This window comes from Nitrospirota bacterium, assembly GCA_016207905.1.
Lineage (GTDB): Bacteria > Nitrospirota > Thermodesulfovibrionia > Thermodesulfovibrionales > JdFR-86 > JACQZC01.
Genome location: JACQZC010000004.1, coordinates 1 through 45701 on the forward strand (window position 1 = coordinate 1; position 45701 = coordinate 45701).

Here is a 45701-nt window from a genome sequence, read left to right on the forward strand (position 1 = left end):
AGGCTGATGCTACGGATGACAAAACAGCTTATTTGAACAAAATGAAAAAGATTGAACGCTCTAACGATAAAAATGAAGATATTTCAAGCACTTAGGGAATTCAAATTGAACCTATAAAAAAAGGAGATGGCAACGATTTTTTATGGTGACAGGAGAGGGCATCATAAAGGAATGTTCCACGTGGAACAATTTATGGAACATTTATCCCGAAGGGTCGGGATTTATACCGAGGGTCTTAATCTTTCTATGGAGGTTACTTCTTTCTATGCCTAAGGCATCTGCTGTTTTTGAGACATTCCAGTTGTTTTGAGCAAGCTGATTCAACAGAAAATCCTTTTCAAAGGCATCCTTTGCCTTCTTAAGGTTTTTATGCGTTAAATAATCTGTCCTGAGCGTTTCAGGGAAAAGGATGTCTTTTCCCTCTATAACATCACCCGATGTCATTATCACGAGTCTCTCTATCGTGTTTTTAAGCTCCCTTACATTCCCATGCCAGTGTTGTTCCATGAGGCTTTTTAATGCAGGCTCAGAGATTTTCTTAGGAGGTTTTCCGTATTCCTTAGCTATTGTTTCGAGGAAGTATTTCACAAGGAGAGATATATCCTCTTTCCTTTCTCTTAATGGTGGTATGGATATGGGTATGACATTTAATCTAAAGTAGAGGTCTTCCCTGAATGTGCCTTTTTTGACCTCCTCTTTGAGGTCTTTGTTCGTTGCGGCTATGACTCTCAGGTCTACCTTTATGTTCTTACTACCTCCGACCCTTTGAAATTCCTGTGTCTCCAATGCCCTGAGGACCTTTGCCTGAGTCTCAGGGGACATATCTCCAATCTCATCTAAGAAAAGCGTGCCTCCATCTGATACCTCGAACTTTCCCTTCTTTTTCTCGAATGCACCAGTGAATGAACCTTTTTCATGTCCAAAAAGCTCTGATTCGATAAGCTCATGAGGGATTGCCGCACAGTTTACCTCGACAAAAGGCATTTTAGCTCTCGGAGAAAGTTCATGAATCAGCCTTGCCGTAAGCTCCTTTCCAGTGCCTGACTCTCCGAATATAAGGACAGTGCTTTTGGTTTTTGAGACTATTTCTATCTGGCTTAAAAGTGCTTTTATAGCAGTGCTTTCTCCTACAAGCCGATGTTTTTCCATGAGAGACTCTCTGAGGGCTTTGTTTTCAGCCTCAAGCCTCTTTTTCTCGAGTGCCCTTTTAGCGGTAAGTGTAACCTTTTCCAGAGAAAGGGGCTTTTCTAAGAAATCATAGGCACCCATCTTTACTGCCTTAACTGCAAGCTCTATATTTCCATGTCCTGAAATCATAATCACAGGAAGCTCTCTATTTATGGAGCGAATCTCTGCAAGTGCCTCGATGCCATCCATTCCCGGAAGCCATATATCTAAAAAAACAATGTCGAGAGGTTGCTCCCTGATAGCAGGAATGGCAGATTCTGCTGACTCCGAAAGAAGCACCCTATAGCCTTCGTCCTTTAAGATATCAGAGAGGCTTTCTCTTATACCTGCCTCATCGTCTACTACTAATATGACAGGCTCAGACATTTAGTACCTCCTTTATGGGAAGCTCAACTATAAAAACACTTCCATGTGGCTTATTGTCAGAGACCCTGATACTTCCTCCGTGCTCTGCTATAATCCTGTCTGCAATGGCAAGTCCAAGTCCTGTGCCGTGTTTTTTCGTAGAAAAATAAGGAAGGAAAAGCCTTTCTTTATCCTCATCCTTTATGCCAGGGCCATCGTCTGCTACATCCAGATGTAGCCTGTTTTCGGCATAGTCGGTCTTTACCATCACTCTGATATTTCCGCCTTCTTCCATTGCAGAGACTGCATTGTCAAAGAGATTCATAAAGACCCTCTTGAACTGCTCGACATCAACCTCTGCGATTGCATCATTGCCCTCTATAGTTATGGAAAGGTTTTTATAAGCCCTGTAGAGACTTGCGACCTCTTCTATTACGGGCTTTATCCGAGAGGGATGCTTTTTTATCTCAGGCATCTTTCCAAATCTCGAGAACTCATCTACGAGCCTTTTTAATCCCTCCACCTCTTTTATTATAGTATTTGTCGAGCGCTCAAATATCTGGCTAAAGTCCTTATCTTTTTCCAGCCATTTCTTAAGCATCCTTTCTGTAGAGAGCCTTATTGGTGTAAGGGGGTTTTTTATCTCATGTGCGATTCTTCTTGCCACCTCCTGCCATGCAAGCACCCTTTGTGCCTTAATAAGGTTTGTAAGGTCGTCAAAGACAACTAAGACTCCGAGGTGTCCTTCTCCTGAGTCCCTGAGCCCTGTGAGTGAGACCCTTAGTATGATATTTCTTGAGCCAATCGATAGAGTCACCTCTTTTTCAACTGCCTTTAGCGTAAAAAGGTTTATGTCCTTTATGAATGCCTTGAGCTCCTCCGAGTCAATCCCCTCAAGAATACTGCTATAGTCTTTTCCAATGACATCGTCCTTTGAGAGCCCTAATATATTCAGGGCAGAGAGGTTTATTGTTGCCACCCTTCCTTTTGCATCTAAGAATATGACTCCGCTTTGGATATTACCTAAGATATTTTCGAGATAAAGCCTTCTTCTGTCTGACTCCGTGAGGGCTCCTTGGAGGGACTCCTTGCCCTCGCTTATCTCTTCCACCATGCGGTTAAAAGAGGTAATCAAAAGCCCGATTTCGTCTTTGCTTTTAGTTTCTTTGACCCTCACCGAAAGGTCGCCTCCGGCCACCTTCTCTGTTGCCTCTGCAAGGTATGTAACAGGCTCTGTAATCCTGCCTGCTATTCTGAGGGAAGCCCAGATTGACAAAAATATAATCATAAGGCTTGAAAAGCCCAATATTAAAAGAAAATTCAGCTTAATAGGCATGCTCCATGACTCAATCTGTATATAGTCCTCATATGTCTCCTTAATCCTTTGCACATTCTCCGATATATCAGATGGGATAAAGGACTCTACGACAATGACTCCTTCTTGTTTTGAAGGCACTACTGCCCTTACCATGTCTTTGCCCTTAAAAGAGATGACCTCTACAGAGGAAGAGCCTGAAAATGCAGTTCTTACAGGGTCTGTGGCATCACTTGGCATTTCCCTAAGCCGTATGACCTTATATGACGGTGGAAGGCTTATTCCTTGTCTTGCCATCTCAGCATACTCAAGTGCTCTTTTCCTTTCAAACTCATAAAGGGCTTTTGCAATCTCGAAGCTTTCTTCAACAGGCTTTCTCATGGAGGGGCTAAAGAGTCTCTCTATGTAATTAGTGCCAAGACCACTTGCAGTTAAAAACAAAAGCACCGAAGGAATGGCGGTAAGGACAACGAAAAACAAGACTACCTTTGTCTTAAACCTGTAGCCTGGCACCTTGCGTTTTCTTTCCATATAAAGGTCTCTCAGGCTTCTCAGAACAAAAAACATGAGGACCAGAAGCCCTGCTATGTTAATGTTTAAAAGCAGGAAGAAAATGAGCTTTTTAGAAAGAGATGCCTCTATACTGACAAAAAACAGCTCTACAAGAGATGCAATTGCCACAAAACCAATGATACCGAGAACTATCAAAATGGGTTTCTTCACCTTCATTTTTTGTTGCCTTTGCCAATTGAAAACACCTGTGAGTCTCTAAATATGCTGAATTCCACCTGCTTTACGAAAAACAAAAGATACCCGATTACAGGCGGAAGTCTTCTCAGCCGTGACTCCACCGAGACTCTAACAAAGTAATCATCCGGCTCAAGCTCGGCTACATTTGTAAGTTTCAGCTCGCTGATGCTTGAAGCCCATGCAGAAAGAGGCTCACAGCTTTGGAATCTCTTTTCTATGAGGGTTGTTCCGTCAAAGGTGGTTAAAATGTATTCCTTTTTTATTGGGTCGCATTTAAGTGTCCTTGTAATGACCTTTCCTAAGACAAACTCATCGGGCCATGCCCTCCAGACCCTAAAAAGGTCTACATGGAATATAAATTCCTTGTCAATTCCGTTTTTAATGGCACTTAGCTCTTTTTCGCCAAGGTTAAGTGTAGCAGAGACAATGATAGTTTTTTCGCTGACCAACACCTTTGGCTCTGAAATATCGATAGCCTCAGAAAGGGATGGAACTATCAAGGCACATATTGCAAAATATAAGATAAATCTTGCAGGCAACAATTTTTAGCTTGACATCTCCTTAGAAATTTATTTTCATTATAGCATAGGAGGGGCAGGCAGAGCCTACCCTCAAAGGAGGAGAAAATGGAGATTAAGGCAGTAAGGCTGGATGTACCGGAGGGGACTAATCTTATTTTAGGGCAGACACATTTTATAAAGTCCATAGAGGACCTCTACGAAGCAGTTGCGACAACTGTGCCGCAGGTAGGCTTTGGGGTTGCCTTTACAGAGGCATCGGGTCCCTGCCTTATAAGGACAGAGGGAAATGACAAAGCCCTCATAGAGGCATGTGTAAGAAACCTCAGGGACATATCAGGAGGACATGTATTTTGTATCATCCTTAAGGATGCATTTCCCATAAATGTCCTTAATGCCATAAAGAACTGTCCTGAGGTATGCAGGGTCTTTTGTGCAACTGCAAACCCTATTGAGGTCATTGTAGGACAGACATCTCAAGGCAGGGGAGTCTTAGGCGTTGTGGATGGCTTCTCCCCAAAAGGAGTTGAGACACCAGAGGATAAGGCACATAGGAAGGAGTTTCTAAGAAAGATTGGGTATAAGCTTTAGATAGCAGGAGGACGGTGCAGGCAGTATTTATTTCTGGATGCCTGCTTCTGCTTTATATCTTTCTGACATGTACTGAAATATCTGCACCCTCCTATTAAGCTGGTCTGCAACATAAATCTTATCATTGTCATCTACATATATCCCTTGCGGGACATCGAACATGCCTGGTCCTGGCCCAGTAATGCCAACGAATAAATAATTCTTTCCTTGGTTGTCGAATATCTGGAAGTTTCCAAATGCCGCATCAGTCACAAATATATAGCCATCTGGGCTAACCGCAATGCCCTTTGGCCTTGCAAACATTCCCGGTGCATTTCCATGCTCGCCTATTACTTTTGGCGGTTGGTCTCCCATTGGGTCAAGAATCTGAATCCTGAAGTTCATGGTATCAACCACATAAAGCAGTCCTTGGGCATCTGTTACCATCTGTGAAGGGTAATAGACCTGACCTGCAGCAACACCTGATTCTGCAACTCTCTTTATGAACTGACCATTTAGGGAATAGGCGGATATCTCATGTTTTTTAGAATCAGCGATATAAAGTATCTGTCTGTCTGAATCGAATGCCACACCAACAGGGTTTCTAAATTCACCTTTCTGGCCAATCGCATATTCGAAGGACCTTCTGATACGGTCAAATACAAAGACCTGACCGGACGCTCCATCGGCAACTGCGATAAGGTTATTTGTGTTATCCACTGCTACGCCAAGTGGAGAACGCCAGCTATATGGGTTACCGAGGGTGGTGAAGGTTTTCTTATCGGGATTCATTATAACCACCTGATTCCTGCGTGTGTCTGTCACATAGATGTTGCCGTCTTTGTCAACTGTAATGGCATGTGGCTTTTCAAATCTGAATGTCGGGTCAGAGCCAAATATCTTCTCTACAGTGCTTAACTCCCTTACATCCACATCTGTTATGAGGAATTTAATAAGTTTTATTTTCGGCTCATCAGGCGGTTTTGGCCATACATATCCGGAAAGGTCTATAGGTGGTGGGGCAGATGCGCAGGAGGCAAGGAAAACCACTGCTGATAGCAAAAGCAATAGCTTTAGTTTCATAAATAAATATAACATAAAGAAAAAGCTATGTTCAAGTGGCTGATTGCCTTCTTAGGCAGTCTGCTTTTCGTATATCAGGACAGGCTTTGCCTTCTTGTCTATGACATCGTCATTAACGAGGCATTCTTTTATGCCTTTCTGTGAGGGGATGTCGTACATCACATCGAGCATTATCTCCTCGAGGATTGCCCTTAGCCCGCGTGCACCTGCTTTTCTCTGAACAGCCTTTCGGGCTATTGCCGAAAGTGCGGACTCTGTAAAGACTAATCTTACGCTATCAAAGGAAAGAAGCTTCTGGTACTGCTTAATAAGGGAGTTTTTTGGCTCTATAAGAATCTTCACTAATGCAGTCTCATCGAGCTCATCCAATGTTGCGACAATCGGCATCCTTCCAACAAACTCAGGTATCAGACCATATTTAATGAGGTCCTCTGGCTCGACGAGGTTCAGGATATTGCCGATGTTTTTTCTTTCCTCGGGCAGGGCATGAGAGCCAAAGCCAACGACCTTTTTACCTATTCTTTTGGCAATTATATCCTCTAAGCCAACGAATGCACCTCCACAGATAAAAAGTATGTTTGATGTGTTGACCTGTATGTATTCCTGCTGTGGGTGTTTTCTTCCGCCCTGAGGAGGAATGTTTGCAGTTGTGCCTTCGATTATCTTAAGGAGTGCCTGCTGAACTCCCTCGCCCGAGACATCCCTTGTGATTGAGGGGTTGTCGGACTTCCTGCTTATCTTATCCACCTCATCTATGTATACAATGCCCCTTTGTGCCCGCTCTACATCGTATCCTGCGGATTGAAGGAGCTTTAGTATTATGTTTTCTACATCCTCGCCAACATAGCCTGCTTCTGTCAGGGTGGTTGCATCTGCTATGGTGAAAGGCACATCGAGGAGTCTTGCCAGTGTTTGGGCAAGAAGGGTCTTGCCTGTTCCTGTTGGGCCTATGAGAAGGATATTGCTTTTCTGAAGCTCGACATCCGATTCAGCAGGGCTGTAGATTCTTTTGTAGTGGTTGTATACGGCAACCGAAAGTATTTTTTTAGCCCTCCCCTGACTTATGACATAATCCTCGAGGGAGCGATTTATCTCCTTTGGAGTCGGAAGCTTTGGAAATGCTGGATGCTTTGAAGTCTCAGAAGAAATCTCATTGGCTATAATCTCGTTACAGAGCCCAATGCACTCGTCGCATATATAGACGGTTGGCCCTGCAATGAGCTTTTTAACCTCATCCTGACCCCTTCCGCAGAAAGAGCATTTAAAAGAAGAGCCTTCCTCTTTCTTTGTCGTCATGCCACTCCTGTTTTGGCTTTTATGCTGTGTATAACCACATCCACAATCCCGTAAGCCTTTGCCTCCTCGCCTGACATAAAGAAATCCCTGTCTGTGTCTGCCTGTATCTTTTCAAAAGGCTGTCCTGTGTGAAGTGCCAAGATTCTGTTTAGGGTGTCTTTTATTTTTAGAATTTCCCTTGCATGAATTTCTATATCAGTCGCAGGTCCATGAAACCCACCCATTGGCTGATGAATCATGATTCTCGAATGAGGCAGGGCATATCTTTTTCCCTTTGTGCCTGCTGAAAGTAAAAGTGCTCCCATGCTTGCAGCCTGTCCTATGCAGTAAGTGGCTATGTCTGGCTTTACATACTGCATGGTGTCATATATCGCAAGCCCTGCTGATACAATCCCGCCTGGGCAATTCACATAAAGGTGGATGTCTTTTGAGGGCTCTTCTGTCTGAAGAAAAAGAAGCTGTGCTATTACGGTGTTTGCGACATGGTCGTCTATTGGAAAGCCCACAAAGATTATTCTGTCCTTAAGAAGCCTCGAATATATGTCATATGCCCGCTCTGTCCTTCCTGTCTGCTCTATTACAATCGGTATAATGCTCATTCGGTCTCCTTACCTATTATAGCCTTTTCAAGTAGTAAATTTAAAACCTTTTCCTCGAACATAGAGTGTCTGAGTCCTTCCAGAGAGCCATCTCTCGTTACAAAATACTTTATTACATTCTCAGGGCTCAGCCTGAGCCTCATAGAAAGTGCCTTCAGCTCTTTTTTAATCTCATCCTCAGAAACGGTTATAGCCTCTTTATCCCCAATCATATCTATAATGAGCAATGCCTTTATGTTCCTTTGTGCCACAGAAGTCAACTCATCATCCGATACCTCATCCACAAGATTCCCCTTTAGTCTTGCCCTTTCCTTAAGATGCATAAGCTCTGTATGAAGAAGGGATTCAGGCACCTCGAATTCGTTTTCCTCTATTACCTTTTTTAAGACCTCTGCCTTGAGTATCTTTGCGACTGCATCTTTCTTTGACCTCATCAGCTCCTCAAAGATGTGCGACTTAAGGGCATCGAGGCTGTCAAAACCAATATCCTTTGCAAGCTCATCGTCAATAGAAGGCAGTGTCGGCTTTTTCACTTCCTTTATGAACACATTTAGAGCGAGACTCTTGCCTTTGAGTTCATCTATATGAAACACCTCGGGGAAACTCGCATTTAAGCTAAACTCATCGCCCTTTCTTTTATCTCTAAGCCCCTCGGAGAATTCAGAAGGGAAAAACTCTGTTCCTACCTTAAACATATGGTCATCTAAGGAGAAGGTTTCTGTCTTTATGTCAAAGACTGTAATATCTCCTGGCATTATCCCAGCGTCTGAGGGCTCATACACAGCCTTTTCCTCCTGAAGCCTTTTGAGTGTTGCCTCGATGTCCTCATTGCTAACATCTACAGAGATGTCTTTGACATTTATGCCTTCGTATCTAAGCGTCTCTAATCTTGGTCTGACCTCAACTGTCAGGGTTATGGAGAGGGGAGTTTTTCTTTTGAACTCTCCTCCTTCCTCTATAACCGGGTTTGTGACAGGTGTTATATTTGCCTCTTTGAGAGCTGTGCTATAGGAGTCGGAGATTATCTTTTCGAGGGCATCTGCCTCTGCCTTTTTACCAAATCTCTTCTCGAGAAGCGAGATGGGTGCCTTGCCCTGTCTGAAGCCGGGTATCTTTACTTCCTGCCTGAGCCTCTGAAGTGTGCTTCCGATTTCCTTCTCTATGGTCTCAGCAGGAATCTCGATCTTAAGTCTTTTTTTTGTTTTGCTTATATCCTCGACTGTCTTGAGCATCCTTTTAATTTAAGCAATAGAAAAAGGATTTGTCAATTTTCCCAAGCAGTCTGTCTTTTCGTTTACTCTGATTTCACATCAACGGTGGCTTCTTTTGCCCTTCGAGATGTAAGTGCTTCGGTGAGGTAGCCAACCACTGTTCCAAACACCGAACCAACAACAACACTTACTGCTCCAACGCAGAATATCCCGAGCACTACGCCTACCACTAAAAGCACCCTTACTGCTATATTGGGCTCAACAGGGCCTCCAAAAAGATGTGTCAGGGCTGTCAGCACTCCATAGCTTCCGAAATAAAATCCCGGAACAATCCCAAATACGAGAAATACGATTATTCCGACCACTGCTCCAATGTTTCTTCCTATCCTTGCACCAGTTGTCATCTCCAAGTCCTCCTTCATTGGTATTGATTTCTACCCTTAGAAAAAGCATTTTTCATGCCAGATATAAATAGCCGATATTTAAGGATATTGGGTTTTATGTTTTTTGCATTTCTGCAAAAGGCATTGTGGAAATGCGAAACAAAAAGGCAGTAGCAGGACTAAAAAGTCCTCCTACTGCCTTTAAGAGCCCGACTGAGTTTATTAGCTCAAGTGTTTGTTGACCAGCTTGGTCATCTCAAACATAGAGACCTGTCTTTTCCCGCCAAATACCTTAAGGAGATTTGCATCGGCATTTATATTCCGCTTGTTTACTTTATCCTGTAGTTTGTTTTTCTTGATGTATGCCCAGAGTTTTTTTGTTACCTCTGTTCTTGGAAGCGATTTAGTGCCGACTATCGGGGAGAGGGCTTCACTTGGGTTCATTGGCTTCATGAAAGCTGCGCTTGGGGTCCTCTTTACCTTTTTCTTGGCAGGCTTTTTTGCCGTCTTCCTTTTTGCTACTGATTTCTTGACCGCTTTTTTCTTAGCGGCTTTCTTTGCCATCTTCATAGCCATTTCGTCCTCCTTGGGTTTAATTTTTAATTCGGGAAATCTATTTCATTCCTATTAATCTACATTTTTTAAAATAACATGTCAATGAAAAACTTCAAGTATCTTGACTTTTAAAAAGGGGATAAAAACTTAGCACTTTTGATATAATATTTTTTATGCATCCCCATTCTGATTATGTCCCCCTTCATCTGCACACAGAATATAGCTTACTCGATGGTGCAATAAGGCTCGATGAGCTTATGGAGAAGGCATCCCTTATGAGGATGCCTGCTTTAGCCATAACAGACCACGGAAACCTTTTTGGAGCAGTGGAGTTTTACAGAAAGGCAACAAAGGCAGGCATAAAGCCAATTATTGGCTGTGAGGTCTATGTTGCTCCAAAGAGCCGTTTTGACAAATCAAGATCAGACCTTGATGAGGCATCCTTCCACCTAATCCTTCTTGCAAAGGACAACTCAGGCTATAGAAACCTTGTTTCTTTGGTCTCAAGGGCATATACAGAGGGCTTCTACTATAAGCCGAGAATAGATAACGACCTTTTAGAGCAATATAGCGGTGGCCTCATAGCCCTGAGCTCTTGCATGAAAGGCGAGGTCCCTTATTATCTCCATCGGGGCATGATTGACAGGGCAAGACAAACAGCCCTTCTCTATAAGCATATCCTTGGCCCTGACAACTTCTTTTTAGAGGTTCAGGACAATGGTATTTCGGAGCAATATGAGATTAACAAGAAGCTCATCTCGCTTTCAGAGGAGCTTCATATAGACATCGTTGCAACGAACGACTGCCATTACCTCGATAAAGAGGACTCTAAGGCACATGACATCCTTCTTTGCATTCAAACAGGCAAAACCGTTAATGACCCAAAGAGGCTTAGATTTAGCTCGGATGGATTTTATTTCAAGTCCCCTGAGGAGATGAAGACTGCATTCAGGGAGCTACCATCTTCTGTCCTTAATACGAGGGCTATTTCCGAAAGATGCAATGTGGAGTTTTCTCTTGGAGCAAACCTTTTGCCTAAATATGAGATGGCAGATGGCATGACCCCATATGCCTATCTCGAGAGGCTTGCCAAAGAAGGACTTAACGAAAGGTTCGATGGCAATCCTTCTTCGGTTTATCAGAAGAGGCTTAACGAGGAGCTTTCGGTCATAAAGAAGATGGGCTATGCATCGTATTTTTTAATTGTCTGGGACTTTATAAAGTATGCAAAAAGCCATTCTATACCCGTAGGACCTGGCAGGGGCTCTGCCGCAGGCAGTCTTGTCTCTTATTGTCTTGGGGTAACAGAGATAGACCCGATAAGGTATCACCTTATATTCGAAAGGTTCTTAAACCCCGAAAGGCTGAGCATGCCTGACATAGATGTAGATTTCTGCAAGGCAAAAAGGCCTGAGGTCATATCCTATGTCTCCCAGAAATACGGCAAAGACCATGTTGCACAGATTATAACATTTGGCACAATGGCAGCAAGGGCAGGGATAAGGGATGTTGCGAGGGCAATGGATTTCCCTTATCATGAGGCAGACAGATTGGCAAAGCTTGTCCCGGAAGGCACAAAGATAACCATTCAATCTGCACTCATGCTTGAGCCCCGGCTGGCGGAACTCTATAGCTCAAACCCAAAGATAAGGGAACTGTTAGATATAGCAATCCGTCTTGAAGGCATCGCAAGGCATGCATCTACACATGCCGCAGGTGTCGTCATATCCCCAATGCCACTTACAGACATCACACCCCTTTATAGAAACCCCACCGATGGAACGATTACAACACAATTCGATATGCAGGCAGTGGGGAGATTAGGACTTGTTAAATTTGACCTTTTAGGCTTAAAAACCCTGACTATAATAGAGAAGGCACTCGGATATATCAAGGAAAGAGGCATCACACTTAACCTAAAAGACCTGCCCTTAGATGACAAATTGACTTATGAACTGTTGTGCTCAGGCGAGACAACAGGGATATTCCAGCTTGAAAGCAGGGGGATGAGAGAGCTTCTGCTTAAGATGCAGCCCGAAAGGTTCGAGGAGCTTATAGCATTAGTTGCCCTTTATAGGCCAGGGCCAATAGGAAGTGGAATGATTGAGGATTTCATAAAGAGGAAAAAAGGCATGGTTACTGTCAAATATGAGTTTCCTGAGCTTAAGGAAATCCTCGGTGAGACATACGGCGTAATCCTCTATCAGGAGCAGGTAATGAGCATTGCAAACAGGATTGCCAATTTCACCATGGGTCAGGCAGATTCCCTGAGAAAGGCTATGGGAAAGAAACTGCCTGAGGTAATGGAAAAGAACAAGGAGGCATTCATAAAGGGTGCAGGCTTAAATGGCATAAAAGAAAAGCGTGCAGAGAGGCTATTTAACCTTATGGCAAACTTTGCAGAATATGGGTTCAACAAGTCCCATTCAGCCGCTTATGCATTACTTTCATATCAGACTGCATATCTTAAGGCACATTATCCTCAGGAATTCATGGCCGCCACACTGAGTGCCGATATAGACAACACGGATAAGGTCGTGAAATCCATCAAGGAATGTACGGCAATGGCAATCAGCATCCTTCCGCCTGACATAAACCAATGCGGAATGGAGTTTACGGTTATTGGAAACTCAATAAGGTTTGGGATTGGAGCTGTCAAGGGTGTTGGGGCTTCTGCAATCGAGGCAATACTTGAGGCAAGGTCAAAGACCCCATTTGCCTCATTTGAGGATTTCTTAAAAAGGGTGGATTCAAAAGGGGTTAATAAAAAGGTATTAGAATCGCTCATAATGGCAGGTGCATTTGACTCTCTGAGGAACACCACGGAAAAATCAGAGACAGGTCTTAATGAGTTAGGACTCTGGAGGTCAAAGCTGATGAGTATGCTTTCGCCAAACAAAGAGGAGCCCTCATTAAGCCTGTTTGGACAGTCAGTGGAGGCAAAAGAACAAAAGGGCTGGGACGAGGCAGAGCTTTTGAGAAACGAGAAATCCGCACTAGGCTTTTTCATCTCTGGTAATCCAATGACTAAATTCAAGAAGCTCCTCTTTGACCTGAACATACTCAGCACCTCGAAGCTCGACGAGCTCACTGACAGGCAGGAGGTCGAGGTTGCAGGCATTGTAACTTCTCTTAAGAAGGTAAGGACAAGGGATAAAGGCGAGATGATGGCATACCTTAGTCTCGAGGACGATGAAGGAAGCGTTGAGGTTATAATATTCCCTGAGACCCTAAAGAATAACCCGGAACTCATTAAGAAGGACACTGCCCTGCTTGTCAAGGGCTCTCTGGATAAGACCGAAAAAGGCATAAAGCTCGTTGCAAAAGACATACACAGTCTTAACGAAAAAGTCGTTTTAGTTAGAAACAAGAGGAAGGTGGAGATAAACATAAAAGCCTCTGAGGATTTAAACTCTATAAATGTAAACCTGAAAAGGCTAAAGGAACTACTAAAGGATAACTCAGGCAGTCAGCCCCTTTATATAAGGGTCCAGCTTGATGACAAGGAGGCACTGATTTTGACATCCTGCACGATAAACCCTGACACTACACTGATTAAGCAGGTGGAAGACTTCCTTGGTAAAGGCTCTGTAAGGGTCATATAATTTACGGCAATCTGCTATAATTATAGGTTATATGAAGTATTATCTTGAATTTGAAAAACCAATAGAGGAGCTTGAGCTTAAAATAGAGGAGCTTAAGCGACTCTCCGATGGAAAAGACATAGACCTGACATCAGAGGTAAGAAAGCTCGAAAAGAAGGTAAAAGACCTTCGCTCGGAGATATATATAAATCTTACAAGCTGGCAGAAGACCCTTGTGGCAAGACACCCAGACAGGCCTTATACCCTTGATTATATCTCCATGATAGCAGAGAATTTCGTAGAGCTTCATGGAGACAGAAGGTTTTCCGATGACCCGGCACTCATAGGCGGTCTTGCAAAGATAAAAGGCAAATCCGTGATGATAATCGGCCATCAGAAAGGAAGAGGCGTAAGGGAACGGATAAAGAGGAACTTTGGTCAGCCTCATCCAGAGGGCTATAGAAAAGCCCTGAGACTCATGCGTCTTGCAGAAAGGTTCAAAAAGCCCATTGTTACATTCATAGACACCCCTGGTGCTTATCCCGGCATAGGAGCCGAAGAAAGAGGTCAGGCAGAGGCAATTGCAGTGAACCTCATGGAGATGTCAAGGCTGAGGACACCTATAGTGTCCATCGTCATAGGCGAGGGAGGCAGTGGCGGAGCATTAGCCATTGGAGTGGCAGATAGGCTCTATATGCTTGAGTATTCCACTTACTCTGTTATCTCTCCTGAGGGCTGTGCAGCTATACTCTGGAATAAAAACGGAGACCTCACTACTTCTGAGTTTTCAAAATCAGCAGATGCCCTTAAAATCACTGCCAATGATTTGTTAGAATTAAAAGTAATAAACGATATAATACCTGAGCCCCTCGGAGGTGCTCACAGAGACCCAGAGACAACTGGCGGGAAAATAGCAGATACCATCCTTAAGGCATTAGAGGAGCTCGAGACAAAACCACCAGGAAAACTCATAGAGGAAAGATATAAAAAGTTGAGAAAAATAGGAAGTATCCTCGAAGAAGCTTCAAACCCCACCGACTAACCTGTCACTTCAACCTCTGCCTTCTTGCCTCATAAAGGCAGATGCCTGCCGAAACACCTACATTTAAGCTTTCTGCTTTCCCATAGATTGGAATCTTTAGAGCTAAAGAAGAGGATTCCCTTAAACGCTTCCTTACACCCTTTGCCTCGTTTCCAAACACAAAGGCAAGCGGAATAGTTAAATCGGCATCATATATAGACTGCCCTGCCTTTAGATAGGTTATAATCAGCTTAATTCCCCTGTCCATAATCCACCTTAGGAGCGTCTCTACATCTGCATAGACAATCCGTATGTTGAATATACTTCCAGCAGATGCCCTTAGGGTTTTGCCCATAAATATATCGCATGACCCGGGAAGAACTATTACGGTATCTGCACCCACTGCATCGGATGTCCTTATCAGAGCGCCTAAGTTTCCAGGCTCCTGAATTCCATCGCTTATAACGACAAAAGCCTGCTTTTTGAATGTGATGTCATTAATCCCCTTTGGCTTATAAGAGGCAATTGCTAAGATGCCCTGTGGTGTTTCTGTGTCAGAGAGCTTTTTGAATATGCCTTCATTAACCTCGAATATCTCTGTTCCGAGCTTTTCCGCGTCAAGGAGTTTTTTGTATTTTTTTTCTCTGGCAAATTCCTCTGTAATAAAAACCCTTTTAAGGGCTACTCTGGCATTTACTGCCATCTCTATAAGATGGGGCCCCTCGATAATGAATGCCTCATGCTTGTATTTTGAGCGAAGGTTTTTTATGCTCAGGGCATCCTTTATCAGGGGGTTACTGAGGCTTTCGATTTTTCCCAAACACCCTCTTGAATATATAACCCACATTTTTTAGATAGTGGCTTATGTCGAAGAGCTTTTTAATCTCCTCAGATTTAAGATATTTCCTGATTTCTTTATCTGATGTAAGGAGTTTTTTAAAGTCTGTTTTCCTCTTCCAACTCTGCATGGCAATACGCTGAACAGCCCTGTATGCATCTTCCCTGCTCATACCTTTCTCTATAAGGCTGATAAGGACCCTTTGTGAGTTGTAAAGCCCATAGCTTAGCTCCATGTTATCTATCATCCTTTTTGGGTATACATGAAGCCCACCAAGGATTTCGTTTAATCTTTGGAGCATGTAATCTATGAGGATAGAGCTATCCGGGATTATTATGCGCTCAACCGAGGAATGGGAGATGTCTCTTTCATGCCAGAGCGAAATATCCTCAAGTCCGGCAGATGCATTAGCCCTCACGACCCGTGAAAGGCCAGTAAGGTTTTCGGCTCCTATGGGGTTTCTCTTATGTGGCATTGCAGATGAGCCTTTCTGTCCCTTTGCGAAGGGCTCTTCTGCCTCTAAGACCTCTGTCCTTTGAAGGTGTCTCAGTTCAACTGCAATCTTCTCGACTTGAGCGGCTATAAGGGCAAGGGTAATAAGGTATTGAGCATGTCTGTCTCTCTGGATGACCTGCGTGGAGATTGCCTCTGGCTTAAGCCCAAGCAATCTAAGTGCCTTTTCTTCTATATGAGGGTTGATATTCGAGAATGTGCCAACTACACCCGAGAGTTTTCCAACGCTTATTACATCCCTTGCCTCTTTTGCCCTCTTTAGGTTTCTTTTCATATCCTCATACCAGAGGGCAAATTTAAGACCAAATGTTATTGGCTCTGCATGAACCCCATGACTTCTTCCGATTAAGACAGTGTCTTTGTATAGGAAAGCCTGTTTTTTTAGTGTCTCCATCAATGTCTTTATGTCCTTTATGATTATCTCCGATGCAGACCTCATCTGAAGGGCAAGGGCAGTGTCTAAGACATCCGAGGATGTAAGTCCTTTATGTATGAAACGTGCCTCATGCCCAACATGCTCTGCTACAGAGCTAAGAAATGCTATAACATCGTGCTTAACGGTTTTCTCTATCTCGGCGATTCTTTTGACATCGAAGTTAGCCTTCCCTTTAATGACCCTGTAAGCATCATAAGGGATGTCTCCTTCCTCAGCCATCACTTTACAGACCGAAAGCTCGACCTCGAGCCATTTTCTGTATTTACTTTCGAGGCTCCAGAGCAAAGCCATCTCAGGCAATGTGTATCGCTCTATCATTACTTCTCCTTATGGTTGAGATTGCTTAGTATAGCAGAATTTATTTAAATAAATGCAGACCGAGTTACTAACAATTTAAGCCCGATTTTTCCGAAATTACCTGCAAAAACAAAGGAAATCCGAGGAGGTCTTTCTATAATCTCCTTCTCTCACCGGCCTAATTAATATTTTTCAATGCTTTTTATCCGCCACTCAATAACCTTATTAAAGTTCTCTTTTCTAAACGTCCTGTTATCGCTAAGGGTTTTTTTCTCGGATGCTCCGATATATGAATCGAACACATGCGAAAGAATCTCAAAACCCTCTGCATCGAGCCCTTGAACTGTTATATATAGTTTGCCGGGAGAACCATGATTATAAACATTCACCTTCAGCCCAACAGACATCATGCCGTATTCTTCGCTTATGACCTTAATGGCCAGTCCGCTGACCTCAATATCGCCGGCACCGGCATAAACAACAGACAAACAAAAAAACAACAAAACCCCAGTTATTAATCGCATCACCTTTACTCCTCCTTAATCCTCTTTTTTTGCAAACACACTATTATATAACTGTTACAGTTCTTTTTTTGTCAAGTCCCTACACTCTCCCTTCATGGAGGGGAATTATTTTTTTATATAGGGGGGACAAAGTCCCCCTAACCCCTATTCTGTAAAGGAGATTCTTTTTAGCGGTATGGGGGCTTTGCCCCCATACCTTAAGACAGGGCGGGTGGGTGGGGAAATAAAATAACTTTTTATATCGTTCAAAGGTGTAACTGTCATGAATAAGTTCAGATAAAGACAAAAAATGTGGTGGACAAATAATGAAAATAAAAACCTTTAAGTGCCGATAGAGACCTTTTTTACGGATTTCAAAGAGCTCACTTCATCGAGCAGTTTCCTCAGAAGGGTCTTCTGTGTGACCATAATCGTGAAGTGATATGTAAGTTCTTTCTTTTCGATGTCTCTGTCATAATCTACACCTGCTATATCGGAGCCGTATTTATGAAGAGTAGAGGAGATGATGTCCTCGTCTATATCCTCATTGGCAACGATTGTAAGGGATTTAAATGTGATGCGGGGCATCTTCTTTTCCACTGTCCTAAGGGCAAGAAGGGAAAAATAGGTAATTGCAGTGGAAGCAATGCCTGCAAGATAAAGTCCCGAGCCAATTGCAATGCCAATTGCAGAGACCATCCAGATGCATGCCGCAGTCGTAAGTCCCTGAATCGTAATGCCTGTCTTAAGTATCACGCCTGCACCTATAAAGCCAACGCCTGTTATTGCACCCTGAGCAATCCTTGCAGGGTCAATCCTTATATACGAGGGGTCTATCTGGCTCAGATAATGGTAATACTGAGACACTACCATAAAAAGCACAGATGCAACACACACAAGCAGATGGGTTCTGAACCCAGCAGGCCTTCCATGTGTCTGCCTCTCAAATCCGACTATACCGCCCAGGACAGCTCCAAGCAGAAGTCGGATTAGTATCTCAGACTGAGTTATCATAAGCCCTGTAAATTATAACAGATTTAACCTATAAAAAATCTTTGTAATTTTGTAAAACACAATCTCTTTTTACTCTCTCAGATTCCTTAGTATCTGTGCAAAACCGGATTTACTTAGCTTTCCTCTTGCAAGTGAAATCATAGCATCATACAACCTATGTTCAGGGTCGGATATGCTTATACCGTTCATCTCAAGGAAGACTAAGGCAGAGGCAAGTGCTGTTCTTTTATTTCCATCAATAAATGGGTGGTTTTGGCATATGTGGAAGGCATAGGCAGAAGCCATTTCATAAATATCATTATGAAGAAACCTTCCATGAGAAGACGCATATGGCATTGCCACTGCCGAACTGAGAAGATTCATATCTCTTACTCCCTCTCTACCACCATATCTTCTTATATGGCTGGCATGTATTTCTACCACTTCGGCAAGGGATAAAAAGACAATCTTTTTGGGGTGCTTCACTGTCAGGAGAGCTTTTTCAGGGTCTCACCATGCAATCTGTTGACCCTCGCAAGTGCAGTCTTAAACCGCTTCTCTCTTTTAGCATCTTCAACAGGTGAGACAATCAGGTTTTTTCCATCAGTTGAAATCTCAAGCGGTGTGTCCATATCAACCCTTAAAAGCTCCAGTATCGGCTTGTCTATTATAAGGGCTGCGCTATTGCCATGAGAAACCAGCTTCTTTAGCATCTTTTTTACCTCCTTGTATACACATTGTATCACCAATATCTGATGCCTGTCAAGTCTGTGTATGGGTTCAACACATCCAGGTCATACCCGAAAATAAAGCCAGTTCCAGTCCCTTGGTCAGTTTCAATCCTGATTGTTGTAAAAAGTAGTTTTTCTGCTATTGTGGAAACTTCCATGAGCCTAACCCTGCTCTACCCTCAAAAACCTCCTTTTTCCAACCTTAAAGAGGTAGCTTCCCTTTTTGAGTTTGCTCTGTGGGTCAGCGAGCCTTTCATCATTAATCTCTACACCTCCCTGTTTTATCAATCTTACTGCCTCTGATGTGCTTCCTGCAAGCCCTACCTGCTTCATGAGCTTTGGCACCCACATTTCCTCCTCATCCCACTTTAGCTCAAAAACAGGAATCTCTTCGGGAAGACCTTTTTTCTTAAAGACTCTCTCAAACTCCTCTTTTGCCATAAGGGCTTCCTCTTTGCCTCTGTATCTTTCGGTAAGCTCCAGTGCAAGTGCCTGTTTTGCATCCTTTGGGTTTATGCTTTCGCTTTTAATTCCATCCTTGAGCTTATTTAGCTCCTCGGAGGATATATGGCTTAAAAGCTCATAATACCTGAGCATAAGCTCATCGCTTAAGGACATGATTTTCCCGAATATCTCTTTAGGAGGCTCTGTAATACCTATGTAATTTTCTAAGCTCTTTGACATCTTTTTTACACCATCTGTGCCTTCAAGGAGGGGCATAAGGACAAGGCTTTGCGAGGATTGCCCATATTCCTTCTGAAGCTCCCTTCCAATAAGAAGGTTGAATCTCTGGTCAGTGCCACCAAGCTCTATATCAGCCTTAAGCATAACCGAGTCATAGCCCTGTATCAGGGGATAGATAAACTCATGAATGCTTATAGGGGTTTGTTCCTTAAATCTTTCTTTAAAATCCTCTCTTTCGAGCATCCTCGCAACCGTGTATCTGCCTGTGAGCTTAACGAATTCCTCTGGAGTCATCTTAGACATCCACTCTGAGTTAAAGACTATTTTTGTTTTTGAAGGAGAAAGAATCTTAAAGAGCTGCTCCTTATATGTCTTTGCATTTTCTCTGACCTCGTCTTTTGTAAGGGGCTTTCTTGTAGAGCTTTTTCCTGATGGGTCTCCTATCATACCTGTAAAGTCTCCTATGAGGAATATGACCTCATGTCCAAGGTCCTGAAACTGCCTCATCTTCTCGAGAAGCACAGTATGCCCAAGGTGGATGTCAGGTGCAGTTGGGTCAAAACCAGCCTTGACCTTAAGAGGCGTTTTCTTTTTATAGGAGCTTTCGAGCTTATGGAGAAGTTCCTTTTCGAGGATTATCTCTACAGAGCCCCTCTTTATAAGCTCAAACTGTTTTTCTGGCTTAAGCATAAGCACTATGATAAAACCTATAGATTGCAGAGGTCAAGCAGATGCCATTCACCCTCCCCTTTATCCCCTCCCTTCATGGAGGGGAATTATTTTTTTATAGGGGGACAAAGTCCCCCTATCCCCTAGTCATTCCCGCAAGCGAAGCGCGTCGGGAATCCTTCTTAAAAGAAAGATGGATTCCGAACAAGTCGGAATGACAATAATAGGGGGGATGGGGGCAAAGCCCCCATGCCTTAAAATTGGGTGGGTGGGTGGGAAATAAAATAACTTCTTATACAACATTTCAGTCTCATATGTATCTGAACTTATTCAGCAGAAGAACCCTCTAAAGGTTCAAGATTTTACTGTCTTGACTATATCGTAGACCCTGTTGATGGCAGTATCCAGAGCATTAATGTCCTTTGTTCCGCCCTGTGCAAGCTCCGGCTTGCCTCCTCCTCTTCCACCAGTCATTTTAGCCACTTCCCTTAGAATCTTATCCGCACTGAGCTTTTTCGTAAGGTCTCCTGTAACCATAGAGAGGAATGACGCCTGATTGTCCGTTACAGAGGCAAGCACTATTACGCATGAGCCCAATCTGTCTCGAATACTGTCTGCGAGTGCTCTCAGGTCTTTCTGGGAAAGCCCATCTACTTTTTCAGAGACCACTTTGATTCCGCTAATCTCCCTTGCTTTTTTGACAACCTCTGTGGAGATGTCTTTTACAGCCACCCCTTTTGCCTTTTCTTTTTCTTTCTGGAGCTCACGAAGCTCTTCGATGAGAGCCCTTACCTTCTCCAAAGGAGCATCAGGGGATTTAACGAGAAGGGCAATCTTGAGAAGCTCATCTTCTTTTTCCCTCATGTAAGCAATCGTTTGTTTTCCTGTAATAGCCTCTATCCTTCTAATGCCAGATGAAACAGAGCCTTCTCCAAGAATCCTGAAGGCGCCTATATCTCCTGTTGCCCTTACATGGGTTCCTCCACAAAGCTCCATGCTTACCCCGGGAACCGTTATGGTCCTAACCCTTTCTCCGTATCTTTCTCCAAAAAGCGCAATTGCACCTGAGGAAAGGGCATCCTTTATATCCATCTCAAGGACATTTACAGGATGATTTTGAAGTATCCAGCTATTAACCATGTCTTCTACTACATTAAGCTCGTCTCTGCCGAGAGACGAGAAATGGGTAAAATCGAATCTTAGCCTGTCAGATCCAACGAATGAGCCTGCCTGTTTGACATGCTCGCCTAATGTGGCACGAAGTGCTGACTGAAGAAGATGGGTTGCAGTATGGTTTCGCATTATGGCATGTCTTTTATCTATGTCAACCGAACATCTTACCTTCATCCACACCTGAAGGGTTCCCTTCCTGAGCTTTATGTGGTGGCTTATAAATGAATCGAGAGGGCTTTTTGTATCAAGCACATCAGCCTTGAATGTATCGGAATAAATAACTCCTGTATCTCCTATCTGACCACCTGATTCTCCATAAAATGTGGTTTTATTGAGGAAGACCTCTCCTTCCTCGCCAACACTAAGCTCCTTGACGACATTACCTGCCTTAAGTATTGCCTTAATAACTGCATCGGATTCGGTAGTCTCATAGCCTAAAAACTCTGTTTTACCTGTCTCTGAAATCAGTTCCCTGTAGATGGAGGATAAAGCAGTCTCCTCTCCAACCCATGATGCCCTTGCCCTTTCCCTCTGGATAGACATTGCCATGTGAAACCCATCTTCGTCTATGGAAAAGCCCAAGTCCATTGCTATGTCCCTTGCAAGGTCAAGTGGAAATCCATATGTATCGTAAAGCCTGAATACCTCTTGCCCGGGGATAATGGTTTTCTTTGAAGCCCTAAGGGACCCTATGAGGCTATCCATCAAAAGCATTCCCTGCTCTAATGTTTTACCGAATCTCTCTTCTTCGAATCTGATGACCTTTACTACTGTTTCCCTTTCCTCTTCCAGCTCCGGATAAACACCTTTTAGGGATGTAACCACAGGGTCTGTGAGCCTGTAAAGCAGAGGTCCTTCTTTTCCGAGAAGTCTTGCGTGCCTTCCTGCCCGTCTTAAGATTCTTCTAAGCACATAGCCTCTTCCTTCGTTTGAAGGCATAATGCCCTCTACGATAAGAAACGAGATAGCCCTGATATGGTCAGCTATAACCCTGATGGAGGCATCTGTGTCTGGGCTTTCACCGTATGTTACACCTGTATTTGCCTCAATCGAGGAGATGATTTCCTTAAAAATGTCCGAATCGAAGTTATTGTTTTTCCCCTGAAGAACTGCGGAGATTCTTTCAATGCCCATTCCTGTGTCTATGCTCGGTTTTGGAAGGGGCGTGAGGGTTCCGAATTCATCCCTGTTAAACTGCATGAATACTAAGTTCCATAGCTCTAAGAACCTGTCGCAGTCGCACCCCACCTTACAGGTCTCCTTGCCACAGCCTGCATCAGGTCCCTGGTCTATTATTATCTCAGAGCAAGGCCCACATGGACCTGTGTCAGCCATCTGCCAGAAATTGTCCTTTGCAGAAAGCCTTACGATTCTTGAGAGGGAAAGCCCTGTTTTTTCCTGCCAGAGCCTTTCTGCCTCATCGTCTTCCTCGTATATGGAGACATAAAGTTTATCCTTTGAGATCTGAAATACGCCTGTCAGGAGTTCCCATGCATACTCTATTGCCTTTTCTTTGAAATAATCTCCGAATGAGAAGTTTCCAAGCATCTCGAAAAATGTATGATGCCTTTTTGTATGGCCTACATTTTCTATATCACTGTGTTTTCCGCCTGCCCTCAGACACTTCTGGCAGGACACTGCCCTTTTGTAAGGGCTTTCCTCATCTCCCAAAAACACAGGCTTAAACCGAACCATTCCTGCATTAGTAAAAAGAAGCGTTGGGTCTCCTCGTGGAACGAGGGATGCACTTGCCACTACCTCATGCCCCTTGCTTTTAAAATACTCTATAAAGGTCTTTCTGATTTCTGAGCTTTTCATAGGGGTAAGTTCCTAATTCTTACCATGCCTTGCACGCACACAGATTGTCTCCTGAGTATTATGTGCATTATAGGCCCAATGGTTCTTTCAATTCATCAATACTAACTGCTTTATAGTTTATCTGAAATAAAGCCTTACACCCAATGCACTGACATTTCAAGCTTATCCACTCGTCATCGTATAATTCCTTATAAGAAATATAATCATAAAATTTACAAACAGGACATCTTACTCCCATGGCTTCTATAAAGGTAGACTGAGATGACATATCAATCTAAATTCCATTCTTTTAATCTATATTCCTTTTCAAAGCTCCCAAATGAGTGTAAACTAATTTGATATAAATCTTCTTTCAGTTTATATACGATAACAGTATCAGCATCTCTTTTTCTTAGATGTTCCAAAGTGGCTACCTCGCCTTTTTTTAATCGCAACATATCCCTTAAGAGCCATTTCCCCAGTGCCACATTTGGATCAGTCATAAGAGCTTTGTTATTTTCTTGACATACTTTTGCTGAAAATTCCCTACCGTCTTCTGTCCTAAGTATAAATTTATGGTCCCGCTCAGGGAAAAATCCCGGCTTGCTTTTATGAACTATTCTGGGAATAGGGATATACACCTCATCATAGTCTCGTGGTCTACCGCGTGCATGCCATTGATTCAGACCACTTCTTTTGGGGACTTCTCCTTCTCTTAAGCTATATAGGGGTAGAATTACATATTCCTTAGTTTCAAGAAGAGGAAATTCTGCATCTCTTCTTTCCCCTATTAATTCCTTTAATGCATCGGTCAACGATTTATCATCAATTTCAACTGGTATTTCTATTATATCTAACGGCTTAACGGTTAAGAACCCTTTATACAAAGTATGCTTACTTAAATTGAAAAGGTAATCATAATGAGCATCGCTGAAATTCAATATGTGTCCTGAAGTTTTTCTTGATTTTTTTATCCGTACCGATTTTTCATCAATTTGTCTCATAGGACATTCATGTATAAAAATCTTACCAACATCCCGGATGATATAGTGATACAAAATATTATCAAGGTTAAAGTCTTTTACCGTAGTTTCAAGGCGTTTATTTCTGTAAAACGTAATTTGTTTAATTAACTCAGACGCATCTTTGTAATTTAGAGGATATTTTTCCCTATCGTCAAACTCCGCTATTTTTTCAAATCGTAATTCTCCATTACTAACAAATGTCTTTATCCCTATTCCATTATCAATCTTAACGGCATCCACAGAACAGTCTTTTCTGCTAACATTTCTAGCTATAAAGCTTTTACAGAATATGTTTTCAGCTGTTCTGTAATGAATATAAGGTTTTTTACTTTCGCTAAAAAGCCTGCTGGCCTGTGATACACCGTGCAAAAGCTTCTTATACTTCTGCTTGTTTTTCTCTTCTTGTGTTGGATAAAAATACCTGAATTCCATATTCAATTCACCTTTTCCAGAACAACCAAATGTTCTGTTTTCATTCTTTCATCTTCTATCCCAGAGGCTGGGTTTATCCTTGATTGGAACATAACTCTTGATACTATTCTGTCAATATATGTAACCCTGTGTTTCCACCCAAATTTTTTTAAATGCTCAACAATAATATCATCAATAGGTATAGAGAAATTTCTTACTTTCGCTGGCCCTACAAAAATACACATATACCTTATTACATCTTCTCCTAAGTCAGTAAATATTTTCAATATGGCATGAAAATATCTCTCATATAACTCTATTAAATGAGGTTCCTTTATTTTGTCCCTGTATATGTGGTAAGTAGGTGAATATATTTTTATTCTTTTAACTTGTCTATAAGGGATTTCCTTCTTGCTTAGCTCCTTTATTTGATTTTCTTTATGGCCAAGCCAGAATAGTCCAAGCTTGGTAGATCTGATATATTCCTGTGCCTGTAGATAAGGTGGTGAAGTAATCAGAATATCAACTTTATGTTTTAATTTTAAATCGAATATATCCTTTCCAGATTCCAGCGTATATTCTACTTGCTTATGATTAAAATGGCTATGTTCCTCAACCCGTTTTATAAGTAGGTTTATTTGTTTTTCCAAGCTACGGTAAAATTTTTCTCTCCAATCATTCTTCAAGAGGTTTTTAATTTTTTCTTTTGAATTCCTTGACTTATATAATTTGTGCACCTTCTCATCGCTGAAAGAGAAATACCTTGTTACTTTGAGTAATGGTATTAAAAGCACATATTTAGATTCATCCGTTAATGAATGGACAAATCCCCATGCTCTTGAAAGAATAGGGATAAACTCGTCAGGAAACCAATAACTTAAATTAGACCATTTTGGAATAAACTCCCCCTGAGAATTTTTAATTTCATTAATTAACCTTAAAACATCTATCTTAGGGTTTTTCATGGTCGCAGTGTCATGGATTATATTTATTATTGGATTTAAATCCCATAGCTCATAATTATATCCATACATCTTTGACACCACACCAACAGTCCCGTAACCTGCAAAAGGGTCAAATATTTTCATGCCTGGTTTGGCGTATTTTTTTAATACATAGGCTATCACCTGAGGTATAAACTTTGCAGGGTACTGGTAAATGGCAAAAGTTCCGTATGTCGTTGATGGAATTTCAGGAATTGTGTTTCTAAAAAGTATAAGAACCTTTTTAGATGAATTTCGGACATTATTTTCCTCATTTTCTGCCTCCATTATCTCCTCATAAGATGGAAACTCATGTGTGCCAAACATAGTTGCCTGCTTTGTTATTTGTTCCTTTACTTTGTTTTTAATCATAAAGCCTCTCTTTAGCAATCTCCAAATTTTTGTGTTAAAAGCTTAAACAAATCTCTCCTTTTTATCAACTGATATGTGCTATCTGATTTTTATCTTCCAATCACAGATCCCTCTTTGTCTGATCTCTGAGCTTTTCATAGGGCTAAGGTTATTTTTTTCGGGTTACATGTTTTTCGAGGTTCGGGTCATTAGACACTATGTCTGTAAGCTCGGCTTCTGTAAAGGTAAGCGTTGTCTTATATGGCAGAGGCTCAAAGCCTTTATAGACCCACTCTTCACGCACATGCCCGTCTTTTTCGGGTGCAAGAACCTTGACCTTAGATGGCGCTCCCCACGAATACCTGACCTGTTGGTGATTCATGCCTAACGATATTGCTCTCTGTTTTATCTGCTCCTGAACTTCTGTCGGAAATGCCTTTAGCTCATAAGGCGAATACCTTACAGCCTGTGCACAGCCCGAAACCAAAAAGACAACCGCAATAAGCCCGTAGTAAAATACATTTCTCATATCCTTATCTCCTCCTCGCTTAATTTAAGAGCCTTTCTTATTGTCTGTGAAGAATAGCCCTTTCTTGCCAATGCACCCGAGAGCTTCTTTACTGTAACAGAATAAGGGTATTCCCTCAATGTCTTCATTTTTTTATTAATCAGGGATAAGGCAGATGGTAGTTCATCGTAGTCCGATATTGCAGTCTCGACATCCTGCCTTTGAATCCCCCTTTGTCTAAGAAATTGTTTTGCGCCTTCTTTGCCTAAAAGCTTTCTGTCAGAGGCATGCCTTCTAAGGTTTGAGGCAAGGGACAGGTCATCGAGGTATCCATACCCTTTAAGATGCTCTATAGTCTTTCTGATGTCATCGTCAGGGAAACCCTTCAGGCTAAGCCTATGCTCAAGCTCCTTTTGACTTCTTGCCCTATAGCTTAAAAGTCTATAGGCATACATCAGGGCATCGAGGGACATCTGACTATTTAGAGAACCTTTCTATTTTTATCGAAGAATCGGGTTTTTGTTGTTTCCCTGTTTCTGTAAATGCCACCTCAGAAGTGGAATGAACGCCTTTTACCTTTAGCTTGAAATCATCTGGATTCGTTGCCCATCTAAGTGCCTCCTCGTATGCAATAAGTCCTGCCTGATAAAGGTCAAAAAGAGACTGGTCGAATGTCTGCATACCGTAATGGACCTTGCCCTGCATTATGGCATCTGGAATGAGCTTTGTCTTATCCGCGTCTTCTATGCAGTCTTTTATAGTTGCAGTGGCAATAAGGATTTCTACTGCAGGGACCCTGCCTTGTCCATCTGCCCTTGGCACAAGCCTGAGCGAAATGATTCCCTGAAGTATGGCGGCAAGCTGAAGCCTGACCTGCTTGTGCTGGTAAGGAGGGAAAAACGATATGATTCTGTTAACCGTTTCAGAGGCATTGAGGGTGTGCAGTGTGCTTAAGACAAGGTGTCCTGTCTCAGCGGCTGACATTGCAGTCTGAATGGTCTCGAAGTCACGCATCTCGCCAACCAGTATCACATCTGGGTCCTGCCTGAGTGCGGCCCTCAGTGCCTTTGCAAACGACTCGGTGTCAACACCCACTTCTCTCTGGTTAATCAGTCCCCGTTTGTCTCTATGAAGGTACTCTATTGGGTCCTCTATGGTTACGATATTTACGGTCTTTGACATGTTTATAAGGTCAATCATAGCGGCAAGGGTCGTGGATTTTCCACTTCCCGTTGTTCCTGTCACGAGTATAAGACCCCTTTGCTGTAATGCAATCTTGTTTAGGATTGTTGGAAGATGTAGCTCCTCTATTGTTGGAATCTTCATTGGAATCGTTCTCATGGTGATGCCAACGGTTCCCCTCTGAACAAATGCATTACACCTAAACCTTCCAAGTCCCGGAACACTATATGCGAAATCTATGTCGTTTTTCTTTTTGAAGTTTTCCCTTTGTCCTGGGTTCATTAGCGAAAGGCTGAGCTTAACTGTATCCTCGTTGGAGAGCCTGTTTCCAGAAGGAAGAGGGACAAGCTCTCCATTAACTCTCATGATTGGTGGCGAGCCAACCTTCATGTGCAGGTCAGAGGCACCATGCGAAAGCGCAGTCTTAAGAAGTTCGGTTATATCCATATTATTTTTTCCCCGTGTAGATTTCCTTTATCTTGTCTTCAATCTCTTTTGAAATCTCAGGCTTGGTTTTAAGGAGCTCCTTTGCATTATCTCTTCCTTGCCCGATTCTCTGCCCTCCGTAGCTATACCATGCACCTGATTTCTCTATCAGCTTATTGTCAACTCCGAGGTCTACGAGCTCTCCTACTCTGGATATGCCCTCGTTAAAATATATGTCAAACTCAGCCTGCCTAAAAGGCGGGGCAAGTTTGTTTTTAACCACCTTTACCCTTACCCTTCCGCCTATGGTCTCCTGATTTTCCTTTAGGGTGTCTATCTTTCTTATGTCAAACCTCATGGAGGAATAGAACTTTAAGGCATTGCCTCCTGTTGTTGTCTCAGGAGAGCCAAACATCACGCCGATTTTCATCCTTATCTGGTTGATGAATATAACTGTTGTGAGGGACTTTGAGATTGCGGCAGTTAGTTTTCGGAGTGCCTGACTCATAAGCCTTGCCTGAAGCCCTGGCAGGGAATCCCCCATATCGCCTTCTATCTCAGCCCTCGGCACTAATGCGGCAACCGAGTCTATGACCACGATGTCAACTGCTCCGCTTCTTACCAATGCCTCGGTAACCTCTAATGCCTGTTCCCCTGTGTCAGGCTGGGAGATGAGGAGGTCATCCACTTTCACTCCTAACTTGCGCGCATAATTTGTATCCAGTGCATGCTCTGCATCGATGAATGCGGCGGTCCCGCCTCCTGCCTGTGCCTGAGCCACTCCTGTCAGTGCGAGGGTTGTCTTTCCAGAGGACTCAGGACCAAATATCTCTACGACCCTTCCCCTTGGGAATCCGCCTATTCCGGTTGCGATGTCGAGAGCCAAAGAGCCGGTGGGTATAACCTGAATCCCTCCTGCGATTTCCTGTCCGCCGAGCTTCATTATTGCGCCCTTCCCAAATGTCTTCTCTATCTGTGCAATTGCTGTCTCAAGGGCCTTTGCCTTATCTTTGTTCATCGGTCCTCCTTTGGAATTTATTTTAACTTAAATCTCAAGGCTCTGTCATTAAGGGAATATCATCGAGCCTCGTATACTTAGACCCTTTAGGGTGTAGCTCGCTCTTCATTATGGAGATGTTTTCCACCTGTATTTTACCAAAGACCGTTCCTTTAAGGTTTTCGATTTCCCGAACCAGTGCCTCCTTGCCCCTTGCTGATTTAACCCTTCCGATCGTCAGATGCGGCTTAAACTGCCTTTCCTCTGGCTCAAACCCTATGGCAGTAAGTGCCATCTCAACTGCGCTCTGAAGCCTAACTAAATGCTCGGAATTCCTTATTCCAAGCCATACGATTCTCGGATACCTTACATTGGGAAATGCGCCTGCACTGGCAAATTCGATAGAGAAACTTCTAAGGGGGCTCACTGCAGAGGTAAGTCTGTCTTTGATTTCAGGAAGTCTTGCCTCAGGCGTCTTACCTAAGAACTTAAGTGTAATGTGGAGGTTTTCTATGCGAACCCATTTTACATCATCGCCTGAGTCTCTGAGAGCCTTTGTCTTTTCGTCAATGCTCCTTTTAATCTCCAGAGGTAACTCTACGGATATGAAACACCTTATGTCCATATGGAGACTGCCTCATAAAGAAACTCAAGGGCAGTTATCCCTGCTGATTTTTTGATTTTATCTCTCGAGCCCTCAAATCTAAAGCCTCTCGATGTGGTCTCCTTCGAGAACGAAACTGCTATAAATACGAGCCCCACTTTTTTGTCCTCTATCGGCTCCGGTCCAAGATTTCCTGTAATCGAAAGGCAGAAGTCGGTTCCTGTTTTGCTTCTTAAAGACTCTGCCATTTCCCTTGCTGTTTCTTCGCTTATTGTGCCATGTTTTTTTACAGTGGATTTTTTGACACCGAGAAGCTTTATCTTCGAATTTATGGAATAAGAAACTATAGAGGAGTCAAAGAATAGGGATGCCCCGGGGAGTGTTGTAAGCCAGTGGCTTATAAGCCCTCCTGTGCAGGACTCTGCAATGCTTAAGCGAAGCCCTTTTGATTTGAAGGCTTCGTGAAGCTTGCCAACGATTTCTAAATGCGTTTCCATATCTGAAGTATAAGATTCGTATAAATGCCTGCAATAAGGTCATCTGCCATAATGCCTACCCCTCCTGGCAGTCTCTGAACCTCCATTATAGGATGTGGCTTTAGTATATCGAAAACCCTGAATAAAATAAAGGATGCAATGAAATACCCTTTGGTTTGTGGAAGAAACGCTATTGAAACGAGATACCCTGCAAACTCATCGATGACTATTGGGCTTGCGTCCTTCTTTGCAAAGAGCTTTTCAGCCTCATGAGACACAAATGTCCCTCCTGCTAAGGCAACAAGAAAGATTGAGACATGAACATAAGGGGATGGCGTTAAAAGCCAGAGCATGATTAGTGAAACAAAAGACCCGAATGTCCCCGGAGCTATAGGCATGAAACCCACAGGTCCAAGCGTTGCCATGTATTTAATGGCTGACTGGATTAAGGTCATTTGCCCTTCTCTATAAAGCGGGTAAGGATAGCTTTTGTCTCGGCAGAGAGATTTATAAACCTTGCGCCATAATAAGTCGTTCCATCGGTAGGGTCTATTGCAGACCTCATCACCTCTGCCTCGAGGCTTACCCTTCTTGAAAGCCCGGTAACATAGAAGGAGATTATTACATTATCTGTCCTGCTAAGGGGCTTATCGCATTTAAATGCAATGCCTGTCATGGAGAAGTTTTCGGACCTTCCAATGAAGGTCTCGTTTTTATCTTTGGATGTAATTGTTATGAGGGCATTAAAAACCCTTCTTTCTGAGATGTAAAGCAGTCTTGCCGTAATCTCAAGGAATGCCTCTTTGTAAACAGGCCATACTATAAAGTAAACATCCTTTGTTTTTCTCTCGACTGTCATTTGCTTTCCATCTGTAACGATTATTTTTGGTGTGTTTTGTAGCGTGGCATTCATGGACCGATAGGTCTTTTCGCCTGTTATGATTAGGTCGGGCTTTCTGGGAAGTGTTGCCGATAAGGCAGACTCATCGGATGTAAAGACCTCTGCATTTGCACTCTTTAGATACCCTATGACCTCCTCCCATAGAGGCCTTTTATCTTTAATGAGACAGATGGTCTTCAAACCTCAACGAGCCTCATACTCCATGAGACCTTTGCAGTTGGCTCTATAGTTGCCTTTACAGAGCAGTATTTGTCCATAGATAGCTCGATTGCCCTTTTAACGGCATCCTCGCTTATACCCTTGCCTTTAACCGTGAACTCTATGTTTACAGAGGTATATTTCTTTGGGTAGTTTTCAGCCTTTTCACCTTTGATATTAAGCTCAAGTCCTGTTACATTTTCTTTTTTCTTCTTAAGGATAGAGATGACATCCATGCCTGTGCATCCACCTAATGAGACAAGCAGGAGCTCCATTGGCCTCATGCCTGTGTCATTGCCTCCAACATCAGGGGTTCCGTCCATGACTACTGCATGTCCTGAATCGGATTCGCCTACGAACTGAAGGCCATCTACATATTTTACTTTTATACTCATTTCCTTGCTCCTTTTTTCCTGCCTGCCTTCAGGCTTTCATAGAGGCTCAATGCCTTTTTCGGTGTTACACCCTCATGCACAACTGCCCTAACAGCCTGTATCATCGAAGTAGGATGCTCTGCCTGAAATATGTTTCTTCCCATATCCACGCCAGAAGCACCTCTTGAGATTGCGTTATAAGTAAGGGTAAGGGCATCGAATTCAGGGATCTTCTTTCCTCCTGCCATAACAACTGGAACAGGACAGGTATTTACAACACGCTCGAAGTTCTCTGAGTAGTAGGTTTTTACAAAGTGTGCTCCCAGTTCTGCGGCAATCCTGCACGCTAAAGAAAGATACCTTGCATCCCTTGCCATGTCTTTTCCAACTGCAGTAACTGCAAGCACAGGGATTCCATATCTTTGTCCTTCGTCAACGAGCTTTGCAAGGTTTGTAAGTGTCCGATGCTCATACTGGCCACCCACATATATCGATATAGCTACTGCGGATACATTAAGCCTTACTGCATCCTCCATTGCCACTATAAGCCCCTCGTTTGAAAGCTCTGTAAGTATGCTCTGGCCACCCGAGACCCTGAGAACTATTGGGGTATCCGATGTAGCAGGTATAGATGTGCGAAGGACACCTCTCGTTGGCATAAGTGCATCCGCATATGGCAAAAGAGGTGTAAGAACCTTTCTTGGCTCCTCGAGCCCTGTTGTGGGTCCTAAGAAATATCCGTGGTCAACTGCAAGCATAACTGTTTTCCCTGTTTCAGGTTTGATAATCCTCGAAAGCCTGTTTTTTAATCCCCAGTCCATAAAACCTCCTTATTACCGTAATTTTAGTCTTGCGACTTCTGCTTCTATCTCTCGTACAACTTCTTTATTTTTGATTTTCTCTTTTTCACAAAATATGATAAAAACTTTACCACCAAATCGTTCAGTAAATTCCTCAAAACTTGCTTTCATCCTTTCGCTTACTGAATAATTCCCGAAGTTCGACTGCGCAGTGATTGGTTTTATTTGAATCCCAAAGGCTTTGTCTCCAACCCAGCCAAGATAGTCAATGTCTCCAGCATGATCAAGTTCCGGGTCACTTTCTTCAAATCTAATAGCAGGAAACTTTTTAGCGAGATAATCATTAACAACAGACTTTTCTCTTATGAATCCATCATATGTCCTATGGATAGTTACTTCATAAACAAAGTCTATGCAATCTTGTAAAGTGACCTGACTAAACGCTTCTGTCCATTCAGGAATAACTACTTGAGTAATTTTTTCATAAAGCCTTTGACCAAGTTCCGTCAGAATTTCTTTCGTAACCTTTATTGGTGTTTTATTCTTTGTGAAGGCTTTTTTAAAATAGAACGATTCCCATTCTTTAAGTGTTTTCGGCTGACATTCACGAATTAAAGCCATAACAGCGCCAACTTTTTTAGGTCTAGTCAGTTGATAAGTATGGCTCGCATAGTTTAATACCTTTTCTTTTTTGCCGAAGGCTTTGGCAACCTTCTTAATTTCAGATTTGGGCATTGGCTTCTCTCGAAATGGCTATAAATTTATGTTTATACTTAAAATCAGTTTCATTGGCCACCTGCACCAAGCCGTTTTTAATTAAATAAGCATTAATAAAAGTCTTATTTTTCAAATACAGGTAACACAATAAATTCCCTTCCTCATCATATTTAGTGCTGTCATATTTCATAAAGACCTTTTGCCCCCTTAGTTTTTCCGAAAGGAATCTTACGGCTTCTCCATTTATTTCTTTTTTTCCTTTTATGCCGATAAGCCTGACCCTCAGGCCGTTATTGAGTACCAGAAGCTCAGAATTAATTACATGTTTTACCGAATAGTAGGTTTCGCGGCTATAGTCTGAATGGTCTATTTTTGAGCCGAACATTAATTTCTTAGGGTCAATCTTTTTATCGAACTTAACAGGGTCTTTAAAAACATATGGAAGTTTGTTTATTTCTTCTTTGAAGTTCAGGTTAAGTTTTTCCTGTTTTATGATTTTAATATCGGAGGCTTTCAGCTTTGATTTTATTGCCGGCAGGAAGTCTTCATTAATCTCATAGCCCATAGAGTTTCTATCAAGATTCTCAGCCGCAAGGCAAGTTGTCCCGCTTCCAAGGAATGGATCAAGAACTGTATCACCGGCAAAGCTGAACATCTTAATCAGCCTTTTAGGGAGTTCTTCGGGGAATACTGCAAGATGCTTTTCCTGCCGTTTGCCCGGGAAATTCCAATGACCGGAAAAATACTCATTCCATTCCTCAATAGTCAGTTTTGATTTCTTTTTTACCTCTTTACTCACCTTAGGGGGGTCGCCAAGTTTTTTAAATACAAGTATGAATTCATAATCGAGCTTTAATATCCCATTCCGGGGATAAGGAAACGAACCCATTATGGTAGCCCCGCCCGTTGTGTTACAGGTTGTCACCTTTTGCCAGATAATTGCGCCCATATAATCAAAGCCTATAGTTTCGCAAAACTTAATTATTTCTTCTCGAATTGGTATAACCTTATACCTGCCGTAATATACCGAGCGGGCAAACTGGTCTCCGATATTGATGCACAGGCGGCAACCCTTATGTAAAACCCTACGGCATTCGTTCCAGACAAGGTTGAGATTGTTGATATATTCTTCATATGTATCGTTAAAGCCTATCTGGCTTCTATTCCCGTAGTCCTTTAACTGCCAGTATGGTGGAGAGGTAATAATAAGATGAACGGATTCATCTATTATTTCGTCCATCTCCCTGCTGTCACCTAAGATTATTTTTATATTCATCCCTTACGATTGCTTCCTATCTCCATGGCTCTATTATAACCTTAATAGACTCATCACCCTTTTCTACAAGCTGAAAGCCTTTTTGGGCTTCGCTTAAGGGAAGTCTGTGAGTTATCATCTCACGGACATTTACTTTCCCTTGATGTATTAGCTCAAGTGCAGTCATATGTTCGTTGTAGTTAGCGGCATAGGAGGATGTAAGTGTTATCTCCTTCCTCCAGAAAAGGTCATTTATTGGGATTGGATGCTTATACCCTTCCCCTGAGGGTGCAAAGAAAAGCACGGTTCCACCCCTGTCAACAGAGCTAAGTGCCTGCTCTATTGCATTAGGGGCTCCAGTTGTGAGTATGACTACATCTGCACCCCTTCCATTTAGCTTTCTAAATTCCAGTGGGATATCCTTCGATGCATGTATTGCCTCATCAGCACCGAGTCTTTTTGCGGCATTAAGTCTGAATTCCTTTACATCCGTTGAAACGACAAGAGATGCCCCCAGTGCCTTTGCAAGTTGGATGTGAAGAAGCCCTGAGATTCCAGAGCCTATTATAAGCACCCTTGAGCCCACAGAAACCTTTGCAAATCTCTGACCCCTGAGGACACATCCTAAGGGCTCTATGAATGTTGCCTCTTCATATGACATATCAGAAGGGAGTAGGTACACACCCCTGTCCACATTGATTTGGGGAAGCCTTACATATTCCGAGAACCCTCCTGGATAAAATTTCGTAGTTCTCAGGGTCTCGCATACGCTGTGATGGTCAGAAAGGCAGTAATGGCATGTATTACATGGAACATGATGAGATGCAGAGACCCTTTGTCCTTTTCTATAGGAAGTTACACCGTCTCCTACCTCTACAATCTCTCCTGCTATCTCATGGCCCAAAACAAGAGGGGTTTTTCCCGCCCTATACCACTCAAGCACATCAGAGCCACATATACCGCTTGCATGGATTCGTATCACTATCTCGCCTCTGCCTGCCTCTGGCACAGGCATCTCCTTTAGCCGAATGTCGTTGTTTGAGTAATACATTGCTACATGCAAGGGGTTTCCTCCATATAAAAGTTTTGCTTTAATGAATTTAACTTAAAGGCAGAAGGATGTCAAATGCTTGACAATGAAAAAGGCAAAGAGGTAAGTTAGTGGTTGAGGGCAGTTAGCTCAGTCGGTAGAGCAGAGGCCTGAAAAGCCTCGTGTCCGCAGTTCGATTCTGCGACTGCCCATCTGATTTTTTATTCACAGCTCCCCTATTTTCTGAACCTTAAGGAGATTTGTCTTTCCTATGCCAATAACAGGAGAGCTTGCCGTAATCACGATACTGTCCCCGGCTCTGACCATGCGGTCTTTAAGGAGTGCTGATTCTACCTCTCTGAAGACCGAATCAGTGCTTTTGACATTGCCTATCTTCTTTGGTATTACGCCCCAATAAAGACAGACCCTTCTTAAAACAGCCTCAAATGGGGTAAATGCGGCTATTGCTACAGATGGCCTGAATTTACTCAGAAGTTTTGCAGTAAAGCCTGATTGCGTAAATGCCACTATGTATTTAGCCTTTATGTCCTCGCCTGCCCTTGCTCCTGCATCTGCTATGGCATCTGAAAACGACCTGAGAGGTATATACTGCGAGGCTATGCGCTTTTTGCTTTCGGTTTTTCTTATTATGCGGTCCATCATAGCGAGTGCCAGAAGAGGGTATTTTCCTAATGAGGTCTCTCCTGAAAGCATTAGGGCATCCGTTCCATCGAGCACTGCGTTTGCTACATCAGTTGCCTCTGCCCTCGTTGGCCTTGTATGCTCTGTCATGGACTCAAGCATCTGTGTGGCTGTGATGACGAGCCGTCCTTTCCTATTTGCCTCTGCTATGAGGGTTTTTTGAACCATCGGGACATCCTCAGGAGGGATTTCGACTCCAAGGTCTCCACGGGCAACCATTATTCCGTCTGCCTCATCGAGGATTTCGGAGATGTTTTTTAAAGCCTCGGGCTTTTCTATCTTTGCAATAAGCGGAATGGAATGCCTTTTGTTTTTAAGCCATCTTCTTACCTTTCTTACATCTTCTGCCTCTCTTACAAAAGAGATTGCCACATAATCAACTGCCATCTCGATGCCAAACAGAAGGTCATTTTTATCCTTTTCCGTAAATGACGATAAGGTTATTTTCGTATCGGGAAAGTTTACGCCCTTTCTTTCTTTTAAGAGGCCTCCTTCAATGACCCTTGTCATTAAGCTATGTTTTTCCTTTCCAGTAACCTTTAGCTCCATAAGCCCATCGTCGAGCAAAATCCTGTCGCCAATAGCGACATCCTTTATAAGGGGCGGATAGGCAATGTATATCTGTTTTTCGTCTCCTATGCCTTTGCCGGGGGAGATAGAAAGGCGATGGTCTTTCCTAAGGGTGATATATCCGCCTTTTAAGTAGCCAGCCCTTATCTTTATGCCTTGAAGGTCCTGAATGATGGCAATCGGCTTTCCGTATTTCCTCGAGCCTTCCCTTATAAGGGATATTGCCTTTTTATGGAATCCATAATCTCCATGCGAGAAATTAAGCCGTGCAACATCCATTCCTGCCTTTATGAGGGAAAATACTACATCTTTTTTAATCGAGGCAGGCCCGATTGTGCAGATGATTTTAGCTCGCCTTTGCATTAAGCCTCGCATCATCAGGTATCATTTAACCTCCTTTAGTTAACCCGATATTCGTGCAACCCCTCTTTAAAGCATTGCCCTATCGAGTGTTCTGTACTGTATAGCCTCTGAGACATGATGAGCCGAGATTTCCTCGGAACTATCCATGTCTGCGATTGTCCTTGAGACCTTAAGCACCCTTGAGTATGCCCTTGCCGAAAGTGCCAGCCTTTGCATTGCAGTCTCAAGGAGTGTCTGCGCATCAGGCTTTAGCTTACAGAACTTCTTTATATGTCTTGTCTTCATCTGGCCGTTTGAGTATATCTTTTCTCCATTGAATCTGTTTATCTGTCTTTGTCTTGTCTCAAAGACCCTCTGTCTTATAGTCTCTGAGCTTTCTCCTGAGTGCTCCTCGGAGGAGGAAAGCTCTTTATACGGCACAGCAGGCACAGAGATATGTATATCGATTCTATCCAGAAGGGGGCCAGAGACCTTTCTTCTGTAGCGGTGGATTTGGCTAACCGTGCATGTGCACTGATGTCTTGCGTCTCCAAGGTATCCGCATGGGCATGGGTTCATCGCAGTCACGAGCATGAAGTTGGCAGGATATGTTATGGATGCAATTGCCCTCGAGACAGTTACCTCCCTCATCTCGAGTGGCTGTCTTAAGACAGCAAGGACATTCCTTTTGAACTCAGGAAGCTCATCTAAGAAAAGCACACCATTATGGGCAAGGCTTACCTCTCCGGGCTTTACGGTCAGTCCACCGCCTATTAGTGCGGCATCGGAGATTGTGTGATGCGGTGCCCTGAATGGTCTTATTGCGAGGATAGGCTCATTTGTCTTAAGTATGCCAATGACGCTATGCACCCTCGTTGTCTCTATTGCCTCCTCAAAGGTCATTGGTGGAAGTATCGTTGGAAGTCTCCTTGAAAGCATTGTCTTACCAGAGCCAGGCGGGCCTATCATAAGCACATTATGATTGCCTCCTGCCGCAACCTCAAGTGCCCGCTTTGCATGCTCCTGACCTTTTACCTCAGAGAAGTCCTCCTCGTAAAGGCAGTGCAGTTTCATTGCCTCCGATATATCTATTTCTGTCTTATTCGGGGCGGATTCTTTATTAAGGAAGTCAACGACCTCCGAGAGGTTTTCTACGCCATAAACAGAGACACTGCTTACAATAGCGGCTTCGTCTGCATTGTCAGCAGGAAGTATTAGCTTGAGGTTCTTTGCCTTCGCAAGAAGGGCTATGGAAAGAGCGCCTCTTATGGGCTTAACCCTTCCATCTAAGGAAAGCTCGCCTGTAAAGATAAATCCCTCTGTTGAGCCCACTGCAATCACTCCTTCTCCTGCCATCATGCCTACTGCTATTGGAAGGTCAAATGACGAGCCTTCTTTCTTAAGGTCAGCAGGTGCGAGGTTTACCGTAATGGGTTTAAGTGGAAAGTTAAGCCCTATGTTTTTAAGTGCTGACCTGACCCTGTCTTTGCTTTCCTTCACCGCAGTGTCAGGAAGCCCCACAATCGAGAAGTATGGAAGCCCCCTTCCTGAGATGTCAACCTCAACCTCAACCATGTGTGCATCTATACCTACGACGCTTGCGCCTAAGACCCTCGAAAGCATGCTTGATTATATTGAGTTAGGAAAAAGAAATGCAAGGTGTTTTGTGGTAAACTGTAAGGTAATGAATGAAAGCATTCTTGCAGTTGACGATGAGCCGCTGATATTAAAGACAATAGAAAAGGCACTCACAAAAACAGGCTACAATGTCAAGGGCGTCTCCAGTGTCGAAGACTTCATGGATGCCATTAGGAAAGAGACCTTTGACCTTCTTGTGATAGACCTTCATCTTGGAGGCATGTCGCCTGATGCCTTTCTTAAGAAGGTAAGGGAATTGGCTTTACATTCAAAGATTCTCGTCATAAGCGGCTCAGTTGCAGGTCTTTCGGGAAGGTATTTCCTTCAAAAGCCTTTCAGAATAGAAGAGCTCAGGCAGAGGGTAAGGGAAATCTTGGATGAGCCCGGTTTTGACTAAAAAGGCAATGGAAGTTAGACTTAAAAAAATACTTTTTTTCCTTCTTAAACTCTCCATAAGCGCCTGTCTGCTTTACTTTGCCCTATCGAGGGCAGGCGTAGAAAAGGTGTTTTCCCTCCTAAGAGGCATTAACCCAATTATGTTCCTCTCAGGAGTGCTTATATATATCGTAGTGCTAATGATAGCCGCATTAAGATGGAGGATTCTACTGATCGAGCCACTTCCCATAGGAAAGGTCTTCTCGCTTTATTTCATAGGTGCCTTCTTCAACACCCTTCTTCCTGGAATCGTAGGCGGGGATGTTATGAAGATATATTACCTTTACAAGGAAACAGGCAAGGGAACTCAGACATTTGCCTCCATATTCATGGACAGGTATATAGGGTTTGCATGCTTAATAGCAATGGGGCTGATTGCACTTCCATTTGGATTGACTGCCTTCAGAGGCTCGTGGGTGGTATGGCTTTTGCCGCTGATGGCAATTTGTTTTGTGCTTGTAAGCATTATAGTCTTTGGTTTGAGGCTCGGCAGGAGGTTTAAGCTCCTTAGCGACTTCTATGGCTATTTCCATTCTTATATCAGGAATAAGACCTTGATTGCAAAGGCAATCTTGATTTCGGTAGTGTTTCAGATATTAATTATCATTGGCATATACATCCTTTCAGAAGGTCTTGGACAAGACATAAGGGTAAGCACATTTTTCATAGCCATCCCGATAATTGCCTCTCTTGCCTCTCTGCCCATCTCTATAGCAGGAATCGGCGTTAGAGAGGCATCTGCCGTGCTTTTACTTGGAGCAGTTGGTGTAAAGCCTGATGTGGCTACTGCCATATCTTTTGCATGGTTTTTAATTATGGCAGTGGCAGGATTAGTAGGACTTCTTGAATATATGAGGTATAAAGTTAGTGCGTCTTAAACCATTAAATATAGCTATCTATGCAGGAATAACAGCCCTCTGGCTTCTGAGCATGGGTGTTCTCATCAACAGGCACTACGGGCATCGTTCAGCAGACATTGCCGATGGTGCGGATTTACCCGAAGAGCTTTTGAAGGAGCAATGGATGGGCATTTATCAGGCAGGTAAAAAAATAGGCTATTCAATGACAAAGACAGAGCCTTTATCCCGAAGTATCGGGAATGGCTATAAAACGCATGAGCTTGTATTTATGAGGACAAAGGTTATAGGCATCCAAAAAGACATAAAGATGACATCCGATGCAATCCTCGATAAGGCATTCAGGCTAAGTTCCTTTGTCTTTAACCTCGAATCGGATATAAACATGACAATCAATGGCTCTATGAAAGAAAATGGCATGGATATAACCGTTGAGATAGCTGGAATAAAATCTGGGCAGAGGATTTCCCTCAGCGAGCCTCCTTATACAAGTTTTTCGCTTCTGCCCGATATGTTAAAAAGTGGTGTCAAAAAAGGACAAAGGATTAAAAAACCCGTAATGGAGCCCTCGGCACTTACAGTGGCGGACATGGAGATAGAAGTGTTAGGCGAGGAAGAGATTACTGTAATGGGAGAGAAAATAAATTCCTTCAAGCTCAGGGGCTTATATCAGGGATTGGATGTCCTGATGTGGATTACGGATAAAGGCGAGGTCCTTAAGGAAGAATCTATGGGATTCCTTTCCATAAAGGAGGACAAAGAGAACGCCCAGAGAATGGATGGCGAAACAGTAGACCTCATTAAAGAAGTCTCTATACCATTTGATATGAAACTGCCACAGGATGTCAGCTATCTCAAGGTAAGACTGAGCGGAATTAAACCCGATGACTTCGAGCTAAACGGAGGCACACAGAGACTCATTGCAGATGTGCTTGAGATAACAGCTCCTGTCCTTAATAAAATCTATTCCGAGCCCAATGGCATGGATGAGTATCTCAAAGACACGCTTTTTGTGCAGTCAAAAGACCCAGAGATAGTGTCTGTTTCGAGGGAGATTGTTGGTGCCGAAACAAACATCCTTGAAAAGGCAAGGCTTATATACCAATGGGTTTATGTAAATATCGACAAGACCCCTGCCATGACGATTCCTTCTGCAAAAGAGGTTCTTAAGGCAAAAAGAGGGGACTGTAACGAGCACACTACCCTTTACACTGCCCTATCGAGGGCATCCGGGATTCCCACAAGGATAGCAGTAGGAATCACCTATGTAAGGGGTTATTTCTACTATCATGCATGGCCCGAGATATATCTAAATGAATGGATTCCAATTGACCCTACACTCGGTGAGTTTCCTGCAAATGCAAGCCACATAAGGCTTCTTACAGGTGGCATGGACAAACAGGTTAAGCTCATGTCAGTTATCGGAAAACTCAAGCTTCATGGGATTGAATATAGGGTCAAGGCAGGGGATTAAAGGTAATGTCCTCTGCAATGCCTGTTTTTTCTTTAAGCATCCGCTCTACATCTTGTCGGTCAATCCTATCTGAAACGCCTGCCTTCTCTATGAGGTCATTTGCAAGTGCCTTCATGTCTTTTATCTTTCCATAGATGTCATTATGGACCTCAAGAAAAACCCTTCCCTTTATGACAGCAACTTTAACAGGCATGTATATTATCTCTCCTTTGGTGCCGACTGTGACCTCGTCAAAGAGACTTTGCATATGCTCTAACAGAACCCTGATACAGCCATGGCTTTCGAACTGATAAACACTGGTTGGCCAGATGGTCTCATGAATCATTATTCCCGGAATAGAGAGTTTTATTACATACTTACCAAGCGGATTATCAGGACCTGGCAGGACAATGGTTTTTACCTCATGACCAAGAATCTGCATCTTCTTTTGTATTGACAAAGGCACATACCATGTTGGATTTATGTCTTTCCATAAGACAGTGAATTTTCCTTCTGGTGTCCGCCACTCCGTCATGTCTCTCCATTCAGGCATTCCAAGTCCAACCGGAAGTGCCATCCTGAGATTGCGGTTTTTAAAGAAATAGAGCATCCTGTCGGGGATATTCACGACAATGCCGTTTTCCATTTCCTTTGGAACTATCTTTTGTGTGTTCACCCTAAGGGGCTTGCCGGGGTGAATGGTCATCCTCCAGTCAATGCTATTTTCCTTTGCCATTGCCCTCCAGTTAACACCGAGCCTTGCACCGATGAGGATAAGTCCATCGCCTTTTTTAATGGTGTAAACAGTTTCCTCTCCGATAAGCATATCTGCATGACAAACATAAGGAATGGCAAGAACCGAGATAATAAAAATAATGTATCTCATAAATTAACGGAAATTATATCCAAACAGAATGTTTTTATGTAATATTCACCGAAACAGGGTCTTTGGTCTTTATATCGAATTGCCTCTCTGCAGAGCCTTTAAAGACAAACAGCTCTAAGTATCCATTAGCATTTATTAGTGAAGAAAGCTCTTTACCCTGCGTTTCCGAGTAATAATTCCTGAATAAGGCAGGCGTGCTTTTAATAGAGATTTCCAGTCTCCCATTGGGTTTCTCGGCAAACAGGGCATCTATGTCCCTGCGTCTGATATTTGTTATGGCATTTCCAAAGTGGTCTATAAATACGACCTCTCCCTTTATGGAAGAGCTTGTAATAGTAAGCTCTGTTAGCTTGATTGTCACATAATCCGTTATCGGCTCACCAAGGTTTGAAAGAGCGATGCCCTTTGAAAGCCATCCTGCCACTGGCGAAAATACATCCCTTCCGTGAAATGTTACGCCCCTTTCAGGAAGGAAATAATGCTCTGAGGTCAGGTGTATGACCTCGAGGGACTCAAAGCCCGAATTAAACACGAGGCTGAACACGCCATTGTCTGGTCCTATGAAATAATATTCATCCGCAGAGATAAGTATTGGCCTTCTCGGAGAGCCAACCTCTGGGTCTACGACAACTACATGGATGGTTTTGGGAGGGAAATACCTGAAGCTCTCGGCTATCGTAAATGCGGCTTCTTTTACATCATGAGGGGTTATGCCATGGGTTATGTCAATTATTCGGGCAGAAGGGTTTATGCTGAGTATTACACCCTTCATCACACCAACAAATGGGTCTTTATATCCAAAGTCAGTGGTGAGCGTTATCAGCATATAATGCCTCTTATAAGCTCTTTTATGTGTTTTATCCCATTTTCCCTCATATAGGATTCAATGCCATCTATGATTTCGATTACAGATGCAGGGTTTCTGAAATTAGAAGTGCCCACTGCCACCCCAGTTGCACCTGCAAGGATAAACTCTATCGCATCACTTGCATTCATTATTCCACCCATGCCTATAATGGGGATTTTCACTGCACTTGCCACTTCCCAGACCATTCTTAATGCAATGGGCTTGATTGCAGGACCAGAAAGCCCGCCTGTCACATTTGAAAGAACAGGCATCCTCGTCTTTATATTTATAGCCATTGCAGGGACAGTGTTTATCAGGGATATGGCATCTGCACCTTCTGCCTCAGACAGCCTTGCAAACTCCCTGATATCAGATACCTTTGGCGAAAGCTTGACTATGAGTGTGCCTTTAAATGCCTTTCTGACTTTCCTTGTAAGCCTTCCCAATGCCTTCTGAGAAGTTCCAAACTCTATGCCTCCTGATTTTACATTTGGGCATGATACATTAAGCTCTATAGCACTTAGCCCCGATGCCTCAAGTTCGGTTGAAAGCCTCACATACTCATCTATTGTCCTGCCTAATATGTTTACAATCAGGCATGTATCGAATCCCTTTATGAAAGGAAGTTTCTCGTTAATGAACTTTTTAAGTCCAATATTCTGAAGCCCTATTGCATTGAGCATTCCGCATGGGGTCTCGGATATTCGTGGTGGAGGATTGCCTTCCATTGGCTTTAAGGATATGCCCTTTACGACTAATGCACCCAATCTCGATAGGTCAACGAACTCTGAATACTCCTCTCCGTATCCAAATGTTCCCGATGCAGTCATCACAGGGTTTTTGAGGGTAAGTTTGCCTATGGTTACTTCTGTATTCACCATGCAATATCCTGGATTGGAAATACAGTGCCCTCCTTACACACCCTTTTGTAGCCGTTTTTTGTTTTTACAGCACATCCAAGACAGGCTCCAAGCCCGCATGCCATTGTCTCCTCCAAAGAGATATATCCTTTTAGCCCTTTCTTTAATGTAAACTGAGCAAGTTTCCTTAACATCTCTTTTGGTCCACATGAGTAAAGGAGATAATCCCTGTCATAGGCAATGTCATTAAGAGCCTCCAGCACAGTAGCCTTTTTCCCATACGAGCCGTCATCAGTGCAAACCGTAAGCCCTGATACCAAGCCCAATAGGTCATCGAGCATACAGAGCTCTGATTTCGTCTTTGCCCCATAGATGACAACCGATTTATCCTTGAGGCAATGTATCAGTGAGAAAAGGGATGCAATGCCTATACCACCTGCAACTATGAGTGGAGTATATTTTTTTGGAGGCATTGGATAGGAATTCCCTAATGGACCAATCACATCTAAGACACAGCCTGAATTTATCCTGCTCATAATAGCCGTGCCTTTGCCCCTTACCCTATAAAGTATCTGGATACGGTTTTCCGAGAACCTGAAAACAGAAAACGGTCTTTTCATCAAAGGGTCGTATAAAGTGCTAACACCGAGCATGTAGAACTGTCCTCCTGCAGGCATCATTATGTTTTCCACAAGCGGGCTAAGGGTAAGAAGAAAGTGGTTTTTATTAAGCTCTATGTTGTCTTTGACTTCTGCCTTGAAATGTCTAAAGATATTGCTCCCTTTGATGTTGTCTTTCAAAGACCCCTTACTAACTGGGGTCACCAACGACCTCCGAAGCTGACCTCTAAAATCTCATATTCCATTGTTCTTGCAGGTGCCTTAATGGTTACGATCTCTCCTACCTCTTTTCCAATGAGTGCCCTTCCAACAGGAGAGGTGATGGAGAGCTTTCCTTTTTTGACATCAGCCTCCTCTACGCCAACTAATGTAAAGACATACTCCTCGTTAGCACCAATGTCAAGGACTTTCACCCTTGCTCCAAATGCCGCCTTACTCTGGTTTATCTTAGATATGTCTATGACCTCTGCTGAAGCAATCTTTACCTGAAGCTCCTGAATCCTTCCTTCTATAAAGGATTGTCTTTCTTTTGCGGCATGGTATTCGGCATTCTCCGAGAGGTCTCCATGCGACCTTGCCTCGGCAATGTCTTTTATGTTTTTAGGTCTTTCAACCTTTAAAAGCCTTTCGAGCTCTTCTTTCATTTTTCTCATGCCATCAGGCGTTACATGTATTCTCTGCATATGTTTAATTTAACACTTTCTTTATGATTTTTAAAGATTGCTCCCAATACCCACTGTCAAGCCAATTTAGAAATGTCCTCCTTTGCTTTAATTTAATAGGGGTAGGGGGGTACCTCCTAAGTTATTGATTTTAAATGATTCCTGCTTTAATTTTGCTTTAATAATTAACATTAATCCCCATCATTCTGCACCCCTTCCATCATCCTGTCTTCTCCAGCTTGTCATTCTGGCTTGTCCAGAATCCTTCTTAAAGAACGATTCCCGACAAGCGGGAATGACCTCGATATTGTCAAGTCTTTCCTGCAAATTCTCTCAGGGCATTTCTCCCGACTATTCGGGATTGCTTAAAACCATTGAGAATTACACCCTTTTCTAAAATCCCCTGTTCAACATTCACATGGGTTACATTTTAACCTATGGACATGGGTTACACTTTTCTTACTTTGGGTCTGACCTTCCCTTTTCTTAAATCAAGAACTCCAATAGGGTGGAAGCCAAAGCGTATCTCATGGCAAGCC

Annotated in this window: 45 protein-coding genes and 1 tRNA gene; 7 read left to right on the forward strand and 39 right to left on the reverse strand. The window is 43.0% G+C overall.

From position 1 onward, the window contains the following. Nucleotides 1-201: 201 nt before the first annotated feature. The 3 genes from HY805_00495 to HY805_00505 are packed head-to-tail and all read right to left on the reverse strand — an operon-like array spanning nucleotide 202 to nucleotide 4137. Nucleotides 202-1554 (reverse strand): sigma-54-dependent Fis family transcriptional regulator, encoded by a 1353-nt coding sequence (locus tag HY805_00495; protein ID MBI4822701.1) that lies wholly within the window; start codon nucleotides 1552-1554, stop codon nucleotides 202-204. Continuing rightward, nucleotides 1547-3571 carry a HAMP domain-containing protein gene (locus HY805_00500; GenBank protein ID MBI4822702.1) on the reverse strand — a complete coding sequence of 675 codons (2025 nt, stop codon included), beginning with the start codon at nucleotides 3569-3571 and terminating at the stop codon, nucleotides 1547-1549. The genes HY805_00495 and HY805_00500 overlap by 8 nt, the downstream gene beginning before the upstream one ends. Nucleotides 3572-3573: 2 nt before the next feature. Further along, entirely contained in the window at nucleotides 3574-4137 is a 564-nt protein-coding gene (locus HY805_00505; protein MBI4822703.1) for a DUF4390 domain-containing protein, read from the reverse strand. A gap of 87 nt (nucleotides 4138-4224) precedes the next feature. Here HY805_00505 and HY805_00510 point away from each other — a divergent pair, with 87 nt between their 5' ends. Then, complete coding sequence (locus HY805_00510; GenBank protein ID MBI4822704.1) at nucleotides 4225-4707, forward strand: adenosine-specific kinase; 483 nt, start codon at nucleotides 4225-4227, stop codon at nucleotides 4705-4707. A 27-nt stretch (nucleotides 4708-4734) separates the two neighbouring features. Here the strand turns inward: HY805_00510 and HY805_00515 are convergent, their stop codons facing one another. From HY805_00515 to HY805_00540, 6 genes are all read right to left on the reverse strand, one after another. After that, on the reverse strand, nucleotides 4735-5769 hold the full coding sequence (locus HY805_00515) for a hypothetical protein (GenBank protein ID MBI4822705.1): 1035 nt from the start codon (nucleotides 5767-5769) through the stop codon (nucleotides 4735-4737). Between the two features lie 51 nt (nucleotides 5770-5820). Then, complete coding sequence (gene clpX / locus HY805_00520; GenBank protein MBI4822706.1) at nucleotides 5821-7065, reverse strand: ATP-dependent Clp protease ATP-binding subunit ClpX; 1245 nt, start codon at nucleotides 7063-7065, stop codon at nucleotides 5821-5823. Next, a complete protein-coding gene (clpP, locus tag HY805_00525; protein ID MBI4822707.1) occupies nucleotides 7062-7664 on the reverse strand; it encodes an ATP-dependent Clp endopeptidase proteolytic subunit ClpP in 603 nt (200 codons plus the stop codon). Before clpP ends, clpX begins: the two co-directional genes overlap by 4 nt. After that, nucleotides 7661-8896 (reverse strand): trigger factor, encoded by a 1236-nt coding sequence (tig, locus tag HY805_00530; GenBank protein ID MBI4822708.1) that lies wholly within the window; start codon nucleotides 8894-8896, stop codon nucleotides 7661-7663. Before tig ends, clpP begins: the two co-directional genes overlap by 4 nt. A gap of 62 nt (nucleotides 8897-8958) precedes the next feature. Further along, a complete protein-coding gene (locus tag HY805_00535) occupies nucleotides 8959-9297 on the reverse strand; it encodes a hypothetical protein (protein ID MBI4822709.1) in 339 nt (112 codons plus the stop codon). Nucleotides 9298-9480: 183 nt separating this feature from the next. After that, complete coding sequence (locus HY805_00540) at nucleotides 9481-9834, reverse strand: SWIB/MDM2 domain-containing protein (protein MBI4822710.1); 354 nt, start codon at nucleotides 9832-9834, stop codon at nucleotides 9481-9483. A gap of 152 nt (nucleotides 9835-9986) precedes the next feature. On the opposite strand from HY805_00540, the gene HY805_00545 reads away from it, so the two are divergent. Next, entirely contained in the window at nucleotides 9987-13418 is a 3432-nt protein-coding gene (locus tag HY805_00545) for a DNA polymerase III subunit alpha (GenBank protein MBI4822711.1), read from the forward strand. A 31-nt stretch (nucleotides 13419-13449) separates the two neighbouring features. Next, nucleotides 13450-14439: an acetyl-CoA carboxylase carboxyltransferase subunit alpha gene (locus HY805_00550; protein MBI4822712.1), complete on the forward strand. Its 990-nt coding sequence runs from the start codon at nucleotides 13450-13452 to the stop codon at nucleotides 14437-14439. A gap of 4 nt (nucleotides 14440-14443) precedes the next feature. Here HY805_00550 and HY805_00555 read toward each other — a convergent pair whose 3' ends face one another. The 23 genes from HY805_00555 to HY805_00665 form a co-directional block, all read right to left on the reverse strand. After that, entirely contained in the window at nucleotides 14444-15238 is a 795-nt protein-coding gene (locus HY805_00555; protein MBI4822713.1) for an RNA methyltransferase, read from the reverse strand. Then, entirely contained in the window at nucleotides 15213-16523 is a 1311-nt protein-coding gene (locus HY805_00560; protein MBI4822714.1) for an adenylosuccinate lyase, read from the reverse strand. Before HY805_00560 ends, HY805_00555 begins: the two co-directional genes overlap by 26 nt. 161 nt (nucleotides 16524-16684) lie before the next feature. Then, entirely contained in the window at nucleotides 16685-17026 is a 342-nt protein-coding gene (locus HY805_00565; protein ID MBI4822715.1) for a hypothetical protein, read from the reverse strand. Between the two features lie 321 nt (nucleotides 17027-17347). Next, complete coding sequence (locus HY805_00570) at nucleotides 17348-18019, reverse strand: MgtC/SapB family protein (protein MBI4822716.1); 672 nt, start codon at nucleotides 18017-18019, stop codon at nucleotides 17348-17350. Between the two features lie 69 nt (nucleotides 18020-18088). Continuing rightward, a complete protein-coding gene (locus HY805_00575; protein ID MBI4822717.1) occupies nucleotides 18089-18466 on the reverse strand; it encodes a type II toxin-antitoxin system death-on-curing family toxin in 378 nt (125 codons plus the stop codon). Nucleotides 18467-18486: 20 nt separating this feature from the next. Further along, entirely contained in the window at nucleotides 18487-18711 is a 225-nt protein-coding gene (locus HY805_00580) for an AbrB/MazE/SpoVT family DNA-binding domain-containing protein (protein MBI4822718.1), read from the reverse strand. 180 nt (nucleotides 18712-18891) lie between these two features. Continuing rightward, nucleotides 18892-20103 carry a tyrosine--tRNA ligase gene (locus HY805_00585; GenBank protein ID MBI4822719.1) on the reverse strand — a complete coding sequence of 404 codons (1212 nt, stop codon included), beginning with the start codon at nucleotides 20101-20103 and terminating at the stop codon, nucleotides 18892-18894. A gap of 333 nt (nucleotides 20104-20436) precedes the next feature. After that, a complete protein-coding gene (alaS, locus tag HY805_00590; GenBank protein ID MBI4822720.1) occupies nucleotides 20437-23073 on the reverse strand; it encodes an alanine--tRNA ligase in 2637 nt (878 codons plus the stop codon). A 269-nt stretch (nucleotides 23074-23342) separates the two neighbouring features. After that, entirely contained in the window at nucleotides 23343-24509 is a 1167-nt protein-coding gene (locus HY805_00595; protein ID MBI4822721.1) for an NgoFVII family restriction endonuclease, read from the reverse strand. A gap of 2 nt (nucleotides 24510-24511) precedes the next feature. Further along, the gene (locus HY805_00600) at nucleotides 24512-25759 is read right to left on the reverse strand and encodes a hypothetical protein (GenBank protein MBI4822722.1); all 1248 of its coding nucleotides are present in this window, start codon (nucleotides 25757-25759) and stop codon (nucleotides 24512-24514) included. A gap of 232 nt (nucleotides 25760-25991) precedes the next feature. Then, a complete protein-coding gene (locus HY805_00605) occupies nucleotides 25992-26351 on the reverse strand; it encodes a hypothetical protein (GenBank protein ID MBI4822723.1) in 360 nt (119 codons plus the stop codon). After that, complete coding sequence (locus HY805_00610; protein ID MBI4822724.1) at nucleotides 26348-26785, reverse strand: regulatory protein RecX; 438 nt, start codon at nucleotides 26783-26785, stop codon at nucleotides 26348-26350. Before HY805_00610 ends, HY805_00605 begins: the two co-directional genes overlap by 4 nt. A gap of 22 nt (nucleotides 26786-26807) precedes the next feature. Further along, a complete protein-coding gene (locus tag HY805_00615) occupies nucleotides 26808-27959 on the reverse strand; it encodes a type IV pilus twitching motility protein PilT (protein ID MBI4822725.1) in 1152 nt (383 codons plus the stop codon). 1 nt (nucleotide 27960) lies between these two features. Continuing rightward, the gene (gene recA / locus HY805_00620) at nucleotides 27961-28956 is read right to left on the reverse strand and encodes a recombinase RecA (GenBank protein MBI4822726.1); all 996 of its coding nucleotides are present in this window, start codon (nucleotides 28954-28956) and stop codon (nucleotides 27961-27963) included. A 34-nt stretch (nucleotides 28957-28990) separates the two neighbouring features. Further along, entirely contained in the window at nucleotides 28991-29560 is a 570-nt protein-coding gene (thpR, locus tag HY805_00625) for an RNA 2',3'-cyclic phosphodiesterase (protein MBI4822727.1), read from the reverse strand. Then, complete coding sequence (locus HY805_00630) at nucleotides 29551-30036, reverse strand: CinA family protein (GenBank protein ID MBI4822728.1); 486 nt, start codon at nucleotides 30034-30036, stop codon at nucleotides 29551-29553. The genes thpR and HY805_00630 overlap by 10 nt, the downstream gene beginning before the upstream one ends. Beyond that, nucleotides 30021-30470, reverse strand: coding sequence for a phosphatidylglycerophosphatase A (locus tag HY805_00635; protein MBI4822729.1), 450 nt, complete (start codon nucleotides 30468-30470; stop codon nucleotides 30021-30023). The genes HY805_00630 and HY805_00635 overlap by 16 nt, the downstream gene beginning before the upstream one ends. Next, complete coding sequence (locus HY805_00640; GenBank protein MBI4822730.1) at nucleotides 30467-31096, reverse strand: PilZ domain-containing protein; 630 nt, start codon at nucleotides 31094-31096, stop codon at nucleotides 30467-30469. Before HY805_00640 ends, HY805_00635 begins: the two co-directional genes overlap by 4 nt. Further along, nucleotides 31093-31509, reverse strand: coding sequence for an OsmC family protein (locus HY805_00645; GenBank protein ID MBI4822731.1), 417 nt, complete (start codon nucleotides 31507-31509; stop codon nucleotides 31093-31095). Before HY805_00645 ends, HY805_00640 begins: the two co-directional genes overlap by 4 nt. Beyond that, nucleotides 31506-32309, reverse strand: coding sequence for a 3-hydroxy-5-phosphonooxypentane-2,4-dione thiolase (gene lsrF, locus HY805_00650; protein ID MBI4822732.1), 804 nt, complete (start codon nucleotides 32307-32309; stop codon nucleotides 31506-31508). The genes HY805_00645 and lsrF overlap by 4 nt, the downstream gene beginning before the upstream one ends. Before the next feature lie 12 nt (nucleotides 32310-32321). Then, nucleotides 32322-33023 carry an MjaI family restriction endonuclease gene (locus HY805_00655; protein ID MBI4822733.1) on the reverse strand — a complete coding sequence of 234 codons (702 nt, stop codon included), beginning with the start codon at nucleotides 33021-33023 and terminating at the stop codon, nucleotides 32322-32324. Beyond that, the gene (locus HY805_00660; GenBank protein ID MBI4822734.1) at nucleotides 33010-34245 is read right to left on the reverse strand and encodes a thermonuclease family protein; all 1236 of its coding nucleotides are present in this window, start codon (nucleotides 34243-34245) and stop codon (nucleotides 33010-33012) included. Before HY805_00660 ends, HY805_00655 begins: the two co-directional genes overlap by 14 nt. 52 nt (nucleotides 34246-34297) lie before the next feature. Then, nucleotides 34298-35311 carry an alcohol dehydrogenase catalytic domain-containing protein gene (locus tag HY805_00665; GenBank protein MBI4822735.1) on the reverse strand — a complete coding sequence of 338 codons (1014 nt, stop codon included), beginning with the start codon at nucleotides 35309-35311 and terminating at the stop codon, nucleotides 34298-34300. A 118-nt stretch (nucleotides 35312-35429) separates the two neighbouring features. On the opposite strand from HY805_00665, the gene HY805_00670 reads away from it, so the two are divergent. Beyond that, nucleotides 35430-35502: transfer RNA gene (locus HY805_00670), tRNA-Phe, on the forward strand. A gap of 13 nt (nucleotides 35503-35515) precedes the next feature. Here HY805_00670 and pyk read toward each other — a convergent pair. Next, nucleotides 35516-36925, reverse strand: coding sequence for a pyruvate kinase (gene pyk / locus HY805_00675; protein ID MBI4822736.1), 1410 nt, complete (start codon nucleotides 36923-36925; stop codon nucleotides 35516-35518). 66 nt (nucleotides 36926-36991) lie between these two features. After that, nucleotides 36992-38527 carry a YifB family Mg chelatase-like AAA ATPase gene (locus HY805_00680; GenBank protein ID MBI4822737.1) on the reverse strand — a complete coding sequence of 512 codons (1536 nt, stop codon included), beginning with the start codon at nucleotides 38525-38527 and terminating at the stop codon, nucleotides 36992-36994. Between HY805_00680 and HY805_00685 the strand changes: the two genes are divergently transcribed. The 3 genes from HY805_00685 to HY805_00695 are packed head-to-tail and all read left to right on the forward strand — an operon-like array spanning nucleotide 38526 to nucleotide 41308. Beyond that, complete coding sequence (locus tag HY805_00685; GenBank protein ID MBI4822738.1) at nucleotides 38526-38939, forward strand: response regulator; 414 nt, start codon at nucleotides 38526-38528, stop codon at nucleotides 38937-38939. The two genes, HY805_00680 and HY805_00685, sit on opposite strands and share 2 nt — an antisense overlap. Then, the gene (locus HY805_00690) at nucleotides 38920-39855 is read left to right on the forward strand and encodes a flippase-like domain-containing protein (protein ID MBI4822739.1); all 936 of its coding nucleotides are present in this window, start codon (nucleotides 38920-38922) and stop codon (nucleotides 39853-39855) included. The genes HY805_00685 and HY805_00690 overlap by 20 nt, the downstream gene beginning before the upstream one ends. Further along, the gene (locus HY805_00695; GenBank protein MBI4822740.1) at nucleotides 39845-41308 is read left to right on the forward strand and encodes a transglutaminase domain-containing protein; all 1464 of its coding nucleotides are present in this window, start codon (nucleotides 39845-39847) and stop codon (nucleotides 41306-41308) included. Before HY805_00690 ends, HY805_00695 begins: the two co-directional genes overlap by 11 nt. Here HY805_00695 and HY805_00700 read toward each other — a convergent pair. The 5 genes from HY805_00700 to greA are packed head-to-tail and all read right to left on the reverse strand — an operon-like array spanning nucleotide 41292 to nucleotide 45183. Further along, complete coding sequence (locus HY805_00700; protein ID MBI4822741.1) at nucleotides 41292-42173, reverse strand: L,D-transpeptidase family protein; 882 nt, start codon at nucleotides 42171-42173, stop codon at nucleotides 41292-41294. The two genes, HY805_00695 and HY805_00700, sit on opposite strands and share 17 nt — an antisense overlap. 34 nt (nucleotides 42174-42207) lie before the next feature. Beyond that, nucleotides 42208-42999 (reverse strand): SAM-dependent chlorinase/fluorinase, encoded by a 792-nt coding sequence (locus HY805_00705; protein ID MBI4822742.1) that lies wholly within the window; start codon nucleotides 42997-42999, stop codon nucleotides 42208-42210. Further along, nucleotides 42993-43901, reverse strand: coding sequence for a dihydroorotate dehydrogenase (locus tag HY805_00710; protein MBI4822743.1), 909 nt, complete (start codon nucleotides 43899-43901; stop codon nucleotides 42993-42995). The genes HY805_00705 and HY805_00710 overlap by 7 nt, the downstream gene beginning before the upstream one ends. Then, nucleotides 43895-44680, reverse strand: a complete 786-nt coding sequence (locus HY805_00715; protein MBI4822744.1) for a dihydroorotate dehydrogenase electron transfer subunit — start codon at nucleotides 44678-44680, stop codon at nucleotides 43895-43897. The genes HY805_00710 and HY805_00715 overlap by 7 nt, the downstream gene beginning before the upstream one ends. A 20-nt stretch (nucleotides 44681-44700) precedes the next feature. Next, nucleotides 44701-45183 carry a transcription elongation factor GreA gene (greA, locus tag HY805_00720; protein MBI4822745.1) on the reverse strand — a complete coding sequence of 161 codons (483 nt, stop codon included), beginning with the start codon at nucleotides 45181-45183 and terminating at the stop codon, nucleotides 44701-44703. Between the last annotated feature and the right edge of the window lie 518 nt (nucleotides 45184-45701).

Bases quoted from the DNA above. Each gene is read 5' to 3' on its own strand.
- HY805_00645 (MBI4822731.1), bottom strand. From the start codon at position 31,509: ATGAGTATAAAAGTAAAATATGTAGATGGCCTTCAGTTCGTAGGCGAA.
- pyk (MBI4822736.1), bottom strand. From the start codon at position 36,925: ATGCAAAGGCGAGCTAAAATCATCTGCACAATCGGGCCTGCCTCGATT.
- recA (MBI4822726.1), bottom strand. From the start codon at position 28,956: ATGAACAAAGATAAGGCAAAGGCCCTTGAGACAGCAATTGCACAGATA.
- HY805_00595 (MBI4822721.1), bottom strand. From the start codon at position 24,509: ATGGAATTCAGGTATTTTTATCCAACACAAGAAGAGAAAAACAAGCAG.
- HY805_00600 (MBI4822722.1), bottom strand. From the start codon at position 25,759: ATGGAGGCAGAAAATGAGGAAAATAATGTCCGAAATTCATCTAAAAAG.
- greA (MBI4822745.1), bottom strand. From the start codon at position 45,183: ATGCAGAGAATACATGTAACGCCTGATGGCATGAGAAAAATGAAAGAA.
- HY805_00710 (MBI4822743.1), bottom strand. From the start codon at position 43,901: ATGGTGAATACAGAAGTAACCATAGGCAAACTTACCCTCAAAAACCCT.
- HY805_00540 (MBI4822710.1), bottom strand. From the start codon at position 9,834: ATGGCTATGAAGATGGCAAAGAAAGCCGCTAAGAAAAAAGCGGTCAAG.
- HY805_00615 (MBI4822725.1), bottom strand. From the start codon at position 27,959: ATGGATATAACCGAACTTCTTAAGACTGCGCTTTCGCATGGTGCCTCT.
- HY805_00660 (MBI4822734.1), bottom strand. From the start codon at position 34,245: ATGGACGAAATAATAGATGAATCCGTTCATCTTATTATTACCTCTCCA.
- HY805_00545 (MBI4822711.1), top strand. From the start codon at position 9,987: ATGCATCCCCATTCTGATTATGTCCCCCTTCATCTGCACACAGAATAT.
- clpX (MBI4822706.1), bottom strand. From the start codon at position 7,065: ATGACGACAAAGAAAGAGGAAGGCTCTTCTTTTAAATGCTCTTTCTGC.
- alaS (MBI4822720.1), bottom strand. From the start codon at position 23,073: ATGAAAAGCTCAGAAATCAGAAAGACCTTTATAGAGTATTTTAAAAGC.
- HY805_00585 (MBI4822719.1), bottom strand. From the start codon at position 20,103: ATGCTTAAGCCAGAAAAACAGTTTGAGCTTATAAAGAGGGGCTCTGTA.
- HY805_00580 (MBI4822718.1), bottom strand. From the start codon at position 18,711: ATGCTAAAGAAGCTGGTTTCTCATGGCAATAGCGCAGCCCTTATAATA.
- HY805_00705 (MBI4822742.1), bottom strand. From the start codon at position 42,999: ATGCTGATAACGCTCACCACTGACTTTGGATATAAAGACCCATTTGTT.
- tig (MBI4822708.1), bottom strand. From the start codon at position 8,896: ATGCTCAAGACAGTCGAGGATATAAGCAAAACAAAAAAAAGACTTAAG.
- HY805_00570 (MBI4822716.1), bottom strand. From the start codon at position 18,019: ATGATAACTCAGTCTGAGATACTAATCCGACTTCTGCTTGGAGCTGTC.
- clpP (MBI4822707.1), bottom strand. From the start codon at position 7,664: ATGAGCATTATACCGATTGTAATAGAGCAGACAGGAAGGACAGAGCGG.
- HY805_00610 (MBI4822724.1), bottom strand. From the start codon at position 26,785: ATGTATGCCTATAGACTTTTAAGCTATAGGGCAAGAAGTCAAAAGGAG.
- HY805_00495 (MBI4822701.1), bottom strand. From the start codon at position 1,554: ATGTCTGAGCCTGTCATATTAGTAGTAGACGATGAGGCAGGTATAAGA.
- HY805_00565 (MBI4822715.1), bottom strand. From the start codon at position 17,026: ATGCGATTAATAACTGGGGTTTTGTTGTTTTTTTGTTTGTCTGTTGTT.
- HY805_00630 (MBI4822728.1), bottom strand. From the start codon at position 30,036: ATGGAAACGCATTTAGAAATCGTTGGCAAGCTTCACGAAGCCTTCAAA.
- lsrF (MBI4822732.1), bottom strand. From the start codon at position 32,309: ATGGACTGGGGATTAAAAAACAGGCTTTCGAGGATTATCAAACCTGAA.
- thpR (MBI4822727.1), bottom strand. From the start codon at position 29,560: ATGGACATAAGGTGTTTCATATCCGTAGAGTTACCTCTGGAGATTAAA.
- HY805_00515 (MBI4822705.1), bottom strand. From the start codon at position 5,769: ATGAAACTAAAGCTATTGCTTTTGCTATCAGCAGTGGTTTTCCTTGCC.
- HY805_00655 (MBI4822733.1), bottom strand. From the start codon at position 33,023: ATGCCCAAATCTGAAATTAAGAAGGTTGCCAAAGCCTTCGGCAAAAAA.
- HY805_00700 (MBI4822741.1), bottom strand. From the start codon at position 42,173: ATGAGATACATTATTTTTATTATCTCGGTTCTTGCCATTCCTTATGTT.
- HY805_00535 (MBI4822709.1), bottom strand. From the start codon at position 9,297: ATGAAGGAGGACTTGGAGATGACAACTGGTGCAAGGATAGGAAGAAAC.
- HY805_00635 (MBI4822729.1), bottom strand. From the start codon at position 30,470: ATGACCTTAATCCAGTCAGCCATTAAATACATGGCAACGCTTGGACCT.
- HY805_00510 (MBI4822704.1), top strand. From the start codon at position 4,225: ATGGAGATTAAGGCAGTAAGGCTGGATGTACCGGAGGGGACTAATCTT.
- HY805_00665 (MBI4822735.1), bottom strand. From the start codon at position 35,311: ATGTATTACTCAAACAACGACATTCGGCTAAAGGAGATGCCTGTGCCA.
- HY805_00560 (MBI4822714.1), bottom strand. From the start codon at position 16,523: ATGATAGAGCGATACACATTGCCTGAGATGGCTTTGCTCTGGAGCCTC.
- HY805_00685 (MBI4822738.1), top strand. From the start codon at position 38,526: ATGCTTGATTATATTGAGTTAGGAAAAAGAAATGCAAGGTGTTTTGTG.
- HY805_00550 (MBI4822712.1), top strand. From the start codon at position 13,450: ATGAAGTATTATCTTGAATTTGAAAAACCAATAGAGGAGCTTGAGCTT.
- HY805_00680 (MBI4822737.1), bottom strand. From the start codon at position 38,527: ATGCTTTCGAGGGTCTTAGGCGCAAGCGTCGTAGGTATAGATGCACAC.
- HY805_00690 (MBI4822739.1), top strand. From the start codon at position 38,920: ATGAGCCCGGTTTTGACTAAAAAGGCAATGGAAGTTAGACTTAAAAAA.
- HY805_00605 (MBI4822723.1), bottom strand. From the start codon at position 26,351: ATGAGAAATGTATTTTACTACGGGCTTATTGCGGTTGTCTTTTTGGTT.